General features: G+C 71.9%; 51 protein-coding genes and 1 riboswitch (1 of these 52 running past the window's edge). Of the genes, 35 read left to right on the top strand and 16 right to left on the bottom strand.

Features of this window, described 5'->3' with window-relative positions; all coding sequences use genetic code 11:
* The 4 genes from ACWEVN_RS05295 to ACWEVN_RS05310 all read left to right on the top strand — a co-directional run.
* Window positions 1-2,105: tetratricopeptide repeat protein (locus ACWEVN_RS05295; RefSeq protein ID WP_452050370.1), on the top strand; the 2,105-nt coding region annotated here is incomplete at its 5' end.
* Between the two features lie 103 nt (window positions 2,106-2,208).
* On the top strand, window positions 2,209-2,718 hold the full coding sequence (locus tag ACWEVN_RS05300) for a hypothetical protein (protein WP_449680968.1): 510 nt from the start codon (window positions 2,209-2,211) through the stop codon (window positions 2,716-2,718).
* A 78-nt stretch (window positions 2,719-2,796) separates the two neighbouring features.
* Complete coding sequence (locus ACWEVN_RS05305; RefSeq protein WP_449680969.1) at window positions 2,797-3,174, top strand: SPW repeat protein; 378 nt, start codon at window positions 2,797-2,799, stop codon at window positions 3,172-3,174.
* A gap of 153 nt (window positions 3,175-3,327) precedes the next feature.
* Window positions 3,328-4,782 (top strand): MFS transporter, encoded by a 1,455-nt coding sequence (locus ACWEVN_RS05310; protein ID WP_452050371.1) that lies wholly within the window; start codon window positions 3,328-3,330, stop codon window positions 4,780-4,782.
* 47 nt (window positions 4,783-4,829) lie between these two features.
* Here the strand turns inward: ACWEVN_RS05310 and ACWEVN_RS05315 are convergent, their stop codons facing one another.
* From ACWEVN_RS05315 to ACWEVN_RS05330, 4 genes are all read right to left on the bottom strand, one after another.
* Window positions 4,830-5,900 carry a DNA polymerase ligase N-terminal domain-containing protein gene (locus ACWEVN_RS05315; RefSeq protein WP_449680971.1) on the bottom strand — a complete coding sequence of 357 codons (1,071 nt, stop codon included), beginning with the start codon at window positions 5,898-5,900 and terminating at the stop codon, window positions 4,830-4,832.
* Between the two features lie 193 nt (window positions 5,901-6,093).
* Window positions 6,094-8,103 (bottom strand): ABC transporter ATP-binding protein, encoded by a 2,010-nt coding sequence (locus ACWEVN_RS05320; protein ID WP_452050372.1) that lies wholly within the window; start codon window positions 8,101-8,103, stop codon window positions 6,094-6,096.
* The gene (locus ACWEVN_RS05325; protein WP_452050373.1) at window positions 8,100-9,833 is read right to left on the bottom strand and encodes an ABC transporter ATP-binding protein; all 1,734 of its coding nucleotides are present in this window, start codon (window positions 9,831-9,833) and stop codon (window positions 8,100-8,102) included. Before ACWEVN_RS05325 ends, ACWEVN_RS05320 begins: the two co-directional genes overlap by 4 nt.
* A complete protein-coding gene (locus ACWEVN_RS05330) occupies window positions 9,827-10,489 on the bottom strand; it encodes a TetR/AcrR family transcriptional regulator (RefSeq protein WP_449680974.1) in 663 nt (220 codons plus the stop codon). The genes ACWEVN_RS05325 and ACWEVN_RS05330 overlap by 7 nt, the downstream gene beginning before the upstream one ends.
* Window positions 10,490-10,847: 358 nt before the next feature.
* Here ACWEVN_RS05330 and ACWEVN_RS05335 point away from each other — a divergent pair, with 358 nt between their 5' ends.
* The 9 genes from ACWEVN_RS05335 to ACWEVN_RS05375 all read left to right on the top strand — a co-directional run bounded on the left by ACWEVN_RS05335 (window position 10,848) and on the right by ACWEVN_RS05375 (window position 17,322).
* On the top strand, window positions 10,848-12,107 hold the full coding sequence (locus ACWEVN_RS05335; RefSeq protein WP_449680975.1) for a sensor histidine kinase: 1,260 nt from the start codon (window positions 10,848-10,850) through the stop codon (window positions 12,105-12,107).
* Window positions 12,104-12,541, top strand: coding sequence for a roadblock/LC7 domain-containing protein (locus ACWEVN_RS05340; protein ID WP_103341531.1), 438 nt, complete (start codon window positions 12,104-12,106; stop codon window positions 12,539-12,541). Before ACWEVN_RS05335 ends, ACWEVN_RS05340 begins: the two co-directional genes overlap by 4 nt.
* Window positions 12,542-12,561: 20 nt before the next feature.
* Complete coding sequence (locus ACWEVN_RS05345) at window positions 12,562-12,936, top strand: DUF742 domain-containing protein (protein ID WP_449680976.1); 375 nt, start codon at window positions 12,562-12,564, stop codon at window positions 12,934-12,936.
* A complete protein-coding gene (locus ACWEVN_RS05350; protein WP_449680977.1) occupies window positions 12,911-13,540 on the top strand; it encodes a GTP-binding protein in 630 nt (209 codons plus the stop codon). The genes ACWEVN_RS05345 and ACWEVN_RS05350 overlap by 26 nt, the downstream gene beginning before the upstream one ends.
* Window positions 13,541-13,557: 17 nt before the next feature.
* A complete protein-coding gene (locus tag ACWEVN_RS05355) occupies window positions 13,558-14,784 on the top strand; it encodes a styrene monooxygenase/indole monooxygenase family protein (protein ID WP_452050374.1) in 1,227 nt (408 codons plus the stop codon).
* 84 nt (window positions 14,785-14,868) lie between these two features.
* Window positions 14,869-15,771 carry a non-homologous end joining protein Ku gene (ku, locus tag ACWEVN_RS05360; RefSeq protein WP_452050375.1) on the top strand — a complete coding sequence of 301 codons (903 nt, stop codon included), beginning with the start codon at window positions 14,869-14,871 and terminating at the stop codon, window positions 15,769-15,771.
* Window positions 15,772-15,875: 104 nt separating this feature from the next.
* On the top strand, window positions 15,876-16,091 hold the full coding sequence (locus ACWEVN_RS05365; RefSeq protein WP_452050376.1) for a hypothetical protein: 216 nt from the start codon (window positions 15,876-15,878) through the stop codon (window positions 16,089-16,091).
* Between the two features lie 245 nt (window positions 16,092-16,336).
* On the top strand, window positions 16,337-16,666 hold the full coding sequence (gene cmtR, locus ACWEVN_RS05370; protein WP_452050377.1) for a Cd(II)/Pb(II)-sensing metalloregulatory transcriptional regulator CmtR: 330 nt from the start codon (window positions 16,337-16,339) through the stop codon (window positions 16,664-16,666).
* Window positions 16,663-17,322: a cation transporter gene (locus ACWEVN_RS05375; protein ID WP_452050378.1), complete on the top strand. Its 660-nt coding sequence runs from the start codon at window positions 16,663-16,665 to the stop codon at window positions 17,320-17,322. The genes cmtR and ACWEVN_RS05375 overlap by 4 nt, the downstream gene beginning before the upstream one ends.
* Window positions 17,323-17,350: 28 nt before the next feature.
* On the opposite strand, the gene ACWEVN_RS05380 is transcribed toward ACWEVN_RS05375, so the two are convergent.
* The 4 genes from ACWEVN_RS05380 to ACWEVN_RS05395 form a co-directional block, all read right to left on the bottom strand.
* The gene (locus ACWEVN_RS05380; RefSeq protein WP_086678182.1) at window positions 17,351-17,506 is read right to left on the bottom strand and encodes a hypothetical protein; all 156 of its coding nucleotides are present in this window, start codon (window positions 17,504-17,506) and stop codon (window positions 17,351-17,353) included.
* Window positions 17,507-17,630: 124 nt separating this feature from the next.
* Window positions 17,631-19,091, bottom strand: a complete 1,461-nt coding sequence (ahcY, locus tag ACWEVN_RS05385) for an adenosylhomocysteinase (RefSeq protein ID WP_452050379.1) — start codon at window positions 19,089-19,091, stop codon at window positions 17,631-17,633.
* A gap of 85 nt (window positions 19,092-19,176) precedes the next feature.
* Window positions 19,177-19,254: riboswitch (S-adenosyl-L-homocysteine riboswitch) on the bottom strand.
* A 31-nt stretch (window positions 19,255-19,285) separates the two neighbouring features.
* A complete protein-coding gene (locus ACWEVN_RS05390; RefSeq protein ID WP_452050380.1) occupies window positions 19,286-19,768 on the bottom strand; it encodes an N-acetyltransferase family protein in 483 nt (160 codons plus the stop codon).
* Between the two features lie 44 nt (window positions 19,769-19,812).
* On the bottom strand, window positions 19,813-20,703 hold the full coding sequence (locus tag ACWEVN_RS05395) for an AurF N-oxygenase family protein (RefSeq protein WP_452050381.1): 891 nt from the start codon (window positions 20,701-20,703) through the stop codon (window positions 19,813-19,815).
* A gap of 88 nt (window positions 20,704-20,791) precedes the next feature.
* Between ACWEVN_RS05395 and ACWEVN_RS05400 the strand changes: the two genes are divergently transcribed.
* Window positions 20,792-21,439 carry a TetR/AcrR family transcriptional regulator gene (locus ACWEVN_RS05400; protein WP_310970490.1) on the top strand — a complete coding sequence of 216 codons (648 nt, stop codon included), beginning with the start codon at window positions 20,792-20,794 and terminating at the stop codon, window positions 21,437-21,439.
* On the opposite strand, the gene ACWEVN_RS05405 is transcribed toward ACWEVN_RS05400, so the two are convergent.
* Window positions 21,436-22,461 (bottom strand): DNA polymerase IV, encoded by a 1,026-nt coding sequence (locus ACWEVN_RS05405; protein WP_452050382.1) that lies wholly within the window; start codon window positions 22,459-22,461, stop codon window positions 21,436-21,438. The two genes, ACWEVN_RS05400 and ACWEVN_RS05405, sit on opposite strands and share 4 nt — an antisense overlap.
* Window positions 22,462-22,484: 23 nt before the next feature.
* Window positions 22,485-22,748, bottom strand: a complete 264-nt coding sequence (locus tag ACWEVN_RS05410) for a DUF3040 domain-containing protein (protein ID WP_452050383.1) — start codon at window positions 22,746-22,748, stop codon at window positions 22,485-22,487.
* Between the two features lie 255 nt (window positions 22,749-23,003).
* Between ACWEVN_RS05410 and ACWEVN_RS05415 the strand changes: the two genes are divergently transcribed.
* Window positions 23,004-24,065 carry a cobalamin-independent methionine synthase II family protein gene (locus ACWEVN_RS05415; protein WP_449680988.1) on the top strand — a complete coding sequence of 354 codons (1,062 nt, stop codon included), beginning with the start codon at window positions 23,004-23,006 and terminating at the stop codon, window positions 24,063-24,065.
* 28 nt (window positions 24,066-24,093) lie between these two features.
* Here ACWEVN_RS05415 and ACWEVN_RS05420 read toward each other — a convergent pair whose 3' ends face one another.
* Window positions 24,094-24,726, bottom strand: coding sequence for a LysE family translocator (locus tag ACWEVN_RS05420; RefSeq protein ID WP_452050384.1), 633 nt, complete (start codon window positions 24,724-24,726; stop codon window positions 24,094-24,096).
* Window positions 24,727-24,838: 112 nt separating this feature from the next.
* On the opposite strand from ACWEVN_RS05420, the gene ACWEVN_RS05425 reads away from it, so the two are divergent.
* Window positions 24,839-25,450, top strand: a complete 612-nt coding sequence (locus ACWEVN_RS05425) for a GTP cyclohydrolase II (RefSeq protein WP_452050410.1) — start codon at window positions 24,839-24,841, stop codon at window positions 25,448-25,450.
* Between the two features lie 96 nt (window positions 25,451-25,546).
* Here the strand turns inward: ACWEVN_RS05425 and ACWEVN_RS05430 are convergent, their stop codons facing one another.
* Entirely contained in the window at window positions 25,547-26,077 is a 531-nt protein-coding gene (locus ACWEVN_RS05430; RefSeq protein ID WP_449680990.1) for a MarR family winged helix-turn-helix transcriptional regulator, read from the bottom strand.
* Between the two features lie 95 nt (window positions 26,078-26,172).
* Here ACWEVN_RS05430 and ACWEVN_RS05435 point away from each other — a divergent pair, with 95 nt between their 5' ends.
* Together ACWEVN_RS05435 and ACWEVN_RS05440 are read left to right on the top strand one after the other, a co-directional pair.
* Window positions 26,173-27,135: an MBL fold metallo-hydrolase gene (locus ACWEVN_RS05435; protein ID WP_452050385.1), complete on the top strand. Its 963-nt coding sequence runs from the start codon at window positions 26,173-26,175 to the stop codon at window positions 27,133-27,135.
* A complete protein-coding gene (locus ACWEVN_RS05440) occupies window positions 27,132-28,667 on the top strand; it encodes an FAD-dependent monooxygenase (protein WP_452050386.1) in 1,536 nt (511 codons plus the stop codon). Before ACWEVN_RS05435 ends, ACWEVN_RS05440 begins: the two co-directional genes overlap by 4 nt.
* Here the strand turns inward: ACWEVN_RS05440 and ACWEVN_RS05445 are convergent.
* On the bottom strand, window positions 28,569-30,779 hold the full coding sequence (locus tag ACWEVN_RS05445; protein ID WP_449680993.1) for a discoidin domain-containing protein: 2,211 nt from the start codon (window positions 30,777-30,779) through the stop codon (window positions 28,569-28,571). The two genes, ACWEVN_RS05440 and ACWEVN_RS05445, sit on opposite strands and share 99 nt — an antisense overlap.
* Before the next feature lie 448 nt (window positions 30,780-31,227).
* On the opposite strand from ACWEVN_RS05445, the gene ACWEVN_RS05450 reads away from it, so the two are divergent.
* Entirely contained in the window at window positions 31,228-32,931 is a 1,704-nt protein-coding gene (locus ACWEVN_RS05450) for a discoidin domain-containing protein (protein ID WP_452050387.1), read from the top strand.
* Window positions 32,932-32,936: 5 nt separating this feature from the next.
* On the opposite strand, the gene ACWEVN_RS05455 is transcribed toward ACWEVN_RS05450, so the two are convergent.
* The gene (locus tag ACWEVN_RS05455; protein WP_449680995.1) at window positions 32,937-33,968 is read right to left on the bottom strand and encodes a LacI family DNA-binding transcriptional regulator; all 1,032 of its coding nucleotides are present in this window, start codon (window positions 33,966-33,968) and stop codon (window positions 32,937-32,939) included.
* Window positions 33,969-34,224: 256 nt separating this feature from the next.
* On the opposite strand from ACWEVN_RS05455, the gene ACWEVN_RS05460 reads away from it, so the two are divergent.
* The 15 genes from ACWEVN_RS05460 (at window position 34,225) to ACWEVN_RS05530 (ending at window position 52,847) form a co-directional block, all read left to right on the top strand.
* A complete protein-coding gene (locus ACWEVN_RS05460; protein WP_449680996.1) occupies window positions 34,225-34,980 on the top strand; it encodes a sulfite exporter TauE/SafE family protein in 756 nt (251 codons plus the stop codon).
* A 30-nt stretch (window positions 34,981-35,010) separates the two neighbouring features.
* Window positions 35,011-37,275 (top strand): xanthine dehydrogenase family protein molybdopterin-binding subunit, encoded by a 2,265-nt coding sequence (locus ACWEVN_RS05465; RefSeq protein ID WP_452050388.1) that lies wholly within the window; start codon window positions 35,011-35,013, stop codon window positions 37,273-37,275.
* Window positions 37,272-37,742, top strand: coding sequence for a (2Fe-2S)-binding protein (locus ACWEVN_RS05470; RefSeq protein ID WP_449680998.1), 471 nt, complete (start codon window positions 37,272-37,274; stop codon window positions 37,740-37,742). Before ACWEVN_RS05465 ends, ACWEVN_RS05470 begins: the two co-directional genes overlap by 4 nt.
* Window positions 37,739-38,545: an FAD binding domain-containing protein gene (locus ACWEVN_RS05475; RefSeq protein WP_452050389.1), complete on the top strand. Its 807-nt coding sequence runs from the start codon at window positions 37,739-37,741 to the stop codon at window positions 38,543-38,545. The genes ACWEVN_RS05470 and ACWEVN_RS05475 overlap by 4 nt, the downstream gene beginning before the upstream one ends.
* Window positions 38,546-38,706: 161 nt before the next feature.
* Window positions 38,707-39,318: a flavin reductase family protein gene (locus ACWEVN_RS05480; RefSeq protein WP_449681034.1), complete on the top strand. Its 612-nt coding sequence runs from the start codon at window positions 38,707-38,709 to the stop codon at window positions 39,316-39,318.
* Between the two features lie 115 nt (window positions 39,319-39,433).
* Window positions 39,434-40,663, top strand: coding sequence for a DUF222 domain-containing protein (locus tag ACWEVN_RS05485; protein ID WP_452050390.1), 1,230 nt, complete (start codon window positions 39,434-39,436; stop codon window positions 40,661-40,663).
* Window positions 40,664-41,449: 786 nt separating this feature from the next.
* Complete coding sequence (locus ACWEVN_RS05490; protein WP_452050391.1) at window positions 41,450-42,292, top strand: ESX secretion-associated protein EspG; 843 nt, start codon at window positions 41,450-41,452, stop codon at window positions 42,290-42,292.
* A gap of 16 nt (window positions 42,293-42,308) precedes the next feature.
* Window positions 42,309-42,779, top strand: a complete 471-nt coding sequence (locus tag ACWEVN_RS05495) for a hypothetical protein (protein WP_449681002.1) — start codon at window positions 42,309-42,311, stop codon at window positions 42,777-42,779.
* An 8-nt stretch (window positions 42,780-42,787) separates the two neighbouring features.
* Window positions 42,788-44,758 (top strand): hypothetical protein, encoded by a 1,971-nt coding sequence (locus ACWEVN_RS05500; protein ID WP_452050392.1) that lies wholly within the window; start codon window positions 42,788-42,790, stop codon window positions 44,756-44,758.
* Window positions 44,759-44,763: 5 nt separating this feature from the next.
* Entirely contained in the window at window positions 44,764-45,108 is a 345-nt protein-coding gene (locus tag ACWEVN_RS05505; protein WP_310970611.1) for a type VII secretion target, read from the top strand.
* The gene (locus ACWEVN_RS05510; protein WP_449681004.1) at window positions 45,105-45,647 is read left to right on the top strand and encodes a YbaB/EbfC family nucleoid-associated protein; all 543 of its coding nucleotides are present in this window, start codon (window positions 45,105-45,107) and stop codon (window positions 45,645-45,647) included. The genes ACWEVN_RS05505 and ACWEVN_RS05510 overlap by 4 nt, the downstream gene beginning before the upstream one ends.
* Window positions 45,641-50,455 (top strand): DUF6531 domain-containing protein, encoded by a 4,815-nt coding sequence (locus tag ACWEVN_RS05515; RefSeq protein WP_452050393.1) that lies wholly within the window; start codon window positions 45,641-45,643, stop codon window positions 50,453-50,455. The genes ACWEVN_RS05510 and ACWEVN_RS05515 overlap by 7 nt, the downstream gene beginning before the upstream one ends.
* Window positions 50,456-50,459: 4 nt before the next feature.
* On the top strand, window positions 50,460-50,936 hold the full coding sequence (locus ACWEVN_RS05520) for a hypothetical protein (protein WP_449681006.1): 477 nt from the start codon (window positions 50,460-50,462) through the stop codon (window positions 50,934-50,936).
* 52 nt (window positions 50,937-50,988) lie between these two features.
* Window positions 50,989-51,543: a GNAT family N-acetyltransferase gene (locus ACWEVN_RS05525; RefSeq protein ID WP_452050394.1), complete on the top strand. Its 555-nt coding sequence runs from the start codon at window positions 50,989-50,991 to the stop codon at window positions 51,541-51,543.
* Window positions 51,540-52,847 (top strand): MFS transporter, encoded by a 1,308-nt coding sequence (locus tag ACWEVN_RS05530; RefSeq protein WP_452050395.1) that lies wholly within the window; start codon window positions 51,540-51,542, stop codon window positions 52,845-52,847. The genes ACWEVN_RS05525 and ACWEVN_RS05530 overlap by 4 nt, the downstream gene beginning before the upstream one ends.
* On the opposite strand, the gene ACWEVN_RS05535 is transcribed toward ACWEVN_RS05530, so the two are convergent.
* Both ACWEVN_RS05535 and ACWEVN_RS05540 read right to left on the bottom strand, forming a co-directional pair.
* Complete coding sequence (locus tag ACWEVN_RS05535) at window positions 52,805-54,040, bottom strand: SGNH/GDSL hydrolase family protein (RefSeq protein ID WP_452050396.1); 1,236 nt, start codon at window positions 54,038-54,040, stop codon at window positions 52,805-52,807. The genes ACWEVN_RS05530 and ACWEVN_RS05535 overlap by 43 nt on opposite strands.
* Window positions 54,041-54,423: 383 nt before the next feature.
* Window positions 54,424-54,690, bottom strand: a complete 267-nt coding sequence (locus tag ACWEVN_RS05540; protein ID WP_449681010.1) for a hypothetical protein — start codon at window positions 54,688-54,690, stop codon at window positions 54,424-54,426.
* Window positions 54,691-54,928: 238 nt separating this feature from the next.
* Between ACWEVN_RS05540 and ACWEVN_RS05545 the strand changes: the two genes are divergently transcribed.
* On the top strand, window positions 54,929-57,053 hold the 5' portion of the coding sequence (locus tag ACWEVN_RS05545) for an alpha-L-fucosidase (protein WP_452050397.1). 227 nt of this gene lie beyond the right edge of the window; the window shows 2,125 of its 2,352 coding nt (coding positions 1-2,125); its start codon is at window positions 54,929-54,931; its stop codon lies off the right edge, out of view.

Raw genomic sequence — 57,053 nt, forward strand, 5'->3', positions numbered from 1 at the left:
GCGCCGCCGGGGCGGGCAAGTCCGCGCTGGCGGTCCAGGCCGCCTGGCGGGCCCGCCGCCGGTTCCCCGACGGCCAGCTGACCGCGTCACTGCGCGCCCCGGACGGGACTCCGGCGGAACCGGCGGCCGTCCTGACGGGCTTCCTGCGCCGGCTCGGCGCGACCCCGGCCGAACTCGCCGACCGCGGCGGGCTGGCCGGGCTGTGGCGCGGCTACACCGCCGACCGCCGGCTGCTCGTGCTGTTCGAGGACGCCGTGTCGGAGGCCCAGGTGCGCGCCCTGCTGCCGAGCGGGCCCGGCTGCGCCACGCTGGTCACCACCCGCCGCGAACTGCCGGGACTGTGCGGGGCACGGGCGATCCCGGTCCCACCACTGTCCACAGAGGACGCCTGGGCGCTGCTGGCGGCGATCGCGGGGGAGGACCGTCTCCGGGCGGAACCCGAAGCGGCACAACGGGTTCTCGGCCACTGCGCCGGGCTCGCCCTCGCCGTCCGGATCGCCGGCGTCAAGCTCGCGACGCGGCCGAACCAGTGCGTCGGCGACCTCGCCGCGCGGCTCTCCGACGACCGCCGCCGGCTCGACGAGCTGACCGCCGGCGACCTCGGCGTCCGCGCCGCGGTGACGTCGGCGCTGCGCGAACGGCCCGCCGCCGAGGTGTCGCTGCTGCGGCTGCTCGCCGCCTTCGGCGTCGCCGTCCCGGACTGGTGCGCCGCGGCGCTGCTCGACCGGCCGCTCGGCGAAACCCGCGACCGCCTCGACGACCTGGCCGCCACGCACCTGCTGGAACCGGCCGGGCCGCGGTGGGCGGTGCCCCCGTTCGTGCGGCTGGTACTGGCCGAGACCCCGGCCGACGAAACCGCGCTGCGCCAGGCGTGCGAAGCCGCGCTGGCGCACGCCGAACACGCGCGTGGCCGTCGAGCACCCGGGCTGCCGAAGCCGGACCCGGTGATCGCCCGGCGGATCGCGGCCGACCCGGCGGCCTGGGCGGCCGAGGAGACCGGCCTGCTCGCCGCCGCCGTCCGGCTGGCGGGCGCGCACGGCCCGCCCGAGCTGACCGAACGGCTCGCCGACGCCTGCACCGCGCTGGCCGGCACCCCGTGGCTCGGCCACGCCGCCCGCGCGGTCTCGGTGCTCGGCCTGGCCGCGGCCCGCCGCCGCCGCGACCCGCGCGCGGAGGCCGAAAAGCTCCACAACCTCGGCGCGGTGCACTGGCAGCACGGCCACTGGCACCGGGCCCAGGCCTACTTCGTCATGGCCGAGCAGCGCTACCGCGCCCTCGACGACCCGCACGGCACCGGCGTGGTGCTGGCCGCGCTCGCCGACGTCCACCTCGACGGCGGTGACCCGCGGGCCGCCGAGGCCGAGCTGCGGGAGGCGCTGGGGCTGCTGCGCGAGTGCGGGGACCGCCGCGGGCAGGCGGCGGCGGCCGCGCAGCTGGGTTCCCTGGCCGAGGACGTCGGGGACGTCCGGCGCGCGGTCGAGAGCTTCGAGGTGAGCATGCTGCTCGCCCGGGAGTGCGACGACGGGCGCGGGCACGACCACGCCGCCAAGCGCTACGCCGACGTCCTGCGCCGCCACGGCGGCCGGGATCAGGCGGCCGACCTGCTCACCGGTGCGCTCGGCGGCGCCGTCCGCACCCGCGAGCGGCACTGGGAGGCCCACGTCCTGCGCAGCCTCGGCGACCTGCACACCGACGCCGGGGAAGTCGCCGACGGACAGCGGTTCCTGACGCGCTCGCTGGCGCTGTTCGAGCAGATCGGGCACCGGCACGCCGCCGCCTACACCCACCGCAGCCTCGCCGAGGCCCGCCGGCGCGCGGGCGATCCGGCGGGCGCGCGCCGGCACCTGCTGCTCGCGCTGGACGTCTTCCGGGAACTGCGCGACCGCCGCGGCGCCGGGTATGCGCTGCTCAGCCTCGGACGGACGCACGCCGAAGCCGGCGACAGCGGCGAAGCGGAACGGTTGCTGCGCTCCTCGGCCGGGCTGTTCCGGGAGCTCGGGTTCCCGCTGTGGGAGCTGCGGGCGCTGCACGAAATCACCGCCGTCACCAGCACTTCCCCGGATCGCGACCGGACTCGTGAAGTCTTGGCGAAGATCAGGACCTGACGGCGTCCCGGCCCGGCGCGCGGCACCGGGAGTTTGGCGAAGTTATGGCCGGCCCGATTTGGCTCACCCCCGTCCGGATCATCGCACGGTAGGGAGACAGGTCATGCCGGGACAACGGATGCTGGCGCGGGTGGCACTGGGGCTGGCCGCGTCCGCCGCGACGGCGGTGTTCGCCACCATCGGCACCGCCCAGGCGACCGAGCAGGTCACCAAGCTCACCCAGGCGCAGGCCGCGTCGCAGCTGTCCGCCGCCGGTGTCACGCACTCGTCGAGCGGCGGCTGCACCAACCGCAACAACTCGACGTGCACGTCGTACGAGCAGATCAACCAGAGCACGGTCAGCGGGGTCATCACGCTGAAGCGGGCCAGCGGCTGCGCCGTCAACATCACCGGGGGCACCGAGACCGGGCACGCGTCCGGCACCTACAGCCACTGGAACGGCTACAAGGTGGACATCTCGCACAACAGCTGCATCGACGCCTACATCAAGAACAGCTTCGGCTACGCCGGCCTGCGCGGCGACGGCTACCCGCAGTGGAAGGCGGCCTCCGGCAACCTCTACTGCGACGAGGGCAACCACTGGGACATCACGTACTACACCTGCGGCTGCTGACCGGACCGGGGCCTGCCGCGGGCAGGCCCCGGTTACCGGCTGCGACGAGCGGGTACCTCTCCGGGTGGAGGTGAGGAGATGACATCCCCCCGAACCCGGGCGCCCCGGCACCGCACGGCGGTGCTCGGCGCGGCCGCCGGAGTGGTCCTGCTCGCCGGGCTCTACCTGGTCCTGGCCCCGTGGCTGACCGGCTTCGGCGGCGCGGGCGTGCTGGCGCTGAGCGACACCCTGGTCGGCCTGGTCCTGATCGCGCTGGCGATCGCCCGCACGGCCACCCGCAGGCTCGCGCTGATCGGCTGGGTCATCCCGGTCCTCGGCGCGTGGGCCGCCGGTTCGCCGTGGCTGCTCCGGCACAGCGGGGAGACCCCGCCGTCGGCGGGCGCCCTGGTCGGCAACGTCGTGGCCGGACTGGTGGTCGTGGTGGCCGGGATCGCGGTGCTCGCCCGGAAGAACTGAGCCCGCTTCGAAGGGACGTGCCCGCGCGGAGTTCGCACGCGGGGAGAAACCGCTGTGCAATCGGGAGGAAGGGCGCGGACCGCCGGATCCGTACGGTCGACGCACGCCTACGGACCGCGGAGAAAATGCCCTCTCCGCTCGAAGGAGAGTGCAGTGAACGTCGCCCAGGCAGCGCCCGCATCGGTGGCGTCGGGTCTCGACTCGCGCCGCTGGAAAGCCCTCATCCTGCTCTGCACGGCCAACTTCATGGTGATCCTCGACGCGCAGATCGTCATCATGGGCCTGCCGTCGATCTCGGCGGACCTCAAGCTCTCGCCCGTCGCGGCGCAGTGGGCCCTCTCGGCCAACCTGCTCACCTTCGGCGGGTTGCTGCTGCTGGGCGGCCGCGCGGCCGACCTGCTCGGCCGGCGGAAGGTGTTCATCGCCGGCACCGCGTTGTTCCTGCTGGTGTCCCTGCTGTCCGGGTTCGCCTGGAACGCCGAGGTCCTGCTGGTGGCCCGGGCCCTGCACGGCGTCTCGGCCGCGCTGATGGCGCCGACCGCGTTGTCCATCCTGACCAACACCTTTCCCGAAGGCCGCGAGCGCAACAAGGCGTTCGCCGCGTGGTCCGGGATCGCCTCCATCGGCGCGACCGTCGGCCTGCTGCTCGGCGGCACGCTCATCGACTGGCTGGGCTGGCAGTCCATCTTCTTCGTCAACGTCCCGGTCGCGCTGCTCATGCTGGTGCTGAGCCCGGTGCTGCTGCGGGAGAGCAAGGACGCGGGCAAGCAGCGGACGTTCGACCTCGCCGGCGCGGTCGTCAGCACAGCCGCGCTGGGCCTGCTGGTCTACATCCTGGTCGAGGCGCCCGCGAAGGGCTGGGTCAGCTTCCACACGCTCGGCCTGGGCGTGGTCTTCCTGGTGCTGGTCGCGCTGACGCTGGTGATCGAGAAGCGGTCGGCGGCGCCGCTGGTGCCGCTGCGGCTGTTCCGGTCGCCGGCGCTGGTCGGCGGCAACGTCGTGACGGCGATCGTCGCGGCGCTCGCGTTCGGCATGTCGATGGCGATCTCCCAGTTCTCGCTGGGCGTGCTGCACTACACCGCGCTCGAGTTCGGCCTCAGCCAGTCGGCGATGCCGATCGCGGCGGTGGCCGGTGCCTACCTCGCGCAGGCCCTGCTCAACCGCATCGGCATCCGCATCGTCTCGGTCGCCGCCGTGGTGCTGCTCGGCATCGGTTCCTACCTGCTGACCGGGATCTCGCCGACCGGCAGCTACTGGGCCGACGTCTTCCCGGCCCTGCTCCTGTTCGGCCTGGGCCTCGGCGGCGGCCCGGTCGCCCTCGCGGCGGCGGCCCTGAACGGCATCGCCAAGCGCGACGCGGGCATCGCGTCCGGCTTCAACACGGCGGCCTTCCAGATCGGCGGCGCGATCGGCGTCGCGATCGTCTCCACGGTGATCGCCGCGCACATGGCGCAGGCGGCCACGAACCCGGCGGCGATCCTGGAGGGCTTCACGCAGGGCTTCGTGGCGTGCGTGATCTTCGCGGCCGTGGGCCTCGTGCTGGCCGTGGCGCTGCTGCGCAAGCAGAGCAGCCCGGTCCAGGTGGTGCCGGAGCAGCGGACGCACTGAGTTCCGGACACGGACGGCCTCCCCGGATTCCGCCGGGGAGGCCGTCTTCACGTGGTGATCCGGAGCCAGTCGCCGTCGGCCTTGCCGGGCCGGTAGTCGCCGCCGGCACGTTTCGCGTAGATCCCGCCGAGGCCGTGTTCGCGCGCGGCCGCCAGCACGGCTTCGCCGCCGCCGCGGAAGTACCGCGGCACCTGCCAGGCCCCGCCGGACAGACCGAGATCGGCGAGCATGTCCCGCCGTTCGAGATAGGGCAGCTCCAGCGTCGCCCGGCCGTCGTAGTGCAGCAGGTCGTAGGCGAAGAAGAAGGCGGGGCAGTGCTTGGCCATCCGCTTGGCGTCGGCCCCGTCGGCCCGGCTGCGGCGGGCGAGCCCCGCGGGATCCGGCCGGCCGTCGCGGACCACGACCATCTCGCCGTCGAGCAGCACCTCCGTCGAGCCGAGGGTTTCGCCGAGCTTGTGCAGCTCGGGCCAGCGCCCGATGACGTCGGCACCGGTCTCGTCGTGCGCGGCGATGCGGCCGCCGGACACGCACAGCATCGTCCGGGCGCCACCCCAGTCGAACTCGTAGGCCCAGTCGTCGTCTTCGGCCGGCAGCTCGCCCGGCACGGCGGCCATGGGTTCGAGGAATTCGGGGGAGTCCTCGTGCCCGTCTTCGGCCGGATCGAGGCGGCGCAGGGTCCAGTCGCCTTCGTCCTCGGGGTTGTGCCGGTTGAGGAACAGGTACTTGCCGTTCGCCTTCCCGCCGTGGAAGACGACCTCGACCTTGTGGTCGTTCCAGTGCAGCGTTTCGTAGCGGCCGGTGTCCCAGATGGCCATCCACCCGCCCCCGTACTCGCCGGCCGGGATCTCGCCTTCGAAGTCGAGGTACTCCATGGGGTGGTCTTCGGTGTGCACGGCCAGGCGCGTGACGCCGGGGGAGCGGGGAAGACCCTTCGGCACCGCCCACGACACGAGCACGCCGTCGCGCTCCAGCCGGAAGTCCCAGTGCAGCCGCGAGGCGTGGTGCTCCTGGATGACGAACAAGTCGTTCCCACCGGCAACGGGCGAGCCTTCGGGCCACGGTTCGGGAGTGCGCTCGCGGGCGCGCTTGCGGCGGTATTCCTCGAGTTTGTCGGCCATGGCCGCCCCAGTACCCCTTCCGCTCGAAGGCTTCCAGGGTACCGGGGTGGGCGGGGCTCCGGTGGTCGCGGGCCCGGCCGGCGCAGGGCGCGTCGAACCGCCCCGGTCCCCGACGTCACCGCCTGGCGGCAGCGGTGACCAGTCGCCGATGGCTCACCCCCGGCGCCGGACGCCGGGGATGAGCCATCCGCACTCAGTCCGTCTCCGCCATCGCTTCGGCGAACTGGGCCGCGTACAGCCGCGCGTACGCGCCGCCGCTGTGCAGCAGTGTTTCGTGGTCGCCCTGCTCGACGATCTGGCCGTGCTCCATCACCAGGATCACGTCCGCGTCGCGGATCGTCGAGAGGCGGTGGGCGATGACGAAGCTCGTGCGGCCGGTGCGCAGCGAGTTCATCGCCCGCTGGATGAGCACCTCGGTGCGGGTGTCGACCGAGCTGGTCGCCTCGTCGAGGATGAGGATCACCGGCTTGGCCAGGAACGCCCGGGCCACCGTGATCAGCTGCTTCTCGCCCGCGCTGACCGTGCCGCCCTCGTCGTCGAGCACCGTTTCGTACCCGTCCGGCAAGGTGCGGACGAACCGGTCCACGTGCGTCGCCTTCGCCGCTTCGACGATCTCCTCGCGGCTCGGGTCGTCCGCGCCGTAGGCGATGTTCTCCGCGATCGTGCCGCCGAACAGCCACGCGTCCTGCAGCACCATGCCGGTCTGGTCGCGCAGCTCCTCGCGGTTCATCTTCGCGATGTCGACGCCGTCGAGGGTGATCCGCCCGCCGTCCAGCTCGTAGAACCGCATCAGCAGGTTGACCAGCGTCGTCTTGCCCGCACCCGTCGGGCCGACGATCGCCACCGTCTGACCGGGCTCGACGGACAGCGAGAGGTTCTCGATCAGCGGCTTCTCCGGCAGGTAGCGGAACGAGACGTCCTGGAACTCCACGCGGCCCCGGATCACCGCCGGCCGTTCCGGCGACGCGGGCTCGGGCGCCTGCTCCTCGGCGTCGAGCAGCGCGAACACCCGCTCGGCCGACGCCACCCCGGACTGCAGCAGGTTCGCCATGCTGGCGATCTGCGTCACCGGCTGGCTGAACTGGCGCGAGTACTGGATGAACGCCTGCACCTCGCCCAGCGTGAGGCTGCCCGACGCGACGCGCAGCGCGCCGATCACCGCGACCAGCACGTAGCTCAGGTTGCCGATGAACATCATCGCCGGCTGGATCATCCCGGAGATGAACTGCGCCTTGAAGCTCGCCTGGTACAGCGTCTCGTTCTGCTTGTCGAAGATCGCCGCGGACTCCTCGCGGCGGCCGAACACCTTGACCAGCGAGTGCCCGGTGTACATCTCCTCGACGTGGGCGTTGAGCTTGCCCGTCGTCGACCACTGCTTGATGAAGTTCGGCTGCGCCCGTTTCCCGACCTTCGCGGCCACGACCGCCGACAGCGGCACGGTCAGCAGCGCGATCAGCGCCAGCAGCGGCGAGATCAGGAACATCATGATCAGCACGCCGATCACCGTCAGCAGCGACGACACGATCTGCGACAGCGTCTGTTGCAGCGACTGCGCCAGGTTGTCGATGTCGTTGGTGACGCGGGACAGCACCTCACCGCGCGGCTGGCGGTCGAAGTACTTCAGCGGCAGGCGCGCGAACTTGTCCTCGACCTCCTGGCGCAACCGGTACACCGCCTGCTGCACCAGCGTCGTCGTCAGCCGGGCCTGGATCAGGCCGAAGAACGACGAGATGACGAACAGCGCCAGCACGACCAGCAGGATCCGGCCGACCTTGTCGAAGTCGATGCCGACCCCCGGCACGAGGTCGACCCGGCTGTAGATGTCGGCGAGCGTGCCGTCGCCGCGGGCCCGCAGGCCGGCGACGATCTGCTCCTTCGTGACCCCCGGCGGCACCTGCTTGCCGAGCACGCCGGCGAGGATGGCGTCGGTGGCCTGGCCGAGGATCTTCGGCCCGATCACGGTCAGCGTGACGCTCGCCGCGCCGAGCACGAGGACACCGATCAGCGCCACCCGCTGCGGTCGCAGCAGCTGCAGCAGCCGTTTCAGGGAACCCTTGAAGTCGAGCGCCTTCTCCGCCGGCGCGCCGCCGCCCATCCAGCGGGCACCGGGCCCGGCGGCGCCACCGGTGTTCTTGTGCCGTTGGGCGGTGGGCCGTTCGCCGGCGTCGGTGACGGCGGCTTTCGGCGTTTCCGTCGTGCTCACGCCGCCTCCTGCTCGGTCAGCTGGGACAGCACGATCTCCCGGTAGGTTTCGTTGCCGTCCATGAGTTCGTGGTGGGTGCCGGTGCCGACGACGCGGCCTTCGTCGAGGACGATGATCCGGTCCGCGTTGCGGATCGTGCTCACCCGCTGCGCGACGATGACCACCGTCGCGTCCTTCGTCTCCGACACCAGCGCGCGGCGCAGGGCCGCGTCGGTCGCGTAGTCGAGCGCCGAGAACGAGTCGTCGAACAGGTAGATCTCCGGCTTGTGCACCAGCATCCGCGCGATCGCGAGGCGCTGGCGCTGGCCGCCCGAGACGTTCGTGCCGCCCTGGGCGATCGGCGCGTCGAGACCTTCGGCCATCGCTTCGACGAACTCCTTGCCCTGGGCCACTTCCAGCGCGTGCCACAGCTCTTCGTCGGTCGCGTCCGGGTTGCCGTAGCGCAGGTTGCTCGCCACCGTGCCGGCGAACAGGTACGGCTTCTGCGGCACGAGCCCGACCGCGCGGGCGAGCACCGCCGGGTCGAGGTCGCGCACGTCGACGCCGTCGACCTTCACCGTGCCGGCGGTGGCGTCCATCAGCCGGGGGATCAGGTTGAGCAGCGTCGTCTTGCCGGTGCCGGTCGAGCCGATCACGGCGGTGGTCTCACCCGGCCGCCCGATCAGCGAAATGTCGCACAGCACCGGCTTTTCCGCGCCGGGGTAGCGGAATTCGACCCCGGACAGCTCCAGGTGACCGTGCACCGCGCCCGGGCGGATCGGCGACACCGGCGGCCGGACGCTCGACTCGGTGCCGAGCACCTCGCTGATCCGCTCGGCGCTGACCTCCGCGCGCGGCACCATCATGAACATGAACGTGGCCATCATGACGGCCATCAGGATCTGCAGCAGGTAGGACAGGAACGCCGTCATGGCGCCGATCTGCATGCTGCCGGAGTCGATCCGCTGGCCGCCGAACCACAGCACCGCGACGCTGGACACGTTCATCACCAGCATCACGATCGGGAACATCAGCGCCATCAGCCGCCCGACCCGCAGCGACACGGTGAGCAGCTCGTCGTTGGCGACGTCGAAGCGCTGCCGTTCATGCTTGTCGCGCACGAACGCCCGGATCACCCGGATGCCCATGATCTGCTCGCGCAGGATCTGGTTGATCCGGTCGATGCGCACCTGCATCAGCCGGAACGCGGGCCGCATCTTCGCGATGATCAGCCCGACCGAGACCGCGAGCACCGGCACGATGACCAGCAGCAGCGACGAGAGCGGCACGTCGAGGTTCAGCGCCAGGATGATGCCGCCGACGCACATGATCGGCGCGGACACCATCAGCGTCAGCGTCATCAGCACCAGCATCTGGACCTGCTGGACGTCGTTGGTGGTGCGGGTGATCAGCGACGGCGTGCCGAACTGGCCGACCTCGCGGGCCGAGAAGTCCTGCACCCGGTGGAAGACCCCGGCGCGGATGTCCCGGCCGATCGCCATCGCCGTGCGGGCGCCGAAGTAGACCGCACCGATCGAGCCGACGATCTGGGCCAGCGTGACGGCGAGCATCATGGCGCCGACCCGCAGGATGTAGCCCATGTCGCCCTTGATCAGGCCGTTGTCGACGATGTCGGCGTTCAGCGTCGGCAGGTAGAGCATGGCGATCGTCTGCACCAGCTGCAGTGCGACGATCACCCACAGCGTGCCCCGGTATGGGCGCAGGTGGCTGCGGAGGAGCTTGACTAGCACAACGATTCCCCCAGTGGAGTGGTGGTGGTCGGTTCGGGTTTCCGTTCGGTGCCGCCGGTCAGGGTCGGCATCCCGGCGGCGAGTTCGTCCAGCAGCCGCTCCAGCGTCGGCAGGAGCGGTTCGCCTTCGGTGAACCAGTTCACGAAGGCGACGCGGACGGCACTTTCCACCGAGGACGCCATCAGCCGGCACAGCAGGTGGTCCACACCGCCCACCCGTTTCGCGATCGTTTCGGCGAGGACCCGCTCGACCGCCGCGTGGGCGTTCAGGAACTCGCCCCGCAGCATGAGCCGGCCCATCAGCTCCCGGATACGCGCAACATACGCGCGATCCGGCTCGCCATCACGCGAATATTGCTCCAGCACCGCCTGCTTGACGGAGGTCCAGAGCGGCTCGCCCTCGGGCCGGGCGAGCAGGGCTTCGCGCATCCCCTCGTGCCGGTCGACGACGACCGAGCAGACCGCCTGCTCCTTGCTGGAGAAATAGTTGTTGAATGTGCGGGGCGAGACACCCACCTCGGTGGCGATGTCCTCCACCCGGACGTTCTCCAGCCCCCGCTCGAGCGTCAGCCGCAGGGCGGCCTGCGCGAGCGCCCGGCGGGCTTCGCGCTTCTTCCGCTCGCGCAGGGTCAGCTTCGGTGGTTCTTCCGGCGGCATGTGCAGAGTGTAGCGAAAAACTTGCGTGCCCCGCAAATTTTTGCGTGGCACGCAAGTTTGGGACGAATCGGGCACGACCTGCGGTTTCGGGGTCAGGGCCTGCCTGGACTGCGGGTTCGGCGGCCGTGTGCGCTCCGTTGCGACCCGCAATTTGCAAAATTGAACCGAATGGCCTAATCCACTGCGCTCACCAGCGGCGACGCTCCGAAATCATGATCACGCACGGCGATCGCGCGGGGACCGGCTGTGGACATCCCACGAACCTTTCTGCTTGCATGTCCCGCATCGCCGCCCGGGGGTCGGCGCAGCACACGCATTTCCCAGAAAACACACACGTTCAAGGAAGAAGTGGGACCACATGGCGAGCCGGGCCCGGGAACTCCTGGATCGATCACGCGTCCTGCTGGACCGCTCGCGGGTCGCCGCCGCGCAGTTCCTCACCGCGCCCCCGAAGCACCCCGGGTACGCGCCGCCGGCCGGCCCGGCGTTCGTGGAGCTGACCCGGCCGGAGCCGGTGGCCGCGCCGTCCGGCGAAGATGCGCCGTCCGGCGAAGGCGTGCTGGCCGAGATCTGCGCCAGCGTCGCCCTGCGTGACCTCAACCTCCTCGACCAGCTCCTCGCGCGGCTGGAGGAGCTGGAGGCGGGGGAGGAGGACCACCACCGCCTCGCCGAGCTCTACCAGCTCGACCACCTCGCCACGCGGCTGCGGCGCAACGCCGAGAACCTGCGCGTGCTCGCCGGGCAGGACACCGCCGGCGACGCCGCCCGCGCGACCTCGGTGCTCGACCTGATGCGCGAGGCGATGTCGTCGATCAACCACTACGCGCGGATCACCATCGGCCGCGTGGTCAACCTCGGCGTCGTCGGCTTCGCCGCCGAAGACCTGGGCCGGGTGCTGGCGGAGCTGTTCGACAACGCCGCCAACCAGTCCTCGCCGAGCTCGCCGGTGCACGTGAGCGCGCACCTGACCGAGCAGGGCAGCGTGCTCGTCCGGATCGAGGACGAGGGCATCGGCATCCCCGCCGACCGGATCGGCGACCTCAACGCGCGGCTGGCCGCGGGCGGCGACCTCGACGACGCCTCGGCGCGGCACATGGGCCTGGCCGTGGTCGCCCGCCTGGCCGCCCGCCACGGCGTCACCGTGCGGCTCGACCGCCGCAGCCCGCACGGCACGGTCGCCACCGTGCTGCTGCCCACCGGCGTCGTCACCGAGCTCGCCGAGCACGCGTGGTCGGGGACGCGCACCGTCACGGTCGAGCCGGTCAAGACCGGCGCCGGGCCCGAGCCGGCCACCGTCGGCGGGTTGCCGCGCCGCCGCGCCGGGACCTTCCCCCGCGAGTCGCCGGAGCCGCTCACGGCCCGCAAGCCCAGCCCGCGGCCCCGCCCGGTCGAGGGCACGGTCGGCGGGATCACGGCGAACGGCCTGCCGCGCCGGGTGCCCGGCAGCATCCGCGGGGCCGCGCCGGAACCACCGCCACCCCCACCAGCGCCCGCCGAGGACGCGGCCGGGCACGAGCGGCTGCTCGCCGACCTCGGCGCGTTCGCCGACGGCGAGCAGGCCGCGCTGGCGGAGAACCGCACCCGGCACGACGAGACGCCCGGAGGAACCGCCCGGTGAGCGCGCCCCACTCGGCCACGGCGAACTTCGCCTGGCTGCTCGACGACTTCGTGCGCAAGGTGCACGGCGTCAGCCACGCGCTGATCATGAGCGTGGACGGCTTCCCGCTCACCGCGTCGGACTCGGTCGGCGAGGCCGAAGCCGAACAGCTCGCGGCGATCGCCAGCGGCCTGCTCTCCCTGGCGGGCAACAGCGCCGCGCTGTTCGGGAAGGGCGCCTGCGAGCAGATCATCATCCGGCTCACCCACGGCTACTTCCTGTTCATGGGCATCGGATCCGGTGCCGGGCTCGCGGTGCTGACCTCGGGCGAGGCGGACATGAAGGTGGTCGCCTACGAGATGACCCAGTTCATCACCAACGCCGGCCACGCGCTCACCCCCGAGGTGCGCGCGGAGCTGCGGCAGGTGCTGACCGCGCGCCGGCCCCGGATGTGACGCCCGTGCCCGAGGATGTGATGCCCGTGTCCGAAAAGGACACCACACTGCCCCGCCGGCACCGCCGGATCCGCGCGTACGCGCTCACCGGCGGCCGCACCGGCACGCGCCACCAGTTGCTGGTGGAGACGCTGATCTCGGTGCCGCGGTACGACCCGGCGCTGAGCGACACGCTGATGCCCGAGTCGCGTTCGCTCTACGAACGCGCCCGGGTGCGCTGCTCGGTCGCCGAGCTGTCGGTCGGGCTGGACCTGCCGCTGGGTGTGGTGCGGGTGCTGCTCGGCGACCTCGCCTCCCAGGGGGCGGTGTTCGTCCACCCCACCGCGCACGCCTACCACCACGACACCAACGTGCTCGAGAGGATCCTTGATGGGCTCAAGCGGCTCCCCGCCTGAGGGCGATCTGCTGACGATCTCCGCGAAGATCGTCGTCGCCGGGGGCTTCGGTGTCGGCAAGACCACCTTCGTCGGTGCGGTGTCGGAAGTGCCGCCGATGAGCAACGAAGCGTGGATGACCGAGGCCGGGGAAGGCGTCGACGACCTGCCGCCGGGCAACAAGTCGACCACCACGGTGGCGATGGACTTCGGGCGGATCACGTTGCGCCCGGACCTGCTGCTCTACCTGTTCGGCACGCCGGGGCAGGCGCGGTTCTGGTTCCTCTGGGACGACCTGAGCCGCGGCGCGCTGGGCGCGGTCGTGCTGGTCGACACCAGCCGGATCGACGAGTCGTTCGCGGCGATCAACTACTTCGAGAACGACTCGGAGCTGCCGTTCGTGGTGGCGGTCAACCAGTTCGAGGGCAAGCCGGTGCACGACCTCGACGAGGTGCGCGACGCCCTCGCGCTCGACCCGGCCGTCCCGCTGGTCACCTGCGACGCCCGCGACCGCGCGTCCACCATCGCCACCCTGACCGAACTGGTCGGCCACACGCTGTCGCTGGCGGTGCTCTCCGGCCCGGCGGGCCGCGAGCTCGCCGGCAGCGCCGCGCCGCACGCCTGAGAAGGAGAACGAGCTCCATGCGCAAGGTCCTGGTCGTGGGCGCCGGGCAGTCCGGCCTGCAGCTGGCCCTCGGGTTGCAGGCGAAGGACTACGACGTCACCGTGATGTCCGCGCGGACGCCGGAGGAGATCCGGAACGGGCGGGTGATGTCGACGCAGTGCATGTTCCACGACGCCCTGCAGCACGAACGCGACCTCGGGATCAACCTGTGGGAGGCCGAGACGGTCAACGTCGAAGGCCTCGGCGTCTCGGTGGCCGCGCCCGACGGCGGCCGCGCGCTCGACTGGTTCGCCGAGCTCGACCACCCCGCGCAGTCGGTGGACCAGCGGGTCAAGATGGCCGGCTGGCTCGAGCTGTTCGAGGACCGCGGCGGCAAGCTCGTCATCCACGGCGTGATGACGTCCGAGCTGGACGCGCTGGCCCGGCTCTACGACCTGGTGGTCATCTCGGCCGGCAAGGGCGAGCTGGTCCAGCTGTTCGACCGGGTGCCCGAGCGCTCGCCGTACACGCGGCCGATGCGCGCGCTGTCGCTGGTCTACGCCCACGGCGTGGGCCGGCGGCCGGAGCACCCGGACAAGATGGGCGTCCGGTTCAACATCGTCCCCGGCGTCGGGGAGCTGTTCATGATCCCGGCGTACACGCTGAGCGGGAACTGCGACATCCTCTTCTTCGAGGGCGTGCCCGGCGGGCCGCTGGACTGCTTCGACGACCACCCGGGCCCGGACGAGCACTTCCGGCGCGTGCTCGACCTGATGCGGCAGTTCGTGCCGTGGGAGTACGAGCGCTGCCGCGACGCCGAGCTGACCGACTCGAAGGCGACGCTCGCGGGCGGCTACCCGCCGGTGGTCCGGCACCCGGTCGGCACCTTGCCCGGCGGGGCGATCGTGCTGGGCATGGCCGACGTCGTCGTGGCGAACGACCCGATCACCGGGCAGGGCTCGAACAACGCGAGCCACTGCGCGGCGACCTACCTCGACGCGATCGTCTCCCACGGCGACCGGCCGTTCGACGCGGCCTGGATGGAAGCGACGTTCGAGCGCTACTGGGAGTACGCCCGGCACGTGACCGAATGGACCAACGCGCTCCTCCTGCCGCCGCCCCCGCACGTGCTCCAGATCCTCGGGGTCGCGGGCCAGAACCCCGCGGTCGCGCGGCGGTTCGCCAACGGATTCACCGACCCGGCGGACTTCCAGCACTGGTTCATGGACCCGGCGCTCTGGGAGAAGTACCTGGCAGTGGTCTAGATCAGACTGTCGCCCCGGGTCGATTCCGGCTACCGTGGTCACGTTGCGTGAAGACGACAGCGTGGTTCAGCGGAGGTGCGTGGCATGCGGGCGATGTGGAAGGGCTCGGTGTCGTTCGGGCTGGTCAGCATCCCGATCCAGATGTACGCGGCCACCGAGAACAAGAACGTCTCCCTGCGCCAGGTGCACGAAGCCGACGGCGGCCGCATCCAGTACAAGCGGTTCTGCACGATCGACGGCCAGGAAGTGCCGTACGCCGAGATCGCCAAGGGCTACGAGCTGCCCGACGGCGAGATGGTGGTGATCACCGACGCCGAGATGGCCGAGCTGCCGCTGGCCACCCAGCGCACGATCGACGTGCTGGAGTTCGTGCCGCTGGAGTCGATCGACCCGATCCAGTACGACCGGACCTACTACCTGGAGCCGCAGAAGAACGCGGTGAAGCCGTACGTCGTGCTGCGGGACGCGCTGCACAAGTCGAGCCAGGTGGCCATCGCGAAGGTCGCGGTCCGGCAGCGGGAGAGCATGGCGGTGCTGCGCGTGCACGCCGACGTGCTGGTGATGACCACGATGCTGTGGCCGGACGAGGTCCGCGAGCCCGACTTCCCGTTCCTGCGCGACGACCCGCCGCAGATCCGGCCGCAGGAGGTCACCATGGCCGGGTCGCTGATCGATTCGCTGGCCGAGCCGGTGTTCGAGCCGGAGAAGTACCACGACCACTACCGCGAGGCCCTCGAGGAGATGATCGAGGCCAAGGTCGCGGGGGACGAGACGACCAAGCCCGCCGCCGTCACCGCCAAGGCCGAGGTCGTCGACCTGATGGCCGCGCTGCAGGCCAGTGTGGACGCCGCGAAGAAGTCCCGGCAGTCCTCTTCGGAGGCCGCTGCAGCGTCCGAAGAATCCGAAGCTCCCGCAGCGTCCGATGAGGACGAGGAGCCGGCGAAGAAGAAGCCGGCCACCCGGAAGCGGGCGCCCAAGTCCGCCTGAGTGCGCTCGGACGGGTGGTTGTGCCGACACGCCGCCCGGCTCCCGCGCCCGCGCGCTCCCCGGTCCTACCTTGGGGTGCACGAGCGCGGAAAGGCGGTGCGGACATGGAGTGTGCTTCCTGTGACGCCGGGATCGACCACTGCCACGGCACGCTGGTCGTCCACCCGGAAGGCGGATTCGCCGAGTGCACCGAACCGGCCTGTGCGGACGGTGACCGCGTGCGCCACGCCCTGATCGTCGACTGCCAGGGCGTCGGCGTCGGCGGCGGCTGCGGCTGCGCCACCGCGCCGCGGAAGTCGTTGCTGCGCCGAGCTTCCTGAGCCTCCCGCCAGGAACCGCGAAGGCCTTCCCCGTCGGCGGTGAGCCGGCCGGGGAGGCCTTCGCGGCGTTCGGAATCCGTCAAGGTGGTCACACGATCGTGTATGCAGCTGTGTACAGCGGCTTGGCGATGTGCTAACACTAACGGGGTCCTTCGGCTCTCCCTCCCCCTCGGAGCCGGAGGACCCTTTTCGTTTCCGGGTGTGTCCGTTGTGGATAGGTCAGCGCCGACTGTACAGTTCACTGCATGGTGACCTGTGAGACGCGGGAGTCGGCGCTGGCCCGGATCGGGCGCGCGCTGTCCGACCCCACCCGGTGCCGGATCCTGACCGCGCTGCTCGATGGCCCGGCCTACCCGGGACGGCTGGCCGCGGAGCTGGACCTGAGTCGGTCCAATGTGTCCAACCACCTGTCGTGCCTGCGCGGGTGCGGGCTCGTCGTGGCCGGCTACGAGGGTCGTCAGGTGCGGTACGAGATCGCCGACGAACACCTCGCCCGCGCGCTGCGGGAACTCGTCCAGGTCGTCCTGGCGGTCGAACCGCGGGACGCCTGCGAAGACGAGGTGGCGGCGCGATGAAGCCGGAACCGGCGGTCGGAACCTGCGCCGACGGCTGTTGTGCGCCGCCGCCGGTGGGAGAGCCGGCTCGCCGGGCGGTCCTGGTGCGCCGCGTCCGGCTGCTGGTGGCCGCGACCATCACCTACAACGTCGTCGAGGCCGCGGTCGCCCTGACCGCCGGTGCCGCCGCGTCGTCCGGGGCGCTGATCGGCTTCGGGCTGGATTCGGTGATCGAGGTGGCGTCCGCCGTCGCGGTCGCGTGGCAGTTCTCCGGCCATGCTCCGGAAGCGCGGGAACGGCGTGCGCTGAAGGTGATCGCCATTTCCTTCTTCGCGCTCGCGATTTACGTGACCGGGGAAGCCGTCGGTTCGTTTTTCACCGGCGCGGCGCCGGAAACTTCCCGGACCGGAATCGTGCTCGCCGCCATTTCCCTGGCCGTGATGCCGGCCCTCTCCGCGGCGCAGCGCCGGGCCGGGCGGGAGCTGGGTTCCGCCAGCGCGGTGGCGGATTCGCGGCAGACTTTGCTCTGCACTTACCTTTCCGCGGTGCTGCTGGCGGGGTTGCTGCTCAACGCCCTGTTCGGCTGGTGGTGGGCCGATCCGGTGGTCGCGCTGGCGATCGCCGGGGTGGCGGTGAAAGAAGGCCGAACGGCCTGGCGCGGCCAGCATTGCTGCTGACGCGCCAGGCCGTGGCGGAGTCTCGAGATCAGTACCAGTGCGCCCGCCCGCCGATCCGGCGGCCGGTGCCGCCCAGGATGGCCAGTGCCACACCGGCCACCGCGAGAATGATGCCGATGGTGTACAGCACCGGGATACCGACGATGAACCCGATGATCAGGAGAATTACACCGAGAACGATCACTTGACACACTCCTTCGCACGAGACCCGGCCCGGCTCCGTGCCGTCCGGGCGGATGCGCTTCTCTCGACGGGAGGATGGCCAGTTTCCCGATAAACCAAACTACGGCGAATGGAGCAATCTGGGATCAGTACCGATAGTGATCGAGCTTGTACGGACCTTCGACGTCGACGCCGATGTACTCGGCCTGCGCCTTCGTGAGCTTGGTGAGCTTCACCCCGAGCGCGTCCAGGTGCAGGCGGGCCACCTTCTCGTCGAGGTGCTTCGGCAGCCGGTGGACGTCGGTGGCGTACTCGCCGGGCTTGGTGAACAGCTCGATCTGCGCGATCGCCTGGTTGGTGAACGAGTTCGACATCACGAACGACGGGTGGCCGGTCGCGTTGCCGAGGTTCATCAGGCGGCCCTCGGACAGCACGATGATCGCGTGGCCGTCCGGGAACGTCCACTCGTGCACCTGCGGCTTGATCTCCTTCTTCACGATGCCCGGCAGCTTCGCCAGCCCGGCCATGTCGATCTCGTTGTCGAAGTGCCCGACGTTGGCGACGATGGCGTTGTGCTTCATGCGGCTCATCTGGTCGGCCGAGATGATGCCGAAGTTGCCGGTGGTGGTGATGAAGATGTCGCCGGTGCCCACCACGTCGTCGAGTTCGACCACGTCCAGGCCGTCCATCGCCGCCTGCAGCGCGCAGATCGGGTCGATCTCGGTGACCGCGACCCGGGCGCCCTGGCCGCGCAGCGCCTCGACCGCGCCCTTGCCGACGTCGCCGTAGCCGCAGACGACCACGCGCTTGCCGCCGATCATCACGTCGGTGGCCCGGTTCAGGCCGTCCACAAGGGAGTGCCGGATGCCGTACTTGTTGTCGAACTTGGACTTCGTCACCGAGTCGTTGACGTTCATCGCCGGGAAGAGCAGCTCGCCGTCCTTGGCCAGCTTGTAGAGCCGCTTGACGCCGTTGGTCGTCTCCTCGGTGACCCCGCGGATCTCCTTGGCCATCCGGGTGAACCGGTCGCCGTCGGCGGCGAGGCTCGCGCGGAGGGTGTCGAGGATGATCCGGTACTCCTCCGGGTCCTCTTCGGACGGTTGCGGCACCGCGCCGGCCGCCTCGAACTCCACGCCCTTGTGGACGAGCAGGGTGGCGTCGCCGCCGTCGTCGAGGATCATGTTCGGGGCCTGCCCGCCGGGGAAGGCGAAGAGCTGGTCGGTGCACCACCAGTACTCTTCGAGCGTCTCGCCCTTCCACGCGAACACCGGCGTGCCGGTGGGGGCGTCCACCGTGCCCTCCGGGCCGACGACGACCGCGGCGGCGGCCTCGTCCTGGGTGGAGAAGATGTTGCAGGACACCCAGCGCACCTGCGCGCCGAGGGCGACCAGGGTCTCGATGAGCACGGCGGTCTGCACGGTCATGTGCAGCGACCCGGCGATCCGGGCACCCTTCAGCGGCTGGGCGGCGGCGTATTCGCGGCGGATCGCCATCAGGCCGGGCATCTCGTGCTCGGCCAGCCGCAGCTGGGTGCGGCCGGCGCCGGCCAGGGACAGGTCGGCCACGGCGAAGTCGAGGCCGTTTCGGGTCTGCAGTTTGTCACTCATGCTTCGGTGCACTCCGGAGTTCGTCGGGATGCGCTCGGGAGGCGGCACGGAAGTGCGTGCGGAGACAAAGAAGAAGGCACCTCCCTCGCGGGAGGCGCCCTTGGAGTCGTGTGTCGGGCCGAGCGTGGCGGAAGGGGCTTCCGTCGCAGCGCCTCTCGGCCCGGATCCAGGATGGCAAAGCCGCCGCGAGGCTGTCAAGCGAGCGAGCGGGCCAGGAGAACGTCGTCGACATCGGTGCCGTCGAGGTGGAATTCGCCCCGCAGCACGCCTTCCACGACGAACCCGCAGCGCTCGTAGACCCGCCGCGCGCCGGTGTTCGGCCCGAGGACCCGCAGCGTCACCTTGCGGGCGCCCCGCCGGCGGGCTTCGGCCACGGCGGCCTCGACGAGCTGCCCGGCGATGCCGAGCCGCTGCCGGTCCGGATCGACGGCGAGGCCGTCGAGCACCACCACGTGCCGGTGGGCGGGGATGCCGAACCCCTCGCCGAGCCGCACGTACCCGGCGACGACGCCGTCGTGCTCGGCGACGAGCACGTCCTCGGGCCGCGTGCCGTCGTCGAAGAACGGCGTGCCCGGCGGCGGTGCCGGGGCGGGGGAGACGGCCGGGGTCCAGGTGCGTTCGTCGATCTTCGCGAGCGCGGATTCGTCGTCGGCGCGGGCGGCCCGGATCGTGATCACCGGGACATCCTGGCCGAACCGGACGGCGTGCGCGAAAGGGTTTCTCAGAGCAGGTGCGCGCGCCGCCAGAGGCCTTCCGAGCGGCCGCCGATCAGGCCCGCGTCGCGCAGGAACGGCACGATCTTCTCGGCCATCCAGCGGCGCGTCTCGTGGAAGTGCGGGTTCGCCAGCGCCGCGGCGCGGCCTTCGCGCGGGTCGATCCCGACGCTGCGGTAGATCCGCGCGTCGACCATGCTGTCGATCACGCCGAACGCGACCAGCGCGGTCCGCAGCCGGTGCCGCCGCAGCGCCGCCTTCGACAGCTTCGGCGTCTCGCGCAGCACCTCCTCCTTAGCGAACCGGACGTGCCGGGCCTCCTCGACCACGTGGATGCGGTTGACCGAGCGGATCAGCGGCTGGATGCCGTCGTCGTCCATCATCGACCGCTGGAGCCGGTCGGTGGTCTCCTCGGCGACCAGCACGCTGGCGAACATCGACGGCCCGGCGGCGGTCGCGCCGAACACCTTCGCGGCGCGGTGGACGACCTTCGGGACGCCGTAGCGCGGGACGCCGAGCCGCTCGGCGGTGCGGGCGAACATCACCGAGTGCCGCGTCTCGTCGCCGATCTCGGTCATCGCGTACTGCGCGTGCTCGGTGCGGGCGTCGAGGTCGAAGACGTACCGGGCGAGCAGCTGCATCAGGACGATCTCGAACCACAGGCCGACGCTCATGATGCTGGCGATCTCGTGCTTGGACAGCTCGATCCGCTGCTCCGGCGTCAGTTTCGCCCACAGGTCCGTGCCGTAGAGGGAGACGCGCTCGAGCGGCATGTAGGCCTTGCCCTCGGCGAGCGGTGCCGCCCAGTCGACGTCCACGTACGGGTCGTAGGAGTTCTTCGCGGAGCTCTTGAGCAGGCGAGCCGCGGTGACGTCCCGGTCCTGGGCCTCGACGCCCATGGCGGCCTCCGGAAAGTAGGGGGTACGCGATGTACTAGTTACTTCGGCGAGCGTACACCGCCCGGCGCGTCCTGAGTAGGCTTTCGCCGTGACCAAGGTCGACGGACGGGCGACGCGCTGGGCGGGCCAGCAGGAACGCCGGCGCGCGGAGTTCGTCGACGCCGCGCTGGCCGCCATCGCCGAGCACGGCCCGGACGTCTCGACCGAGCAGATCGCCGAACGCGCCGGCGTCGCCCGCACCCGCCTGTACCGGCACTTCTCCGACGCGGCCGACCTCCGGCGGGCGATCGCTCAGCGCGCGGCCGAGCTGGTGACGGCCGACCTGGCGCCGCTCTGGCACCCCGAGGGGTCGCCGAACGAGATGATCTCCACGGTGATCTCGACGCACCTGCGCTGGCTGACCGAGCACGCCCACCTGCACCGCTACCTCGCCCGCGGGGTGCCGGACGGCCCCGACGTCCGCGGCGCCATCGCCCGCCACCTCAGCGGGCTGTTCACGGGCTACCTGACGGCGTTCGGCCTGGACCCGGCCCCAGGCGACACGATCGCGTTCGGCCTGGTCGGCTACGTCGAATCGGCGACGACCCGCTGGCTCGACCACCCGGGCACGCTCACCCGGCCCCAGCTGACGGCCCAGCTCACGGGCACGATCTGGGCAATGCTCGACCACACGCTGCGGGCGGGCGGGGTACAGCTCGACCCGGACCGGCCGTTGCCGCTGCCGGAGGGGCTCTAGTCTTCGCGCGGGAACTCGGCGCGCACGCCCAGCAGCCGCACCGCGCGGGTCAGCTCGAACATCCCGAGCACCTCCTGCGCCGCCCGGTCCAGCTCGGCCGCGTCCGAGGTCGGTTCCGGGAGCGTGATGCTGTGCGTGTGGGTCAGGAACGGCACGAACCGCACCTTGACCGCCACCCGCGCCGCTGGGCGGCCTTCGTCGAGGACGTCCTGGGCGACGCGCTTCGCCAGCGCCGAGACCTCGGCCGCCATCTGCGCCGGGTCCGTCAGGTCGTGCTGGAACGTCGTCTCGCGGCTGCGCGAGCGGGCCACCCACGGGGTGGCGCTCACCTCGGCGTCGCTGATGCCGCCGCCGAGCAGCCGCAGCCACGGGCCGGTCTTCGGGCCGAACCGCGCCGCCAGTTCCGCCGGGTCGGCGCCGGCCAGGTCCAGCACGGTGCCGATGCCCAGCGAAGCGAGCTTCTTCGCCGTCTTGCCGCCGATGCCCCACAGCGCGTCGGTCGGGCGGGCCGCCATCACGTCCCACCAGTTCTCCTGCGTCAGCCGGTAGATCCCGCCCGGCTTGCCGAACCCGGTGGCGAGCTTGGCCCGCAGCTTGTTGTCGCCGATCCCGACCGCGCACGACAGGCCCGTCTCACGCGCCACCGCCTCCTTGATCGCGACGGCCAGCGCCTCGGGATCGGCCGTTTCCGCCCCGACGAACGCCTCGTCCCAGCCGAGCACCTCGACCACCACCGGCAGCTCCCGCACGGCGGCCATCACGCGGGCCGACACCTCGAGGTAGGCGTCGGGATCACTGGGCAGGAAGACCGCGTCCGGGCAGCGCCGGGCCGCGATCCGCAGCGGCATGCCGGACTGGACGCCGAACTCGCGGGCCTCGTACGACGCCGTCGCGACGACCGCGCGTTCGGTGGGGTCGCCGTTGCCGCCGACCACGACGGGCTTCCCGCGCAGCTCCGGGTGGCGGGCGATCTCGACCGCGGCGATGAACTGGTCGAGGTCGACGTGCAGGACCCACTTCACGTCGCTCAGTCTGCCTCAGATCGTCAGAGGCGGTGCCTCGCCACGTGGGTCCAGACGGTGGCGGTGAGGGCGAGGATCCCGCACAGCGTCACACCCGGGTCGGGCAGCACCAGGCCCAGGACCAGCAGGGTCACGGCGGTGAGGTCGAAGGCGATCAGGAGAGCGCTGCGGAGCGCGCGCGACTTCGGCCGCTGGCCGTCGCGCAGCGCGGCGGCCAGGTCGGGGTCGCTGAGCTCGAGGCTGCGCTCGATCTTCTCGAGCTCGGTGCGATCGTGGTGACTGAGCATCGGGGTACTCCTTCGGCGCCGAACCCGCCGTATCGCCGTAGCGAATACCCAATCGTCCTCCTCGCGAACCGCCGAACGCCTTCTGATTTCGTGCTTTTCTCTGGTCCGACCGGGTGATCCGCGCTCCGTGACCGGCGGCTGCCACGTTAAGTTGCCGCATGAACGTGGCCGGTCACGGCCCGGCGGCTGGGGGCGGCCACGTCCTGCTGCCCGTGCCCGTGCCCGGTCCGGACCTTCAAGCAAGCGGAGGATTCCATGACCCTGCCCACCGAACCGATCGGCAGCATCCCGCGTCCCGCCTACCTCGTCGAAGGCCTCGGCGCGTTCGCGGCCGGCGAGATCGACGCGGCCGCGCTCGCCGAGCTGGAGAGCCGCGCGCTGGCGGACACGATCCGCCGGTTCGAGGAGACCGGCTCGCCGGTGCTGAGCGACGGCGAACAGGGCAAGCCGAGCTTCGCGACCTACCCGCTGGCCGGCCTCGAAGCCCTGGCGCCGGACGGGGTCGTCATCCCCTTCGCCGACGGGCACACCCGGCAGTTGCCGCGGCTGACCGCGGGCCCCTTCCGCTACGCGACCCACGCGGATGCGTACCTCACGCGCGCGAAAACGCTTACCGACCGGCCCGTCAAGCAGGCGGTGATCGCCGCGTCCGCCCTCTCGCTGATCTACCCGGCCGACGGCATCGAGGGGTATTCGCAGGAGCAGTTCGTCGCCGACCTGGTGAACGAGGCCGAGGCGGACATCCGCGGCAGCTTCGAAGCCGGCGCGGACAGCGTGCAGATCGACTTCACCGAGGGACGGCTGTCGCTGAAGCTCGACCCGTCCGGCGGGCTGCTGCGGCAGTTCGTCGAGCTCAACAACGCCGTCCTCGACCGGTTCACCGCCGAGGAACGCGCGAAGATCGGCGTCCACACCTGCCCGGGCGGCGACCAGGATTCCGTGCACAGCCTCGACGTCGACTACGCGGGCCTGCTGCCGGCGTTGTTCGACCTCAAGGCCGGCCGCTTCTTCGTCCAGCTGGCCAGCGAAGCCGACCCGGAGCGCGCGCTGCGGGTGATCGCCGACCACGTCCAGGCCGACCAGCGGGTCTTCGTCGGCGTCACCGACCCGATCGACCCGCGCGTGGAGACGGCGGAGGAGGTCCGCGACCGGGTGCTCACCGCGGCGAAGTACCTGCCGGCCGACCGGCTCGGCACCTGCGACGACTGCGGGTTCTCGCCGTTCGCCGACGACACGTCGACCTCGCGCGACATCGCGTTCGCGAAGATCGCGGCTCGGGTCGAGGGCACGCGGCTGGCGTCGGAGAAGCTCGGCTGAGCGCGGCGGCGTGAGCCCGGCGGCGGGCTCACGCCGTCTCGGCGGCGACCTTCAGCCCGAGGGCGACGAGCACGGTGCCCAGGACGGCGTCGAGGCTCCGGCGGACGCGGCCGGCGCTGAAGAACCGCTTCAGCGCCCCGACCACGACGGCGAGGGTGACGAACCACAGCACCGTGCCGGCGGTGGCGATCGCGGCCAGTTCGAGGGTCTGCAGGGTGGAGCCGTCGGCGGGCAGGAACTGGGGGAGCAGGGCCAGGAAGTAGACGGCGACCTTGGGGTTGAGCAGGTTCGTCACCAGGCCCTGGCGGAAGGCGGCGCCGGCCTTGAGCTGCCGGGCGCCGGTGGTCTCGGCGAGATCCCGGTACTCGCCGCGGCGCACGGCCAGCCACGCCTTGACCCCGAGCACGACGAGGTAGGCCGCGCCGGCGAGCTTGACGACGGTGAACGCGACGGCCGAAGCGGTGAGCACGGCGGCGACCCCCAGGGCGATCGCGACCACCCAGGCGAAGACCCCGAGCGCGATCCCGGTCCCGGCGGCGATCCCGGCCCGCCGCCCGCCGGTGAGCGCCGACCGCGTCACGACGACGAAGTCCGGCCCGGGCGACATCGCCCCGAGCACGACGACCAGCAGGAACGAGGCGGCGGTGGCGGCGGGGATCATGCGCCCGAGGATACGACCGGACGCCAGTGGTTTTCCCTGGTGGAACGACGTGGATGTTCGAATTTGAACCTCGTGTAGGGTCGATCTTGTGGGTGACACCAGGGGCGAGGACATGACGGCCGGGGTGCGGACGCGGGTGCGGATCCCGCTGCGGCTCGACGGCGGTGTCGCGGTCGACGCCGAAGCCGTGACGTTCCGCGGCCTGGCCGACGGCGCCGAGCACCTGGCGTTCGTCCTGGGCACGCCCGGCGAGGTACCGCTGGTGCGGCCGCACTCGGAGTGCCTGACCGGCGACGTCTTCGGGTCGGCGCGCTGCGACTGCGGGCCACAGCTGGCCGAGGCGGTCGCGCGGATCGCCAAGACCGGCGGCTACCTGCTGTACCTGCGGCAGGAGGGCCGGGGGATCGGGCTGTACAACAAGCTGGACGCGTACGCCCTGCAGGACGGCGGCCTCGACACCTACGCCGCGAACGCCGCGCTCGGCCTGCCCGAAGACGCCCGCGACTACACGGTGGCGGCGCAGATGCTCGGCGCGCTCGGCGTCAGCCGGATCGACCTGCTGTCGAACAACCCGGACAAGGCCGCCCAGCTGAGCGCGGCCGGCATCGCGGTGCGCGACCGGGTACCGACGGGCGTGTTCGCGACCGAGAGCAACGTGCGGTATTTGCGGGCCAAGGCCGAGCAGACCGGGCACACGCTGAGCCTGCCCGGCCTGGCCAGCTGATCCGCGCGGCCGGCTCGCATTTCGCGGGGCCGGTCGGCGGGCTTGAAGGCGCGGCTGGCGTGCCGCGAGGATCCGCCCGCGCGCCTGGAGGATCGGTCAGGTGAGGCGTTGCGCGGCCGCGGCGGCCGGGCCGGTGGTCAGCTTCTCCAGGAGTCCGATCAACGCCGCGCGCTCCTCCGGTGTCAGCGATGCCACCCAGGCCTGCTCCCGCTGGTTGTGCTCCTGGTAGGCGTCGGTCACCGCCGTGTGGCCCGCGGCCGTCAGGGCGAGTTCCACCGCGCGGCGGTCGTGGGCCACCTGGGTGCGGGTCACCAGGGCGTCCCGCTCCAAGGTCTTGACCAGGGCCGACACCGCCGCTCGGCTCATCCCGGCGAGGCGGGCCACGTGGCGGGACTCCAGCGGCCCCGCCAGCCACAGCACGAACAGCACCCGGAAACCACCCCAGCTCCAGCCGCGGGGGCGGTGGACCGTCGACTCCCAGTCGTAGACCAGCGCGCCCGCCAGGCGGTGCAGCGTCAGGCCGAGGCGCATCGCCACCGGGTCGGTCGCGGGCAGCTCGGCCTGCGTCTTGCCGATCGCGTAGTCGACGAACGAGAGGTAGTCGAGGTCGGCCGGTCGGTCCGTCATGCGGCCCAGGTTAGGGGAAACGGGGTTCCCCGCGGCGGTCCGGCGGGCTAGCCTGACCGGATAGTCAATCCTTTGACGATCAAGGAGCGCTCGCCGTGACGAAGAAAGCCTTCGCCTCTTCGGCCGACCTGGCGGAGAAAGCGCAGACCCTCGAAATCCTCGCCGACGGCGTCTACGCACTCACCGCCGAAGGCGACCCGAACATCGGCGCCATCGAGGGCGAGGACTTCCTCGTCTGCTTCGAAGCGCTGGCCACGCCGGTCGCGGCCGCGGAGTGGCTCGCGAAACTGCGCGAGCACACCGACAAACCGGTCCGCTACCTGGTGCTGAGCCACTACCACGCCGTGCGCGTGCTGGGCGCGTCCGCCTTCGACGCCGAAGTCATCGTCGCGCACGAGAACACCCGCGCCCTGGTCGCCGAGCGCGGCAAGGAGGACTGGGAAAGCGAGTTCGGCCGGATGCCGCGGCTGGCGAAGGGCGCCGACTCGGTGCCCGGGCTGACCTGGCCGACGCTCACCTTCTCCGACCGGCTCACCATCGACCTCGGCGGCGACCGAGGCGACCTCGTGCTGCAGTACTGCGGGCGCGGCCACACCGAGGGCGACATCGTCGCCTGGCTGCCGCGCCGGCACATCCTCTACGCCGGCGACCTCGTCGAAGCCGAAGCCGCGCTGTACACCGGTGACGCGTTCCACCGCGACTGGGCCACGTCCACTTTGGATCGGGTGGCCGCCTTCGAAGCCGAGACCCTGATCGGCGGCCGCGGCGGGGTCAGCCGCGGCCGCGAAGCGGTCGGCGCCGCCATCGCGCAGACCCGGCACTTCCTGACCACGATGCTGCGCGAGGTCGGCGCGGTCCGCGACGCCGGCGGCACCCTCAAGGAGGCCTTCGAGCGCACGCACGCGGCGTTGAACGACCGGTACGGCCACTGGCCGATCTTCGAGCACTGCCTGCCCTTCGACGTCTCGCGCCTGTGGGACGAGCTGTCCGGGATCGAACGGCCGGTGGTGTGGACGGCCGAACGCGACCGCGAAGTCTGGGACCGGCTCCAGGGATGACGGTCGCGGTCCTCGGCAGCGGCCCGGTCGGCCAGACGGCCGCGCTGCTGCTCGCGCGCCGGGGCGTGCCGGTCGTGCTCGTCGACGAGCACGAGGTGCGCGACCCCGTCGGGTCCAAGTCCATCTGCCACCAGCGCGACACCCTGGACGTCTGGGCGTCGCTGGGCGCGGGCTGCCTCGCCGAGGAAGGCCTCACCTGGACGACCTCGCGGACGTTCCACCGCGACGGCGAACTGTTCTCGCTGACGCTCCCCGACGGCGGATCGGCGCTGCCGCCGTTCGTGAACCTGTCCCAGGCGCGCGTCGAGGAGGTGCTGGACGAGCTCATCGCCCGGCAGCCGCTGATCGACGTCCGCCGCGGTCACCGCGTCACCGGCCTGACCCAGCCGGGCTGCGTCGAGATCCGGTGCGAGACGCGGGACGGCCCGCGCCGGATCGAAGCGGACTACGCGATCGCCTGCACCGGAGCCCACGGCGACGCGGTGCGCCGGGCCCTCGGCCAGCACCTGGCCGGCGTGTCCTTCCGGGACCTGTTCCTGATCTGTGACATCCGCGCCGACCTGCCGGGCTGGGCGGCCGAGCGGCGGTTCTGGTTCGACCCGCCGTGGAACCCCGGCCGCCAGGTGCTGATCCACCCGTGCCCCGGCTCGCGGTTCCGCGTCGACTGGCAGGTCCCCGAGGACTACGACCTCACGGCGGAGGAGTCGCAAGGGGCGCTCGACCGGCGGATCCGGGCGATCATCGGCGCCCGGCCGTACGAGGTGGCCTGGCGGTCGGTGTACCGCTTCCACACGCGGCTCGTCGACCGGATGCGCGTCGGCCGGGTGCTGCTGGCCGGGGACTGCGCGCACCTCGTCGCGCCGTTCGGGGCGCGCGGCCTCAACTCCGGGGTGGCCGACGCCGAGAACGCGGCCTGGAAACTGGCCGCCGTCCTGCGCGGCGACGCGGAGGAGGAGCTGCTGGAGAGCTACCACGCCGAGCGGCACGCGGCGGCGGTGGAGAACGCGGCCGTCACCACCGCCACGATGGATTTCCTGGTGCCCCGGGACGAGGAGCAGCGCCGTCGCCGGCTCGACGTCCTCGCCCGGGCGGAGCACGACCCGGACGCCTGCGCGCAGGTCGACTCGGGCCGGCTGGCCGAACCGTTCTGGTACACCGATTCGCCTCTGACCACGCCCGATCCGCAACGGCCGTTCGCGGGACGGCCGCCGCGGGGGGCGTTGCCGCCGCCGGGACCGGGTGTGCTGCTCCCGGACGTGACCGTCGAAGGTGGCCGGTTGCGCGACCTGGCCCGGCAGGGGTTCCTGGTCCTGACCACCCCCGGGGTGCGGGCGCCCGGCGTGCGGTCGGTGCGGATCCCGGTGGGCGGGGCGCTGGGTGCGCGTCCGGGCGAAGCCTGGCTGGTCCGCCCGGACGCGTACGTCGCCGCGGTGCTACGGGTAGGAGACCAGCGGGCTCACCTGGTGCCCGGTGTTCGCGGCGTCACCCGTGTCGTTGACGACGTGGGCGATCGTGCCGACGCCGCCGAGTGACACCGAGACGAGGTTGTGCAACCGGACCCCGCCGGTGTTCGGCACCTCGAAGGAATGAGCGGCCACGATGGACGGGTTGGTGTTGAAGAAGCAGTAGCTGCCCAGGCCCCAGCCTTCGTGGCTGGTCACCGAGTCGGCCACCTTGTACGCCGCCCAGCCCTGCCGGCCGCCGCCGCTGGACCAGGACGCCTGGTCCGGCGGGTCGTAGGGCATTTCGTTCTGGAAGAAGTACGTCCGCCCGCCGTTACCGTTCCAGAGCACTTCGTACTGCTGGTAGTGCTCGACGAACAGGCCGTACATCGTGACGTTGGCGCCGTTGACGACCAGGCCGTTGGCCGCGGTGTTGACGTTCCAGCCGACGCCGTAGGAGTGGTCGCCGCGCCAGAGCCACATGTGGTCGCCGAGGACGTTGTTCGAGTTGACCACCAGGGTCTGCGTGGCCTTCCCGACGGCCGCGCCGCCGATCCGGAAGAACACGTCGTGCAGCGACGTCGGATTGCCCGCGTGGTTGGCGTTGGAGCCCGGCGGGCCGACCTGGACGAGCACCGGCGAGTTGACCGCGCCCGCGTCGATGAGCAGCCCGGCGATCTTCACGCCGTCCACATCGGACGTCGTGATGGCCGCGGTGCCGTTGGTGGGCATCAGGGTCGCCAGGCCGAGGCCGAGCACCACGGTGTCCGGGCGGGTGACGTTCAGCGCCTGGTCGAGGTGGTAGACGCCCGGCGTCACCAGCAGGTTCTTGCCCGCGGCCAAGGCGGCGTTGAGCGTCGCGGCCGAGTCGGACGGATGTGCGACGTAGAACTCGCTCAGCGAGATCGACTGCCCGGCCGGCGTGCCGTGACCCCAGCTCGTGCCCGACGAGTTCTGCCGCAGCCCCGGCACGAACACGTTGTAGCTGCCCGAACCGTCGACGTAGAGGAACGGCTTCTCGCGGATCACCGGGGTCTGCCCGACGACCGTTTCCGGCGGGTTCGGGAAGGACGCCGGCGGGGTGCCGGTCGAGCCGACGAACACCATGTTCCAGACGCCGCCCTGCCAGCCGCCGAGCTCGCTGTTGCGGGTCAGGAACTGCTGCTGGGACCCGGAAACGGCGACGCCGTCGATCTTGCTGTCGGCGATCAGGCCACCGCTGGCCCAGCCGTCCCCGCCGTTCCAGAGCTGGATCTGGCTGCCGCGCAGGTGCATCCGGCGGTAGGGGGCGGCCTGCGCGACGGCCCAGCGTTCGACCTGGCCGGCCGGCAGCGTCACCGACAGGTTTTCGGCGGACCGCCAGAAGTTCTGCGTCGCGTTGCCCTTGTTGTTCGGGTTGTCACCCTGCTGCAGCCAATCCGCTTCGACGCGGACGTGCCCGTTGAGGTTGACGTCGTCGGGGGACAGGCCCAGGCCCGCGACCTGCTCGTAGAAGCCGAGGTTGACGTCGGCGTTGTAGGTGCCCGGCTTGAACAGCACGGCGTAGCGCTCGTTGCCGAACTGGTTGGTGTGCTGCTGGTTCGCCAGCTGCGTCAGCCGGTTCTGGATCGTCGCGGCCGGGGTCGAGGGGTCGAACACCGACACGTTCGGCCCGAAGTCCGGGTTGCGCGGATCGGTCGGCGGGATGGTCGTGCCACCGCCGGTGCCGTGCGCGGCGACCTCCCACAGCGAGTAGCCGTAGCCGGTCGCCCGCTGGGTGCCGTGGACGCGCAGGTAGCGCGCGGTGCCGGACAGCGGCACGGTCTGCGTGCCGCCGGTGCCGGTGGTCGTCGAGTACGCGGTGGTCCAGGTGGCCGCGTCGGCCGAGAGCTGCACGGTGAACGCGCGGGCGTACGCGGCTTCCCAGCTGAGGACCACGTCGCAGAGCTGCTGCGCGGAACCCAGGTCGACCTGCAGCCACTGCGGGTCGCTGAACGCGCTGGACCAGCGCGTGCCGGGATTGCCGTCGACCGCGGCGGACGCGGGCGTCCCGCCGTTCTCGGTCGAGGAGGCGGTCGCGGGATGGCCCTGCGCGAGGTTCGTGGTGCCGCACGCGGCGGCCCGCGCCGGGGCGCCGGCCACCACCGTGGTGGCGAACGCGGCGGCCACGGCGGTCGCGAGGACGAGGAGGCGGTGCACGGGGGAGAACGTCGTTGATCTCATGAGCCTGCCTGCTGGATCGGGGAGGACGAGCGGAACGGCAGCGGACCGGGCGAGCCCCACAGCTCGCGCCGGTGTCGGGTGGTGCGGCGGGTGCGCGCCCGCAGCCCCGCCCGGGCACCGTGAGCCGGAGGAGCGGTGCCGGGTGGGGTGCCGGTGCGAACCGGTCAGCCCGAACGGGTTTGGCGCGGCGGAGCCGTTCCGGTTGGCGGTCACGGAACCGGTTCCGTCGGTGAGCTCGCAGTTAACAGCGCGGGACTCCGCGGAGTCAAGGATCCGGCGCGGATTCCTTCGCCCGGCCCAGTGCCCGTTGACATTTTACGACTCTTTATTTATACCTTGAATTAAGAGCGTGCCGCCGGCCGGGCCCCACACCCGCGCCGCGGGCCACGTGAGCCGATCCGCGCCGGGGCAACGCCGTCCCGGCGCCGGTTCGCCGTGGAGGTGCCCCATGCAACGCCGCATGTCGAGGACCCGGGTACTGGCCGTCCTCGCCCTGACCCTGGCCGCCCTGCTCACCGCCCCGGTCGCCCGGGCCGCCCCCGTCCTGCTCTCGCAAGGCCGTCCGGTGACGGCGTCCTCGGCCGAGTCCGCCGCGTTCCCGGCGACCGCCGCCGTCGACGGCGATCCCGGGACGCGCTGGTCCAGCGCCTTCTCCGACCCGCAGACCCTGCAGGTCGACCTCGGTTCGAACCAGCAGCTCTCGCAGGTCGTCCTGAGCTGGGAAGCCGCCTACGCCAAGGCCTTCACCCTCCAGGCGTCCACCGACGGCATGACCTGGACCTCCCTCTACGCCACCACGGCCGGGACCGGCGGGACGCAGACCCTGACCGTCACCGGCAGCGGCCGGTACGTCCGGCTCACCGGCACCCAGCGCGCCACGCAGTACGGGTACTCGCTCTGGGAGTTCCAGGTCTACGGCGGCGGCACCACGCAGCCGGGCGACGTCCTGCTCTCCTACGGCAAGTCCGGCACGGCGTCCTCGTACCAGGACGACGGCGCCTGCCCCGGCTGCGTCCCGGCGAAGGCCTTCGACCGCGACCCGGCCACGCGCTGGGCGACCAGCGCGACCACCGGCTGGGTGGACCCCGGCTGGATCACCGTCGACCTCGGGGCGCCCGCGGCGATCCACCGGGTCGTCCTGCAGTGGGACCCGGCCTACGCGGTCGCCTACCAGCTCCAGGTCTCGAACGACAACGCCACCTGGACGCCGATCTACTCGACCAGCAGTGGCAAGGGGTTCAAGGAGACGCTGACCGTCAACGGTTCCGGGCGGTACGTCCGGATGTACGGCACCGCCCGCTCCAACGGTTACGGCTACTCGCTGTGGGGCTTCGACGTCTACGGCACCGGCGGCAATCCGACCCAGCCGCCGCCCGCGCCGCCGGCCCCGCACTTCCCGGGCACGCTGGTCTGGAGCGACGAGTTCAACGGCGCCGCGGGCGCGGCCCCCGACGCGAGCAAGTGGACCGCGGAGACCGGGCCGGGCGTCAACAACGAGCTCGAGTACTACACGAACAACAACAACGCCAAGCAGGACGGCCGCGGCAACCTCGTCATCCAGGTCCGCCGGGAAGCCACGCCGGGCAGTGCCTGCCCGCCGGACCCGATCAGCGGCAGCACGACCTGCCAGTACACCTCGGGCCGGCTCAACACCGCGGGCAAGTTCAGCTTCACCTACGGCCACGTCGAGGCGAACATCAAGGTGTCCGGCACGCAGGGGCTCTGGCCCGCGTTCTGGTTGCTGGGCGCGAACTTCTTCAGCGGCACGCCGTGGCCGAACTGCGGGGAGATCGACATCATGGAGCACGTCGGGAAGGCGCCGAACCTGGCCTACTCGACGATCCACGCCCCGGCCTACAACGGCGCCGGCGGTGTCGGCGCGCCCTACGACCTCGGCCAGGACGTCTCGGCGGGCTTCCACCGCTTCGGCCTCGACTGGGACGCCACCCACATGACCTTCTCCGTCGACGGCACCCCGTTCCAGACGATCGACCGGGACACCGTCGAGAGCACGCGCGGGCCGTGGGTCTACGACCACCCGTTCTTCCTGATCCTCAACAACGCGATCGGCGGCGACTTCCCCGGCCCGCCGGGTGCGGGAACGGTGCTCCCGCAGGACATGGTGATCGACTACGTGCGGGTGTACCAGTGAGCCGGCTACCCCGGTGAGTCCCCGCTCCCGGGGGCGCTGACCGGCCGCGTCGACTCGCGGACCACCAGTGCCGTCGGGACGATCAGCGGGGCGTCCGGGGCCGGCGCGCCGGCCAGGCGGTCGAGCAGCAGCCCGGCCGCCGTCTCGCCCATCTGCCGCAGCGGCTGGCGGATCGTGGTGAGCGGCGGCTGGGTGTGCGCGGCCAGGGGGATGTCGTCGAACCCGACCACGGCGACGTCCCCCGGCACCGCACGGCCCGCCTTGCGCAGGCCCGCCAGCACGCCCGCCGCCGTGAGGTCGTTGTGCGCGAAGACCGCGTCGAACTCCGGGCCCGTTTCGAGGAGCTGGAGGATCGCCGCCTCGCCGCTTTCGCTCGTGAAGTCGCCTTCGATGATCAGCCGCGAGTCGAGGGTCAGGCCGGCGTCGAGAACGGCTTCGTTGAAGCCGTTGAGGCGATCGGCGGTGCAGCCGAAGTCGCGCGGCCCGGTGACCGTGGCGAGCCGGGTGCGGCCGGTGCCGAGCAGGTGGCGGGCCGCGGCCGCGCCGCCCTGCCGGTTGTCCGTGCCCACCGACGGGAACGCCGGACGGCGGCCGCGGTCGTCGATCACCACCACCGGCAGCCCGGAGTCGTGCAGCACCCGCAGGTGCCGCACCGCGTCCGGCGGTTCCACCAGCAGCAGGCCGTCGAACGCCTTCGCCGACACCTGGCGCGAGAACTCGCCGAGGGAGTCGGCGCCCCGGTTGGCGGTGGACAGCAGCAGGCCGTAACCCTTCGACTCCACGACGTCGGCGACGCCCTGCAGCACCTCGCCCATCCACGGCCAGGTCAGCCCCGGCACGAGCATCCCGACCGTGCGCGTCACCCCGCGGGCCAGCCCGACCGCGCCGGCACTGGGGATGTACCCGGTCGCGGCGATCACCTCGCGCACCCGGATCGCGGTCGCGGCGTCCACGTCCGCCTTGTTGTTGAGCACCCGCGACACGGTCGTCTTGCTCACCCGCGCGCGGCGGGCGACCTCGGCGATCGTGACGCGCATCCGTCCTCCCGATCGGGCGGTGGAAAGCCCCGTGGTGACAAGGTACTCGCCCGCGGGCCCGCCGCGACCGGTGCGAGATCGATCAAGTGCGGACGACATCGGCGCCGCGGCGGCCTCCGGTCCGATGTGGACACTGGCTTCGTATAACGCCCTATACTTGAGCGCGCCGCCGGTGCCGAGCGTCGGCGGGTGGACGAGCAGGGTGTCCCGGTCGACCAGCCCGGTGGCCGCCGGGGCCGCGTGGTGAGATGACAACGTGATCATCGACCCGTGGGTGCTGCTCCTGCTCGTGCTGGCCGGCGTCGGGGCCGGCCTGACCGGGGCGACCGCCGGGCTCGCGTCGCTGGTGTCCTACCCCGCGCTGCTCGCCGCCGGGCTGCCGCCGGTGACCGCCAACGTCACCAACACCGTCGCCATGCTCGGCACCACCGTGGGCGCCGCGGCCGGCGCCCGTCCCGAACTGGCCGGGCAGCGCCGCCGGCTCCTCCCGCTCTGCGCCATCACCACCGTCGGCGGCGCGTGCGGCGGCCTGATCCTGCTGCTGACGCCGTCCGGCGCGTTCACCGTCATCGTGCCGTGGCTGATCGGCGGGGCGTCGCTGGTGCTGATGGCCGGGCCGCGGCTGCGCCGGCTGGCCGAAGGTGCCGAGCACCACGGCCTCAGCCCGGTGACCGGCGTGGTCGCGTTCCTGATCGGGATCTACGGCGGCTACTTCGGCGCCGCCGCGGGCGTGCTCATGCTCGCGCTGCTGGTCACCGTCTGGAGCCAGCCGCTGGCCCGCACCAACGCGGCGAAGAACCTGGTCACCGGCTCGGCGAACCTGCTCGCCGCGATCGTCTTCGCGGTCACCGGCAAGGTCGTCTGGCCGGCCGCGCTCGCCGTCTGCCTCGGCTCGCTCGGCGGCTCCTGGCTGGGATCCGCGCTCGTGCGCCGGCTGCCGGCCACCCCGCTGCGCATCGCGATCGGAATAGGCGGACTGGGCCTGGCGATCGTCCTGGGCCTGCGGGCATGATCGGCGGGGTATCGGCGAGCAGGAGACCAGATGAGCATTGTCGGGACCAGGGTGGTCCGCCGGGAAGACCGGAATCTGATCACCGCGGGCGGCACCTACGTGGACGACCTGCGGACGGAAGCGCTTTCCGGGGCCGCGCACGCGGTGTTCGTGCGCAGTCCGATCGCGCACGCGCGGATCGGTGGCATCGACGTGAGCGCGGCGAAGGAGGCGCCGGGCGTGCTCGGCGTGTTCACCGCCGCGGACCTCGGGCTGCCCCCGCACCCGGCGGGGCCGGTGCCGGAACCGTGGCTGGCCGGTGCGGTGGTGCGCTACGTCGGGGAGCCGGTCGCGCTGGTCGTCACCGAAGAGCGCTACCAGCTGGCCGACGCGGCCGAGCTGGTCGACGTCGACTACGAGCCGCTGGACGCCGTCGCGTCGATCGACGCGGCCCTCGCCGGCGAGACGCTGGTGTTCCCCGACCGCGACAGCAACATCGTGCAGGTCAAGGGGGCGACCGAGTTCGACGACGCGATCTTCGAGGAGTGCGAGGTCGTCGTCACCGAGACCATCCTCAACCAGCGCGTCGCGCCGGCGCCGCTCGAAGTGCGTGGCGCGTCCTGCGTGTGGGGCGAGGACGGCCGGCTGACGGCCTGGCTGTCCACCCAGAACGCCCAGATGGCCCGCAGCCAGCTGGCCGGGAGCCTCGGTGTCGCCGAAGAGTCGGTGCGGGTGATCGCGCCGGACGTCGGCGGCGGCTTCGGCGCGAAGATCGGCGCGGACCCCGAGGCGACCGTGCTCGGCTGGGCCGCGAAGCAGCTCGGGCGGGGCGTGCGCTGGGTCGAGTCGCGCAGCGAGAACCTCACGGCCATGACGCACGGCCGCGCGCAGCGCAACACGGTGACCATCGGCGGGAAACGCGACGGCACGGTGCTGGCGTACCGCCTCGACGTCGTCCAGGACGCCGGCGCGTACCCGCGGATGCTGCTGCTGCCGACGCTGACCGAGCTGATGGCCGTCGGCGTCTACCGGTTCCCGAAGGTCGAGACCCGCAGCCGCGCGGTCGTCACCACCACCACGCCGATCGGGGCCTACCGGGGCGCCGGCCGCCCGGAGGCGACGGCCGCGGTCGAACGGGCGATGGACCGCTTCGCCGCCGAGATCGGGCTGGACCCGGCCGAAGTCCGCCGCGTCAACTTCATCCGGCCGGACGAGTTCCCGTACCAGTCGCCGACCGGGGCGTCCTACGACACGGGCGAGTACGCGGCGGCGCTGGACAAGGCCCTGGACGCGGCCGGGTACGCGGAGCTTCGCGCCGAGCAGCGGCGCCGGCGGGAGGCGGGCGACCCGGTGGAGCTCGGCCTGGGCATCGCGGCCTACGTCGAGATCACCGGCGGCGACGGCGGCGGCGAGAGCGGCCGCGTCGACATCCACCCGGACGGCTCGGTCGTCGCGTGGACCGGCAGTTCGCCGCACGGGCAGGGCCTCGGCACGTCGCTGGCGATGCTGCTGTCCGACCAGCTCGGCGTCCCCCTCGACCAGATCACCGTCCGGCACGGCGACACCGACGAGGTGCCCAAGGCGGTCGGCACGTTCGGCTCCCGGTCGCTGCAGCTGGGCGGCTCGGCGATCCGGCAGGCGGCCGACGAGGTGATCGCGCAGGCCCGGCAGCTCGCCGCCGACCTGCTGGAAGCGGCACCGGACGACCTCGAACTGGACGCCGATCGCGGCGTCTGGCAGGTCCGTGGCGCGCCGTCGAGCACGGTGCTCAGCTGGGCGCAGGTCGCCGAGACGGCGAGCGAGGGCAAGCTCTCGGCCGACGTCTGGTTCGGCGGTGGCGCGCCGACGTTCCCGTTCGGCGCGCACCTGGCCGTCGTCGAGGTCGACACCGAGACCGGCAAGGTCGAGCTGCGCCGGATCGTCGCCGTCGACGACGCCGGCCCGATCGTCAACCCGCTCACCTTCCGCGGCCAGCGCCACGGCGGGCTCGGGCAGGGGGCGGCGCAGGCGCTGATGGAGGTCGTCACCTACGACGACGACGGCAACCCGACGACCGCGACCCTGGCGGACTACTCGTTCGTCACCGCCGCCGAGCTGCCGGACTTCGAGCTGGTCGAGATGGCCACCCCGACCGACCGGAACCTGCTGGGCGTGAAGGGGATCGGCGAGGCGGCGACGATCGGTTCGACGCCGGCGGTGCACAACGCCGTGGTGGACGCCCTTTCGGCCCGCGGTGTCAAGCACCTGGACATGCCCACGACCCCGATCCGGGTCTGGGCCGCACTGGAAGAAGCTGGGAAGGGAAGCGCGCAGTGAAGGTCTCGATCGAGGTCAACGGGCGGCCGCTGACCGAGGAGGTGCCGGACCGGACGCTCCTGGTGCACTTCCTGCGCGACACGGCCGGCCTGACCGCCACGAACGTCGGCTGCGACACGACGTCCTGCGGCGCCTGCACGGTGCTGCTCGACGGCGAGTCGGTCAAGTCCTGCACGGTGCTGGCCGCGCAGGCCGACGGCCACGCCGTCACGACGGTCGAGGGATTGTCCTCTTCGGACGGTGCGCTGCACCCGGTGCAGCGGGCGTTCCAGGAGCAGCACGGCCTGCAGTGCGGGTTCTGCACGCCGGGGATGATCATGGCGTCGGTGTCGTTGCTGGCCGACAACCCGAAGCCGACGCGTGACGAGGTCCGGGCCGGGCTCGAGGGCAACCTCTGCCGCTGCACCGGGTACCACAACATCGTCAGCGCCGTGATCGACGCGTCGGGCCAGGAGGTGGACCGGTGATCCCCGCCTCGTTCCAGTACCTGCGCGCGTCCACAGTGGACGAAGCACTTTCGCTGCTCGCCTCGCACGGCGACGACGCGAAGGTGCTGGCGGGCGGGCATTCCCTGCTGCCGCTGATGAAGCTGCGCCTGGCCGCGCCGGAGTACCTGGTCGACATCGGCCCGCTCGACGAGCTGCGCTACGTCCGCCTGGAGGGCGACGAGGTCGTCATCGGCGCGCTGTCCCGCTACAGCGCATTGGTGCAGGACCCGGTGCTGCTGGAGCACGCGCCGCTGCTGGCCCACGTGTCCGGCGAGGTGGGCGACCGCCAGGTCCGCCACCGCGGCACGATCGGCGGTTCCCTGGTCCACGCGGACGCGGCGGCGGACCTCCCGGCGGCGGTCCTGGCCTCGGACGCGGTCCTGGTGGCCCGCGGGCCGGCGGGGGAGCGCCGCATCCCCGCGGCGGAGTTCTTCCTGGGCCCGTTCACGACGCCGCTGGAGCCGGCGGAGCTGCTGACGGAGATCCGCCTCCCGGCCCAGACGGGGCAAGGCTGGGGCTTCCGCAAGTTCACCCGCCGCGCGATCGACTGGGCGATGGTCGGGGTGACGGTGGCCGGCGACCGCGTCGGCCTGGTGAACATGGGCGGAGTCCCGCTGCGGGCCACGGCCACGGAGGAGGCACTGGCGGCCGGGGCGTCGATCGAGGAGGCGGCGGAGCTGGCGGCAGAGGGGACCAACCCGCCGGACGAGCCCCACGCGACGGCGGAGTACCGCCGTCACCTCGCGCGCGTACTGACCCGGCGGGCGCTGGCGTCTCGCTGAGTCTCCGTTGCGGGGGCGGCACTTGCTTGCGGGTGCCGCCCCTGTTCTGTTGATTGCGATGGCCGATTCCCGCCAGCGGTCCGTCCCCTGTGGACGGCAGGATCGGTGGGGTGAACGAGCACACGGCCATCGAGCCCGGTATTCTGTATTTCGGTACGCCCGTGGTGTTGATTTCCACCACCAACGAGGACGGATCGGTCAATCTGGCGCCGATGTCATCGGCATTCTGGCTCGGCTGGCGAGCGGTGCTCGGGCTGGGAGTCCGCTCCCGGACGGCCCAGAACCTGTTGCACAGCCGCGAAGGAGTGCTGAACCTGCCTTCGTCGTCGATGGCGGCGGCGGTCGATCGGCTGGCGCTGACGACGGGGTCCGACCCGGTGCCCGCGGGCAAGCAGGAGCGGGGCTATTTCCACGTGGCGGACAAGTTCGGCCGGGCCGGCCTGACGGCGGTGGCCTCGTCGACGGTCACACCGCCCCGCGTCGCCGAGTGCCCGGTGGCGATGGAAGTCGTGGTCGAGGAGGTGCACCCGGTGGGTGCGGACGGGGGAGTGGTGTCGTTCGAGGTCCGGGTACAGCGGGTCTTCGTGCACGAGTCGATCCGGATGGAGGGGACCGAGGACCGGATCGACCCGGACGCTTGGCGGCCGCTCATCATGAGCTTCCAGAAGTTCTACGGACTGGGGGAGCAGGTCCATCCGTCCACTTTGGCCCGAATCCCTGAGCGGCTCTATCGGGGGCCCGATATCGAACGGGCGCGCCGGGTTGCTTCTTGAGTCTTCATCTTGGCTCTTGTCCTGCCTGGGTTTTGCGGTGCTTTGCGGTTCGGGGTTCGGGGTTCGTACCCGTTCGAGTGATGAACTTGTGTTCGATGGTCGGTAATCTTGATCTATGTCCGACAGCGCTCGTTCGTCCGCCGAGGCGGTAGCTTTCGCCGACCGCCTCGGTGAGTTGCTCGCGGCCATCCGCTCTGCTGAAGCTGAAGTCGGCGCGCTGCTGGTGGAGATTGAGCAGCGTGGGGTGATGGAGGTGTTCGGCTACCGGTCTGTTGCCCGGTTGCTGGAGCACCTGGGTGACCTTCCGAGGTCGGCGGCGGAACGTCTGGTGAAACGGGCCCGCTTGGTCAATCCCGGTCGCACCCTCGATGGCACCCCGATCCCGGCGCTGGCGCCGGCCACGGGTGTTGCTGCTTTGTCTGGCTCGCTGAGTGCCCCGATGATCGATGTGATCACCGGGGTCCTGGCGGAGGTTCCTCCTGAGCATCGCGACCGTGTCGAGGCTGACCTACTGACCTTCGCTGCCGAGGCCGGGCACAAGCAGGTCGCGGTCCTCGGTGCCCGGATCCTTGCCCACCTCAACCCCGATGGTGCCGAGCCCGATGACACCGAACCTTTGACTCCCACCCGGGAGCTGTTTCTGCGTCGTCGAAGATCCGGGGTCTGGGAGTTGAACGGCAAGTTCGACGACGAGACCGGCACCCGCGCCAGCGCTCTGCTCGACGCGCTGGCCGAGCGCCGCACCGGTGACGACGGCCCCGACCACCGCGCGATGCCGCAGCGTTACGGTGATGCGTTCTCCGACGCGATCGACCTGGCCCTTAATTCCCCGGACTTGCCGATGCAGGCCGGGGAACGAGCCCACGTCATGGTCGCGGTCTCCCTCACCGACCTGCAGTCCGGCACCGGCACCGCAACGCTCGGCGACACCGGCACCATGACCGCCGCCGAAGCCCGCGTCCACGCCTGCGACGCCATGATCATCCCCGCCGTGCTGGGTGCGAAGAGTGAACCGCTCAACCTCGGGCGTCTCCGCCGCCTCATCTCCGCCGGGCTGCGCCGGGCGTTGTTCCTGCGCGACCGAGGTTGTGCGTTCCCCGGCTGCCATCGCCCACCCCGGCACTGCCAAGGCCATCACATCCGGCACTGGGCCGACGGTGGCCCCACCAGCCTCACCAACCTGGTGTTGATGTGCGCCCACCACCACCGGCTGCTGCACCGCTCCGGCTGGGAAGTCCGCATCGCCCCCGACGGTCTCCCGGAATTCCTCCCACCCACCTTCCTCGACCGCCGCCGAAAACCCCGCCGCAACAACCTCCACGAACCCCTCCCATTCGCAGCCTGAGCCAACCGAACAACGGGAAAGGCCCGCAGCCACACGGCTACGGGCCTACACCCACGCCCCGCCCACAAACTCCCCGCGCAGCCTCGTGCATCGCCGTGCAGCCTCACCCACCGCCGTGCAACCTCACCTCTGCCGTGCGACCTCACCCACCGTCGCGCGAACTTTTCTCCACCCGCGCCACCTCGCCTCACCGCCGCGCGGCCTCGCCCGTCGGCGTGCAGCTTCGGCCGCTGGGCGTGGCCTTTCTCCATCGCGCGCGGTCTCGTCACCGGCGCGCAACTTCGGCCCAGCGTTGCGCGACCTTTCCCTGCCGCCGTGCAACCGCATCCATCACGGTGAGGCCCCCAGCTCTGCTCAGCCTCGCTTGTGCCGACCCCTCCAGCCTCTGCCGCTCCAGCGGTTTCCCGATCGCCGCCTCGCGACCGGCCGCCCCGCCGCGGCGGCCGGAGATCGCCGTCCCTGCCAGTGCGAATCGTCGGTCGCCGCCCACCGCCGCCGCCCTGCCAGCGCAAATCGCCGCCCGCCGCCGTCGCCTGTCGCCCAGAGTCCGCCACCGTCACCGCCCCATCCGGCGCCCGCCCGAGCAGCCGATCAACCAGCCACCACCCCAACCCCGATCGAGCACCCCGCCACTCCATCGGGTGACATCCCCTTGCCCGCCCGGGCCAGCGGAGTGTGGTCTTTCGGGCATCCGGGTGGCGGTCGCGACCCCCACTGCAGCCGCACTGCTAATGTTCATCAGGGAACTTGCTTGAAGGTTTGACGAAAAGGATCCGGCGAGGGGAAATGGCGGAGCGGTTCGAGTTCGTCCTCGAGGTCTTCGAAGCACTCGTCGTCGGGCGGGCTACCGGGGGCGATGTCCGGCGGTACCCGCTCCGGGCCGGGAATCTGCCGTCCGATCCCGTGCGGTTCGTGCACATTGCCCGGCGGGTCTACGACGAGCTCGAGGAGCGGCGTCTGTCCGTCTCCGGCGAGCTGCACCCCGGGGTGCGGACCGCCTTCGAACTGCTGGCCGAGCCGCGGGTCTCCGTGGCCGTCAGCGGGATCGATGGGCTGGGGGCCGATGTGGCCGTCCTCGTCGTCAGCGATGGGGCCCAGGCTCTCGGGATCACGCAGTCCGCCGACACCGATGAGCTGCTGTTCTCGCTGTTCGCCGACGAAGATCTCGTCGAGGTCGTCACCGGGGTGCTTCCGCCGGCTCCCGCCGCCAGCACCGGGCGGCACACCGTGCACCGGGCCGCCGGGCGGGAGGTCTCCGCCATGACCGCCAAGCGGATCGCCGACGCCGAGTTCGACGAAGAAGAGACCGATGCCTTCGGGATGATCGAGGTCAAGGCCGTCGTGCGGCCCGGGCGGCGGCCGCCGGCTCCGAAACCGTCCGATGTCGCCGTGCTCGAACGGGTGCTGGCCGAACCACGGCTGGGTGGGGGACACATCGCCGTCAGTGCTCAGGGGCGGCGCGGGGAACGCGTCGCCAGCGAGCCGCTGAGCTGGCTCGACACCGCCGATGGCCGGTACCTCGTGCACACCCGGACCGGTGACGGCGGGGAACTCACCGCGGACTACGTGCCCGCCGGGCGGGCCGATCTCGCGCGCGCCATCCGCGACGCCATCGCGGCCGTCTACTGATCGGGGAGGAGCAGTCATGACCACGGAAGAGACCGCCGCGGCGGCTCAGGCCATCCAGGCCACCATGCAGATGCAGAGCGCGGCCACCCCCGAGGCGAAGGCCATGGCCGCCGTGCGGGTCGGGCTCGCCGGGGCGCAGCTCAAGCGGCTGGCCCAGACCGGTGGCTTCGCCATCGACGACACCACCGGCAATCAGCTGATCGAGGCCCTCGAAGGCGTGCTCGAGTCGCTCGAGCAGCGGTGGGCCACCCTGCAGCGGCTGCACGACGCGCCCGCGATGAGCCGGACCGCCACCGGGCAGTGGGTGTCCGCGCACATGGTCAGCACCGCCGCCGACGAGCACGGCCTGGTCACCCAGCTGCAGGCCGCGCGGCAGGAGTTCCCGACCTACATCGAGGCCATCAAGCTGGCCAAGCAGAACTACAAGTCCCGGGAAGAGACGACGCAGCAGACGTTGACCTCGCTCCCGACCGCCGACCAGAGCTGAGGGAGACCGTGGCACCCACCGCCGAGTCCGTCTCGGACCCGTCGTCGCCGGACTACGACCCGCGCAGTCCGCTCTACGACGTGACCGCCGATTCGTCGTCGAAGTACTACGTCGGGCCGCTGACCACGGACAAGTCGCCCTCGGGCGACGAGATCCGCGACATGGCCACGAAGCAGGTCGACGACGAGATCCGGGCCGGCTGGCTCGGCCCGGTCGTCGACCCGGTGCTGCGCGACAAGAAGATCCAGGAGCTCTACCAGCAGCACCTCAACGACGCCAAGCACGGCCTCGACGAGGGCCTCACCATGCGGGAGAACGGCGGGGCGCCGCGCACCCTGTGGAACAACGCCAGCCACGAACAGATGAACGAGGCCATCACGCAGGACGCCAACCCGGCGACCGTCGCGGAAACCTCGGAGGAGTGGGTGCGGGTCGGCAACGACCTCGGCACGCACCAGAAGACGCTGGCCGACGCGATCAACGCGAGCACGAACAACTGGCAGGGCGACGCCGGTGACGCCGTCCGCGAGCACCTCGCCGGGGTCGGCAAGTGGCTCGGCGCGACCGCGCAGGGCGCCACGCTCGCCGGGCGGCAGCAGGAGATCCACTCCCAGGCGCTCAACGAGACCCAGCGGCAGATGGTCGCGAACCCGCCGGTCCAGTTCGACCTGCAGTCGACCAACCAGCGCCTGATGTCGATGACCGACCCGATCCAGTACGCGGCGGCCGCGGGCGAGGCCATGCAGACCTACCGGGCGCAGCAGGCCGCGCGGGACCACGCCGCGCAGATCATGACGCAGTACGACGAGACCATCGGCGCCGCCGTCGCCACCCCGCGGTTCCCGGCCCCGCCGAAGCTGCCGACCGCGACCGCGACCAGGCAGAACGTCGCCGCGCGGGGCGGCGCCGGAGCGGGCGGTGACGTGCAGCCGCTGCAGGCGGGAAGCCGGCGGCTCCCCGATGCCGCGGGCATCCCGGCCGACGTGAACGCGGCGGGCCTCGGCGCCGGTGGTGCCGCGGGCGCCGGCGGGGCCGGCGCGGGCATCCCGGGCGACGGCAGCGGCGCCGGAGGGTCCGGCTTCTCCGGCAGCGGCATCCCGGGCGCGGGCGGCTCCGGCAGTGGCGTCCCGGGCAGTGGCATCCCCGGCGGTGGCGGCTCCGGCTTCTCCGGCGCGGGCATCCCCGGCGGCGGCAGCGGTGCGGGTGGCTCCGGTGGCGCGGGCTTCACCCCGCCGAACTTCGAGACCCCGAACGGCCCCGGCGGCGGCAACTTCAGCGGGGCCGGCATCCCCGGCTCGTCGCTGCCGCACTTCGACGACTCGACGACGTCCTCCGGCTTCACGCCCTCGGGCATCCCCGGCGGCGGGGGCAGCGGCGGCGGCAGCGGGTTCACGCCGCCGTCGATCCCGAACATCCCGGACGTCTCCGGGGGCGGCGGGACCGTCCGCGGCGGCGGCTCGATCCCCGGGTTCACCCCGCCCGGCATCGACCCGATCACCGGGCTGCCCACCGGCACCGGCGGCCTCAACACCCCCGGCGGGGCGAAGATGCCGACCATCGGCCGAGGTGGGGGCATCAACGGCGAGAGCATCGCCAGCCGGCTCGGCGGCATCCCCGGCGGCGGCAGTGGCGGCGGTGGCTCGCTCGGCGGGATCGGCGGCTCCGGGGCCGGCGGGTCCGGTGCCGGTGGTGCCGGCCTGCGCGGTGCGGGCAACCTCAGCGGCGGTGCCGCGTCCGGCGCGGCCGCGGAAGCCGAAGCGGCGGCGGCGCGCAACGCGATGTCGGGCCGCGGTGCGGCCGGTGCCGCGGGCTCCCCGGGCATGGGCGGCATGGGCGCCGGCCGCGGGGGCAAGAAGGAAGACGACAAGGAACACAAGGCAGCCGACTACCTCGAAAGCGACGACCCGAACTTCTTCGCGGGCGAGCAGGCGGTCGCACCGCCGGTGATCGGCGACTGGAAGAACCAGGATTGGAAGTGACGCCCGTGACGGCTCCCGGTTTCGAGGTCGAACCGGACGACCTGGTCGCGCACGCGAGTCACGTCGAGAGCCTGGTGGACCGGCTCAACACGGCGAGCTCGGCGGCCGACACGGCGATGTCCGACCACGCCTACGGGCTGCTGTGCGCCTTCCTCCCGCCGATCATCCGGCCCACCAACGAGGAGGCGAAGGACGCGCTGACCGCCTCCGCGGAAGGCGTGCGCGGGCTCGCGGACAACGTCACGGCGGCCGCGAAGTCCTACCGGGAAGGCGAAGAAGCCAACGCGCAGCCGTTCGAGCGTCAGCTCGCGGCCTCGCCGCGCGCAGTGGAAGCGAGGTCCAACGCATGACGGGTCCGAACGGGCTGGGGGACCTCATGCGGGACCCCGACGAGACGATCCGCCGGATGGACGACTGGGCGGCCGGGTTCGCCGCGAAGGCGCAGCGGTACCAGGCGGCGCAGGAGCAGACCGAACGGCTGCGGCTGACCGCGACCAGCTCCGACGGCGCGGTCAGCGTGACCGTCGGCGCGGACGGCACCGTCACCGAGCTGACGTTCTCGAACAAGGTCAAGTCGTTCCCCCTGGAAGAGCTCTCGCGGCAGATCCTGACGACCATGCGCCGGGCGCAGTCCGGCATCGCCGACCGCGTCGCCGGGGTGATGGCCGAGCAGCTCGGCGACGAGGACCGCGAAACCCGTGGCCTGCTGCTCGACAACCTGCGCGGCCGCTTCCCCGACCCGGACGAACCGGACGAGCAGCCGCCCGCCCCGCCCGCGCCGGTGCCCCCGGCCCCCGCAGGGGGCGCGGCGACCCCGCCCGCCCCTGGTGCCCCGCAGCCGCCGCGGCGGCCTGCCGCTCCCGATGACGAGGACAACAATCCGTGGTGAATCCGCTGGTCGCGGAGACGAAGGATTCCACCAAGGCGTATTCGGGCATTTCGCTGCTGGAGTCGGCGAACGACCTGAAGTCGGCCATCGAAAGCGGGGACTGGGCCTCGGTCGCGCTGGGTTCGGTCGGGACGGCGCTGGATGCGCTGTCGATGGCGATGGACCCGTTCGGGGCGATCCTCGCGGCCGGCGTCGGCTGGCTGATGGAACACGTCGGGCCGCTCAAGGAAGCGCTCAACGGGCTGACCGGCAACGCCGATGAGATCGCCGCGCAGTCGGAGACGTGGAAGAACATCGCGACCGAGCTGGGCAGCGTCGGCGAGGACCTGACCGGGATGGTCAAGGCCGACACCGTGTCCTGGACCGGGGCCGCGGCCGACACCTACCGGCAGCGGGCGCAGGACACGGTGACGCTGCTGGAGACCGCGCAGAAGGGCTGCGAAGGCGCTTCCAGCGGGGTCAAGACAGCCGGTGAGGTCGTCGCGGCGGTCCGGGCGCTGGTGCGGGACATCATCGCGGAGCTGGTCGGGCACCTGATCAGCTGGGCGCTGCAGGTGCTGTTCACCCTCGGCATCGGCCTGACCTGGGTGGTGCCGCAGGTCATCAACGCGGTGGCGAAGACGGCGTCGAAGATCGCCGATCTGGTGAAGCGGCTGGTGACGGCGTTGAAGGCGCTGGTGCCGCTGCTCAAGCGGGCCGGGGATCTGTTCTCCGATGCGGCGAAGGCGCTGCGGAAGATCAAGCCGGGGAAGACGGCGCCGCCGCCGAAGCACGCCGACATCAAGGGCGGGCCGAAGGACATCGGCGGTCCCAAGGGCAAGGGCGACGGCGACGGCACCTCGACCTCGGGCGCGAAGGGCGACGGCACCAGCACTTCCGGCGCCAAAGGCGACCCGCCACCGAAGAGCGACCCGCCTCCGGGCTCCAAAGGCCCCGACGACAACCCGAAGGGCCCGGACTCCTCCCCGGGCGGCGGCTCGACCACGCCGTCGGGCGGCGGCAAGGGCGACGGCGGCGGCAAGGGCGGCTCGAACAAGCCGGACAACCCGCGCGACCGCGGCGTCGGCCCGGACGACCGGGTCTGCAAGTCCGACCCGGTCGACGTCGCCAACGGCGACGTCATCCTGGAACAGCGCGACCTCGAGCTGCCGGACCCGCTCCCGCTCGTGCTCGACCGGACGCACATCTCGTCCTACCGGGCCGGGCAGTGGTTCGGTCCCACCTGGACGTCCACTGTGGACCAGCGGCTGGAGCTCGACGACGAGCACGTCTGCTACTTCTCCGCCGACGGCCTGGTCCTGGTCTACCCGCACGCCGACCCCGGGGTCGCGGTGCTGCCGCTGGAAGGCCCGCGGCGGCCGCTGACCCGCACGGCGACCGGCTACACGCTGCACGACCCCCTGGCCCGGCGCACGCTCACCTTCGCGCCGCTGCCCGGCCGCGGCGCCGCGCTGCAGCCGCTGAACCGCGTCGAAGACGCCACCGGCGCCGTGATCGAGTGCGCCTACACGCCCTCCGGCGAGCCCTCGCGCCTGACACACTCCGCGGGTTACGAGGTCGCGCTCACCACCGACCGCGGCCGCGTGGTGGCGGTGGACGTCGTCGACGGCGACACCGGCTACCGCGTCCGCGCCGTCCGCTACGACTACGACCCGCGCGGGCGGCTGGTCGCGGTGGTCGACTCGTCGGAGACCCCGATCCGGTTCGAGTACGACGACACCGGCCGGATCACCGGCTGGCACGACCGCAACGGCGTCTGGTACCGCTACGTCTACGACGCCGACGGGCGCTGCGTGGTCACCGTCGGGGACGGCGGGTTCCTCGACGGCCGGTTCGCCTACGACAGCGCGCAGCGGGTCACCCGGTTCACCGACTCGCTCGGCCACACCAGCGAGCACCACTTCAACGAGCTCGGCCAGCTCGTGCGGGACGTCGACCCGCTCGGCGCGGTCACCGGCTACACCTGGGACCGCTACGACCGGATGCGGAGCCGGACCGACCCGCTCGGCCACACGACGCTGTTCGAGCACGACGAGGCCGGCGCCCTGCGCGCGGTCGTGCGGCCCGACGGCAGCCGCGTCGCCGTCACCCGGCACCTCGACGGCGCCCTCGACATCGCGGTCGAAGCCGCCGGCCGCGTCTGGCGCCGCCACTACCCGGCCGGCCGCGCGCCGGACCCGTACACGACGCTGCCCGGCATCGCCGACGGCGCGGACGAGACAGCGCCCGTCGCCGAAGAGCCCGCCGCGGCCACGGCCGAGCGGGGGCGCGAGCGCGGGGACGGCACCGACCTCTTCGGCCGCCCGAAGGCCGTCGTCGACGCCACGGGCGGGCGGTCCGCGGTGCGCTGGAGCGTCGAAGGGAAGCTGCTGGCCCGGACGACACCGTCCGGCGCGCAGGAGGTGTGGCGCTACGACCGGCAGGGCAACGAACTCGGCCACACCGGCCTGCTCGGCCAGGCCGAAGCGCGCGAGTACGGCCCGTTCGACCTGCTGACCGCGGTCACCGACCCGACCGGCGCGCGGACGGCCTACACCTACGACACCGAGCTGCGCCTGGTCGCGGTGACCAACCCGGCCGGGCTGACCTGGCACTACACCTACGACCCGGCCGGGCGCCTGGCCGCCGAGTCCGACTTCGACGGCCGGGTGACCCGCCACACCCACGACGCCGCGGGCCGGCTCGTGCGCACGGAATCCGGTGGCCTGGTCGTCGAGTACGGCTACGACGTGCTCGGCAACGTGGTCTCCCGCCGCACGGCCGACGAGCTCACGACGTTCGCCCACGACCCGGTCGGCCGGCTCGCCACCGCGGCGAACGCCGAGTCCCGGGTGGACATCGAGCGCGACGACTCCGGCCGCGTCCTCGCCCACACCGTCGACGGCCGGACCGTTTCCTTCGGCTACGACGACGAAAACCACGTCGTGCACCGCCGTACACCGTCCGGAGTGGACAGTGTGTGGCGGTTCGACCCGGACGGTGTCCCGGTCGCGCTGGAAACCGCGGGCCAGTCGATCCGCTTCGGGCACGACGGCGGGGCGGAAACGCGGCGCGTCTTCGGCGACGTCGTGCTCGAACAGGCCTACGCGGGGGAGCACCTCACCGGGCAGACCGTCACGGTCGCCGGGCGGCGGGTGCACGCGCGCGGGTACGACTACCGGCCCGACGGCGAACTCGCCGGGGTCGACGACGACGCGACGGGCCCGGTGCGCTACCAGCTCGACGCCGCCGGCCGGGTCACCGCGGTCACCGGCCCGAACCGCGCCGAGCAGTACCGCTACGACGGCGCGGGCAACATCACCGGCACGGCCCGGGAACGCCGGTTCTACACCGGCACCCGGCTGACGGCCTCGGACACCGCGGCCTACGAGTACGACGCCCACGGCCGGCTCGTGTCCCGCCGGGACGCCTCGGGCGCGGTCTGGCAGTACGCCTGGAGCGCCCTCGGCCGGCTCACCGGCGTCGTCACCCCGGACGGCAGCCACTGGCGCTACCGCTACGACCCGCTCGGCCGGCGCACCGCCAAGCAGCGGATCGTCGCCGGGCCGGGCGGCGCTCCGGTGGTCGCCGAGCAGGTGCTGTTCACCTGGGACGGCACCACCCTCGTCGAGGAGCAGGCCGGTCCGCGCGTCACCACCTGGGAGTACCACCCGGACGACGGAAAGCCCCTGGCGCAGCTCGCGGCCGGGCGGCTGGCCACCGTGGTCACCGACCAGGTGGGCACGCCGATCGAGCTCGTCGACGCGGCCGGGGCGCTGCTGTGGCGCGGCCAGGCGGACCTGTGGGGCAGCGACCTGGCGGACCCGGGCGGCACGCCGCTGCGCTTCCCCGGCCAGTACCGCGACGCCGAAACCGGCCTGCACTACAACGTCTACCGCTACTACGACCCGGCGACCGGCCGGTACCTCAGCCCGGACCCGCTGGGCCTCGACCCGGCGCCGAACCCGGTCGCGTACGTGACGAACCCGCTCGTCGCGGCCGACCCGCTCGGTCTCGCGCCGACCGTGTCCCCGTGCGGGAAGGTCAAGGACGACCGGGTCCCGAAGCGCAAGCGCTCCGAGGACGACTCGACGCAGGCCTCCGGGTCGGGCTCGAACAAGAAACCCAACACGGGCAAGGACTACAAGCCGGGCGACATCGTCAACGACGATCTCAAGGACCCGGCGATCGACAAGTACAAGAACTTCCCGAAGGACGACCCGGACAACCCGCTCGGCAGGCGGCTGAAGGACGACGAGGGCAAGACGAAGGTCAAGCGGTCCGAGGACGTCGGCGAGGCCGGGGCGCACGACTACCTGAAGAAGACCACCGGCAAGGACGACCTCGACATGATCACGCCGACGAAGGCCAACCCGCTGCCGGCGGGCAAGTACGGCACCAAGCCGGGTGAGCCGTGGCCGAACGCGGTCGCCTTCAACGGCAACAACGTCGCCGACGTCGCTTACTGGGACGGCAAGACCCTGCACGTCGTCGAGGCGAAGGGCAACGGGTCGACGCTGACCGGCGGCCCGATGCACGGCCGCGTGCAGAAGTTCGACCCGAACACCGGTAATCCGGTGCCGCCCGCGCAGCGGCCCAACGACCACCGGATGGACCAGGGCAGCACGGAGTACCTCAAGGACGTCGCCGCGAACATGAAGAACAGCAAGCCGGAGAACGCGACCTACGACGGCCGCGGTGAGGTCGGGACGTCGATCTGGAACGCCATCCACAACGGCCACCCGCCGGTGAAGTACGTTCCGGTCAACACGACGGTCGGCCCGGACGGCAAGGCGGTCGTCAAGGTGACGCCGGGGTACGGGGAGTAGGAGCATGAGCTACGCGCTGGTCTTCCGCGCGATGTCGGCCGACGAGTTCCGGGCGCGCGTGGCCGCCGACCCGGTGGTGGCGGCGTTCCGCGACGCGGGCGGCGGCGAGCCGACGCCGGAGGTAGCGGACGCCGTCGCCCGCACGGCCATGGAGCTGGGCGAGGAGGTGGGCCGCACCGGGCACTCCTCTGCGGGCGGCGACCGGTTCCGCGAGGAGGTGTTCGACGGCGTCCTCGCCGGCCTGCTGGGCGCCGACGTGGCCGATCACCTGCTTTCGCGGAACCTCGAAGGCATCGTCTGGTACGACTACCCGATGGTCGGGTTCGTGCTGGCCGGGGAGCTCGAAGAAGCCCTCGCGAAGGCGGGTGACGAGCGGCCCGGCGACCTGGACGAGGACGACGCCGAGGTGATCGACGACGTGCTCGCCGCCCTGCGCAAAGCGGCCCGCGCCGGCCAGGACGTGGTCACCGTCTACGCCTGAGCGGTCCTTTCGGGGTCTCGACAGGGGCGCCCGTGCGGGCGACACTGGGCCGATGACCGGCCTGATCACCGGAAGCCGTGTCCGGCTGCGGCCAGCTGCCGCCCCGGACGCCGCCCGGTTCGAGGAGATCCTGTCGCACCCCGAAGTCGCCCGCTGGTGGGCCGACGCCGAGGAGCCGGTGGCCGCCCAGGTGTCCTATCTGCTGGACCCCGACGAAGGCACCACGACCTACGCCATCGAGTACGACGACGTGGGGAGCACCGCCGTGATCGGCATCGAACTCGCCTTCGAGGAGGCCGATCCGCAGTACCGCCACGCCGGGATCGACATCGCCGTGCACCCGGACTTCCAGGGCCGCGGCCTCGGCTCGGACGCCATCCGCACGCTGGCCGAGCACCTGTTCACGGTGCGCGGGCACCACCGGCTGGTGATCGACCCCGCGGCCGGCAACGAGGCGGCGATCCGGCTCTACGCCTCGCTCGGCTTCCGGCCGGTCGGCACGATGCGGTCCTACGAGCGCGGTCCCGACGGCAGCTGGCACGACGGGCTGCTGATGGACCTGCTCGTGGACGACCTGGTCCCGGCAGCCGCACTAGCCGGCTCGTGAGCGGCCGCGCGGTCGCGGCCCGGCCCTTGCGGCGGGTCGCCGTGGCGAGCGCGGTGGGGACCACCATCGAGTGGTACGACTACTTCATCTACAGCACGGCAACGGCGCTGGTGTTCGGCAAGCTGTTCTTCACGACCCTGTCGCCCGCCTCCGGGACGCTCGCGGCGTTCGCGACGCTCGGCGTCGGATTCCTGGCCCGCCCGGTCGGCGGCATCCTCTGGGGCCACTTCGGCGACCGCGTCGGCCGCAAGGCGATGCTGGTGCTTTCGCTGCTGCTGATGGGCTTCGCCACGGTCGGCGTCGGATTGCTGCCGACGTACTCCGCAATCGGTGTCTGGGCGCCGATCCTGCTGCTGATCCTGCGGTTGCTGCAGGGGTTGAGCGCGGGCGGCGAATGGGGCGGGGCCGCGCTGATGGCGGTCGAGCACGCGCCCGAGGACCGCCGCGGCCGGTACGGTGCGTTCTCGCAGATCGGCGTCCCGGCCGGCTTGATCCTGGCGCAGCTGATGTTCTTCGTCCTCGGCCGCGCGCTGACCGACGCCCAGTTCGCGTCGTGGGGGTGGCGGGTGCCGTTCCTGGCGAGCATCGTGCTCGTCGGCGTCGGCCTGGTGATCCGGCTGCGGATCGAGGAAAGCCCGGTGTTCACACGGCTGCGGGAGGCGGAGGAACGCAGCAGCCGGCCGATGGTCGAGGTGCTGCGCGAGCGGCCGCGGGCGGTGCTGGTCGCCTCCGGCAGCTTCATCGCCAACACCGCGATCGGGTACATCTTCCTGGCCTACCTGCTGTCCTACGGCACGTCGGTGCTCAAGATCAACCGCACCACGCTGCTGGTCGTCGTCATCGTCGGCAGCGTGACGTGGCTGGTGAGCATCCTCGCCTCCGCCGCGTGGTCGGACAGCATCGGCCGGAAACCGGTGTACCTGGCCGGTTCGGTGCTCCTGCTGGTCTGGCCGATCCCGTTCTTCCTGCTCGTGGACACCAAGGCGACGGTGTGGCTGATCGTCGCGGTGGTCGTGCTCAACATCGGCCTCGGCGCCACTTACGGGCCACAGTCGGCGTTGTTCGCAGAGCTGTTCGAGCCGCGCTACCGCTACAGCGGGGCTTCGTTCTCCTACGCCGTGGGTGCGGTGCTGGGCGGAGGGTTCGCGCCGTTGATCGCGACGGCGTTGCAGACCGCCACCGGCACTTCGCTTTCGGTTTCGCTCTACCTGGTGGCCGTGGCGGTGCTCAGCCTGGTCGCGGTGCTGTTCATCCCGCGGGATCAGAGCCGGTCGAGCCGGACGGCGGCGGCCATCCGCTCGTAACCGGCGTCGCCGGGGTGGAGGTGGTCGCCGGAGTCGTAGGCCGGGAGCATCCGGAGCGGGTCGGCCGGGTCGCGGACCGCGGCGTCGAAGTCGACGACACCGTCGAAGACCCCGCCGGTGCGGATGAAACCGTTCACCGCCTGGCGGGTCGCTTCGAGGGTGTCGTCGTACACGCGCCAGCCCTTGAACGGCGTGAGCGTGCCACCGAGGACCCGGATGCCGCGCGCGTGCGCCTGCGCCACCAGCTGCCGGTACGCCGAGGTGATCGCGGCCGGGTCGGTCTGGTGCGGGTCCTGCTGGATGTCGTTGATGCCCTCCAGCACGATGAGCGTCCGCACGCCGCCCACGCTGAGGACGTCGCGGTCGAAGCGGGAGAGCGCGTTCTGGCCGGCGCCGGAGCCGGGGACGTCGAGCAGCAGCCGGTTGGCGCTGATGCCGGCGTTGAGCACGCCGAAGCGCCCGTGCAGCCGGTCGGCGAGGTAGTCCGGCCAGCGGTGGTTGGCCCCGGCGGCCGAGCCGACGCCGTCGGTGATCGAATCGCCCAGTGTCACGATCGAGGCTTCGGCGCCGCCCTGGACGTCGACCCCGGTGACGTAGTGCCACACCGACGTCTGCTCGGTGTAGGGGGTGCCGGACTCGCTGGCGGAGAAGTCGCCGTTGCGGGTGAAGTACGACGTCTGCGCCGCGGCCGGGTGGTAGGTCACCGGCCCGGATTTCGCCGGCACGTACGTCGTCACGAGCAGGTTCGTGTCGGCGGGGACCCGGAGGTTCACCGGATCGCTCAAGGCTTCGGCGCCGGCCGGGACGACGACGCTCGCGGCGCCGCCGAAGGTGAGCGAGCGCAGGGTGCCCGGCACGGCGTCCGGCCCGGTGCCCTGGACCGCGACGGTGACGTGCCCGAAGGTCAGGGGAGCGGCGCCGAAGGCGTTCGAGAGGTGGACCCGGGCGCGGCCGCCGCCCGCGCTGGTGTGCACGACGTTGCGGATCGAGTAGCCCGGGTAGCCGTCCGGGGTGTTCGCGACGGCGGCCGCGGGCGCCGCGGCCCAGGTGCCGACCCAGCCGCCGACCGCGTGCTGGGCGAGGTTCGGGACAGCGCTTCCCGGATGCGCACTGCCCGGGTTCGCGCTCCCGGACGTCGTGAGGAGTCCGATGCCCGCCAGGACGGCCGCGCTCACGGCCACGAAACGTCGCATCTCCCCACCGTCGCGCGCGGGTCCGCGGGGCGGCGACCGCTGATCAGGTGAGGCACCGGACAAGATCCGCGACAGCGCCCCTCGGGAAAAAGGGGCGGGCCCGTCCGGGATTCTGGGGATGCCGGACGGGCCCGCGCGAGGTGGCCGTTGCCGCGACGGCCGCTCGCCGGGGTACCCGGTCCCGATCGGGCGGAGGCTGGCCCGGATCGTTGCGTCGTGGCGACCCCGGAGGGCGTGTGCGAGACGCCCTCACCCAAAGCACGGCCGCCGGCCCGGGCCGGTTCAGCCCTCTCGCGGGTTTCTCGGCCGAGGACGTCCGAACGCCGTGAAGGCCACCTCGACGAGCTCGAGGTGGCCTTCACGGTCTTCGGTGAGCGGGAGGCTCAAGCTGCGGCGGCCGGGAACCCGGTCAGGGCGCGGTGGCCCGCTTCGGTCAGTTCGGCGGGCGCCCACTGGCCGGGGGCGACGAGCCGGGTGGCTCTGACCAGGCCGGCGCGGGCGAGGTCGTGGGCGGTGTTCTGGTCGCAGCACGACAGGCCGTCGACGCGGAGGTCGGGTTCGCAGCTGCAGCGGAGCTCGGCACGGCCTTCGGCGACCGCCTTGAGCATGGCGATCGCGCGGCGGCTCAGCGCGTTCGAATCGGTGGACATCGGTCTGGCCTTTCGTGCGGCTGGGGTGGTGGCGGCGAGTGCTGCAGCTCGTTACCTAGGGATACGCGGCGAACACGAACACGGTTCACCACGATCGCGCCGAATGGCCCCTTGACAGGGCCGAGGCCAACGAGCAGGGTCATTCATCGGATGAATCAGTTCCGCCAGCGACAGGTGTGCCCATTGTGGGTGAACTTTGTCGCAAATCCGCCGTAGTCATCCGATCCCTGGAGGTTCAGTGACGACCTTCCCCCGCCGCCAAGCCCTCGGCATCGCCCTGGGAGGTGCCGTCGCGCTCGGCGTGGCCGGCCACACCCCGGCCGGCGCCGCCGGCCCGGTCGACGCCGCTCCCGACCGCCCGGAAACCCCCATCGTCCCGCCCCCGCCGCCCGTCCCGGTCGCCCTCGACGCCTGGTTCGGCAACGACGGCATCGACAGCGCGTCGGCCCCCGGTGGCGACTTCGACGGCTCCGGCTACACCTTCCCCGCCGAGCACGTGCCCGCCGGGCAGACCGTCACCGCCGGCGGCGTCCCCTTCAAGCTCGGCTCCGCGGCCGCCGGGGCCAAGAACAACATCGCCGCCACCGGCCAGCGGATCGACCTGCCGAAGGGCCGGTACTTCGTCGCGTACTTCCTGGTCGCGGCCAGCTACGGCGCCACCGGCGGCCCGGCGACCGTGCACTACGCCGACGGCAGCACGAGTACCGGATCCCTCTCCGGCCCCGACTGGTACACCGGCAGCGGCGCGCTCGTCTCGCCGTTCCGCTACGCCCCCGGCGGCGTCGTCGACGACAACCCGGTTTCCCTGGCCACCGGCCAGGTTTGGATCGACCCCGCCCGCGAAGCCGTCGCGCTGACCCTGCCCACGACGGCGAACCCGGCGCCGAACGTCTCCAGCCTGCACGTCTTCGCCCTCACCCTCCAGCCGGTCGCCGTGGGCCGCTCGGCCCTGGTCCTGGACGGCCGGTCGACGGCGAACCTGCTGACCGACGGCGGCCCGCAGGCCGCCGAAGCGACCATCGTCAACGCCGGGACCGTGTGGCTCGGCGCGGGCGACCGGGTGAGCGTCACCGTCGACGTCCCCGGCGGCCGGACGACCGTGCCCGCGGCCATCCGCGCGCTGGCGCCGGGAGAGCAGGCGACGGTCCGGCTCGGCCTCGTCCCGAACGCGTCCGTGCCGCCCGGGACCACGACGAACGGCCAGATCCGCGTCACCGCCGGCCGCGGCACGCTCGCCACCCAGCAGGTGCCGATCACCCTCGGCGTCCCGGACTTCCGGCCGGCCGACGCCTCGCTCTCGGCGCATCGCGCGCCGTACTGGTTCAACGACAGCAAATTCGGCATCTTCATCCACTGGGGCGTGTACGCCGTGCCCGCGTGGGCGCCGGTGGGGCAGCAGTACGCGGAGTGGTACTGGCAGAACCAGCAGGACCCGAACGGGGCGACCTACGCCTACCACCAGCAGAAGTACGGCGAGAACTTCGCCTACGACGACTTCATCCCGCTGTTCACCGCGGCGAAGTTCGACCCGCGCACGTGGCTGAAGCTGATCGCGGACGCGGGCGCCGAATACTACGTCCTGACGTCCAAGCACCACGACGGCTTCGCGTTGTGGGACACCAAGGTCAGCGACCGCAACGCCGTCAAGCTCGGGCCGAAGCGGAACATCGTCGACGAGCTGTTCGCCGCGTCGCGGAAGTACACCCCGCAGCTGCGCAACGGCCTGTACTTCTCGCTGCCGGAGTGGTTCAACCCGGACAACCCGTGGATGGGCCACGCACCCCGCAACCCCTACACCGGCGCACCGCTGCCCTACACCGGCTACACCGCGGGGAAGGACTTCGTCCGCGATTACCAGGCGCCGCAGGTGCTCGAGCTGATTGCGGAGTTCGACCCCGACGTCCTGTGGTTCGACATCGGCGGTGTCAACGACAGCCGGACCGTGCTCACCGAGTACTTCAACCGCGCGAAGAACCGCAAGCGCCCCAAGGACGTCACCTACAACGACCGCGGCGGCATCCCCGACCACGACTTCACGACCCCGGAGTACACGACGTACCCGAACACGGTGGTCGCCAAGTGGGAGGCGAGCCGCGGCCTCGACCCGTTCTCCTACGGCTACAACCGCGCCACCCCCGACGACCGCTACATGACGGCGGAGGAGGTCGTCCGGACCCTCGTCGACATCGTCTCCAAGAACGGCAATTTCCTGCTCGACATCGGCCCGGACTTCGACGGCACGATCCCGGACGTCATGCAGAAGCACCTGCGCGACGCGGGCGCGTGGCTGAAGGTCAACGGCGAGGCGATCTACGGCACGACGTACTGGTCCCGGATGGCCCAGCTCGGCGACCTGCGGTTCA

This window comes from Amycolatopsis sp. NPDC003861 (genome assembly GCF_053605405.1).

What these genes read in the sequence shown, in the direction of transcription:
- ACWEVN_RS05355 (WP_452050374.1), top strand. Translation starts at nt 13,558, where the DNA reads ATGCGCAAGGTCCTGGTCGTGGGCGCCGGGCAGTCCGGCCTGCAGCTG.
- ACWEVN_RS05430 (WP_449680990.1), bottom strand. Translation starts at nt 26,077, where the DNA reads ATGACGGACCGACCGGCCGACCTCGACTACCTCTCGTTCGTCGACTAC.
- ACWEVN_RS05415 (WP_449680988.1), top strand. Translation starts at nt 23,004, where the DNA reads ATGACCCTGCCCACCGAACCGATCGGCAGCATCCCGCGTCCCGCCTAC.
- ACWEVN_RS05395 (WP_452050381.1), bottom strand. Translation starts at nt 20,703, where the DNA reads ATGGGCGTCGAGGCCCAGGACCGGGACGTCACCGCGGCTCGCCTGCTC.
- ACWEVN_RS05420 (WP_452050384.1), bottom strand. Translation starts at nt 24,726, where the DNA reads ATGATCCCCGCCGCCACCGCCGCCTCGTTCCTGCTGGTCGTCGTGCTC.
- ACWEVN_RS05330 (WP_449680974.1), bottom strand. Translation starts at nt 10,489, where the DNA reads ATGCCGCCGGAAGAACCACCGAAGCTGACCCTGCGCGAGCGGAAGAAG.
- ACWEVN_RS05465 (WP_452050388.1), top strand. Translation starts at nt 35,011, where the DNA reads ATGAGCATTGTCGGGACCAGGGTGGTCCGCCGGGAAGACCGGAATCTG.
- ku (WP_452050375.1), top strand. Translation starts at nt 14,869, where the DNA reads ATGCGGGCGATGTGGAAGGGCTCGGTGTCGTTCGGGCTGGTCAGCATC.
- ACWEVN_RS05495 (WP_449681002.1), top strand. Translation starts at nt 42,309, where the DNA reads ATGACCACGGAAGAGACCGCCGCGGCGGCTCAGGCCATCCAGGCCACC.
- ACWEVN_RS05455 (WP_449680995.1), bottom strand. Translation starts at nt 33,968, where the DNA reads ATGCGCGTCACGATCGCCGAGGTCGCCCGCCGCGCGCGGGTGAGCAAG.
- ACWEVN_RS05540 (WP_449681010.1), bottom strand. Translation starts at nt 54,690, where the DNA reads ATGTCCACCGATTCGAACGCGCTGAGCCGCCGCGCGATCGCCATGCTC.
- cmtR (WP_452050377.1), top strand. Translation starts at nt 16,337, where the DNA reads ATGGTGACCTGTGAGACGCGGGAGTCGGCGCTGGCCCGGATCGGGCGC.
- ACWEVN_RS05315 (WP_449680971.1), bottom strand. Translation starts at nt 5,900, where the DNA reads ATGGCCGACAAACTCGAGGAATACCGCCGCAAGCGCGCCCGCGAGCGC.
- ACWEVN_RS05440 (WP_452050386.1), top strand. Translation starts at nt 27,132, where the DNA reads ATGACGGTCGCGGTCCTCGGCAGCGGCCCGGTCGGCCAGACGGCCGCG.
- ACWEVN_RS05365 (WP_452050376.1), top strand. Translation starts at nt 15,876, where the DNA reads ATGGAGTGTGCTTCCTGTGACGCCGGGATCGACCACTGCCACGGCACG.
- ACWEVN_RS05300 (WP_449680968.1), top strand. Translation starts at nt 2,209, where the DNA reads ATGCCGGGACAACGGATGCTGGCGCGGGTGGCACTGGGGCTGGCCGCG.
- ACWEVN_RS05510 (WP_449681004.1), top strand. Translation starts at nt 45,105, where the DNA reads ATGACGGGTCCGAACGGGCTGGGGGACCTCATGCGGGACCCCGACGAG.
- ACWEVN_RS05305 (WP_449680969.1), top strand. Translation starts at nt 2,797, where the DNA reads ATGACATCCCCCCGAACCCGGGCGCCCCGGCACCGCACGGCGGTGCTC.
- ACWEVN_RS05525 (WP_452050394.1), top strand. Translation starts at nt 50,989, where the DNA reads ATGACCGGCCTGATCACCGGAAGCCGTGTCCGGCTGCGGCCAGCTGCC.
- ACWEVN_RS05490 (WP_452050391.1), top strand. Translation starts at nt 41,450, where the DNA reads ATGGCGGAGCGGTTCGAGTTCGTCCTCGAGGTCTTCGAAGCACTCGTC.
- ACWEVN_RS05375 (WP_452050378.1), top strand. Translation starts at nt 16,663, where the DNA reads ATGAAGCCGGAACCGGCGGTCGGAACCTGCGCCGACGGCTGTTGTGCG.
- ACWEVN_RS05425 (WP_452050410.1), top strand. Translation starts at nt 24,839, where the DNA reads ATGACGGCCGGGGTGCGGACGCGGGTGCGGATCCCGCTGCGGCTCGAC.
- ACWEVN_RS05350 (WP_449680977.1), top strand. Translation starts at nt 12,911, where the DNA reads ATGGGCTCAAGCGGCTCCCCGCCTGAGGGCGATCTGCTGACGATCTCC.
- ahcY (WP_452050379.1), bottom strand. Translation starts at nt 19,091, where the DNA reads ATGAGTGACAAACTGCAGACCCGAAACGGCCTCGACTTCGCCGTGGCC.
- ACWEVN_RS05535 (WP_452050396.1), bottom strand. Translation starts at nt 54,040, where the DNA reads ATGCGACGTTTCGTGGCCGTGAGCGCGGCCGTCCTGGCGGGCATCGGA.
- ACWEVN_RS05345 (WP_449680976.1), top strand. Translation starts at nt 12,562, where the DNA reads ATGCCCGTGTCCGAAAAGGACACCACACTGCCCCGCCGGCACCGCCGG.
- ACWEVN_RS05485 (WP_452050390.1), top strand. Translation starts at nt 39,434, where the DNA reads ATGTCCGACAGCGCTCGTTCGTCCGCCGAGGCGGTAGCTTTCGCCGAC.
- ACWEVN_RS05520 (WP_449681006.1), top strand. Translation starts at nt 50,460, where the DNA reads ATGAGCTACGCGCTGGTCTTCCGCGCGATGTCGGCCGACGAGTTCCGG.
- ACWEVN_RS05335 (WP_449680975.1), top strand. Translation starts at nt 10,848, where the DNA reads ATGGCGAGCCGGGCCCGGGAACTCCTGGATCGATCACGCGTCCTGCTG.
- ACWEVN_RS05410 (WP_452050383.1), bottom strand. Translation starts at nt 22,748, where the DNA reads ATGCTCAGTCACCACGATCGCACCGAGCTCGAGAAGATCGAGCGCAGC.
- ACWEVN_RS05450 (WP_452050387.1), top strand. Translation starts at nt 31,228, where the DNA reads ATGCAACGCCGCATGTCGAGGACCCGGGTACTGGCCGTCCTCGCCCTG.
- ACWEVN_RS05445 (WP_449680993.1), bottom strand. Translation starts at nt 30,779, where the DNA reads ATGAGATCAACGACGTTCTCCCCCGTGCACCGCCTCCTCGTCCTCGCG.